The organism is Gordonia tangerina (assembly GCF_021556435.1).
GTDB lineage: Bacteria > Actinomycetota > Actinomycetes > Mycobacteriales > Mycobacteriaceae > Gordonia > Gordonia tangerina.
The window spans coordinates 1-57671 of sequence record NZ_JAKGCU010000009.1 but is presented as its reverse complement, the minus strand read 5'-3'; the positions used below and the strand labels follow the sequence as shown (position 1 = coordinate 57671).

General features: G+C 66.5%; 58 protein-coding genes, 1 tRNA gene and 1 rRNA gene (1 of these 60 running past the window's edge). 42 read left to right on the top strand and 18 right to left on the bottom strand.

The genetic code is table 11. From position 1 onward, the window contains the following. The 5 genes from L1892_RS11945 to L1892_RS11925 form a co-directional block, all read left to right on the top strand. Window positions 1-583, top strand: the 3' end of a protein-coding gene (locus tag L1892_RS11945) for an ATP-binding protein (protein WP_235723812.1). 2030 nt of this gene lie to the left of the window's left edge; the window shows 583 of its 2613 coding nt (coding positions 2031-2613); its start codon lies beyond the left edge, outside the window; it ends in the stop codon at window positions 581-583. An 81-nt stretch (window positions 584-664) separates the two neighbouring features. Further along, window positions 665-740 (top strand) — tRNA-Arg (locus L1892_RS11940). Window positions 741-1014: 274 nt separating this feature from the next. After that, the gene (locus L1892_RS11935; RefSeq protein ID WP_235723811.1) at window positions 1015-1209 is read left to right on the top strand and encodes a hypothetical protein; all 195 of its coding nucleotides are present in this window, start codon (window positions 1015-1017) and stop codon (window positions 1207-1209) included. Then, window positions 1206-1487 carry a hypothetical protein gene (locus L1892_RS11930; RefSeq protein WP_235723810.1) on the top strand — a complete coding sequence of 94 codons (282 nt, stop codon included), beginning with the start codon at window positions 1206-1208 and terminating at the stop codon, window positions 1485-1487. Before L1892_RS11935 ends, L1892_RS11930 begins: the two co-directional genes overlap by 4 nt. An 89-nt stretch (window positions 1488-1576) precedes the next feature. Further along, entirely contained in the window at window positions 1577-2179 is a 603-nt protein-coding gene (locus tag L1892_RS11925; RefSeq protein WP_235723809.1) for a hypothetical protein, read from the top strand. Window positions 2180-2416: 237 nt separating this feature from the next. On the opposite strand, the gene L1892_RS11920 is transcribed toward L1892_RS11925, so the two are convergent. The 14 genes from L1892_RS11920 to L1892_RS11860 all read right to left on the bottom strand — a co-directional run bounded on the left by L1892_RS11920 (window position 2417) and on the right by L1892_RS11860 (window position 15256). Then, on the bottom strand, window positions 2417-2821 hold the full coding sequence (locus tag L1892_RS11920) for a hypothetical protein (protein WP_235723808.1): 405 nt from the start codon (window positions 2819-2821) through the stop codon (window positions 2417-2419). 410 nt (window positions 2822-3231) lie between these two features. Then, entirely contained in the window at window positions 3232-3546 is a 315-nt protein-coding gene (locus L1892_RS24655) for an HNH endonuclease (protein ID WP_372475018.1), read from the bottom strand. Between the two features lie 155 nt (window positions 3547-3701). Then, window positions 3702-7736 carry a phage tail tape measure protein gene (locus L1892_RS11910; protein WP_235723807.1) on the bottom strand — a complete coding sequence of 1345 codons (4035 nt, stop codon included), beginning with the start codon at window positions 7734-7736 and terminating at the stop codon, window positions 3702-3704. A 12-nt stretch (window positions 7737-7748) separates the two neighbouring features. Then, window positions 7749-8039: a hypothetical protein gene (locus L1892_RS11905; protein WP_235723806.1), complete on the bottom strand. Its 291-nt coding sequence runs from the start codon at window positions 8037-8039 to the stop codon at window positions 7749-7751. A gap of 31 nt (window positions 8040-8070) precedes the next feature. Then, on the bottom strand, window positions 8071-9648 hold the full coding sequence (locus L1892_RS11900) for a phage major capsid protein (protein ID WP_235723805.1): 1578 nt from the start codon (window positions 9646-9648) through the stop codon (window positions 8071-8073). Between the two features lie 15 nt (window positions 9649-9663). Beyond that, a complete protein-coding gene (locus tag L1892_RS11895) occupies window positions 9664-10203 on the bottom strand; it encodes an HK97 family phage prohead protease (protein WP_235723804.1) in 540 nt (179 codons plus the stop codon). A gap of 136 nt (window positions 10204-10339) precedes the next feature. After that, entirely contained in the window at window positions 10340-10591 is a 252-nt protein-coding gene (locus tag L1892_RS11890; RefSeq protein WP_235723803.1) for a hypothetical protein, read from the bottom strand. A gap of 96 nt (window positions 10592-10687) precedes the next feature. Beyond that, window positions 10688-10969: a hypothetical protein gene (locus L1892_RS11885; RefSeq protein WP_235723802.1), complete on the bottom strand. Its 282-nt coding sequence runs from the start codon at window positions 10967-10969 to the stop codon at window positions 10688-10690. A gap of 205 nt (window positions 10970-11174) precedes the next feature. Then, window positions 11175-11585 carry a hypothetical protein gene (locus L1892_RS11880; protein ID WP_235723801.1) on the bottom strand — a complete coding sequence of 137 codons (411 nt, stop codon included), beginning with the start codon at window positions 11583-11585 and terminating at the stop codon, window positions 11175-11177. Window positions 11586-11588: 3 nt separating this feature from the next. Next, complete coding sequence (locus L1892_RS11875) at window positions 11589-12665, bottom strand: AAA family ATPase (RefSeq protein ID WP_235723800.1); 1077 nt, start codon at window positions 12663-12665, stop codon at window positions 11589-11591. Next, complete coding sequence (locus L1892_RS11870; RefSeq protein WP_235723799.1) at window positions 12662-12979, bottom strand: DUF2742 domain-containing protein; 318 nt, start codon at window positions 12977-12979, stop codon at window positions 12662-12664. The genes L1892_RS11875 and L1892_RS11870 overlap by 4 nt, the downstream gene beginning before the upstream one ends. Next, window positions 12976-13155 (bottom strand): DUF6011 domain-containing protein, encoded by a 180-nt coding sequence (locus L1892_RS25030; protein WP_372475016.1) that lies wholly within the window; start codon window positions 13153-13155, stop codon window positions 12976-12978. Before L1892_RS25030 ends, L1892_RS11870 begins: the two co-directional genes overlap by 4 nt. A 211-nt stretch (window positions 13156-13366) precedes the next feature. Next, on the bottom strand, window positions 13367-13567 hold the full coding sequence (locus L1892_RS11865) for a helix-turn-helix domain-containing protein (RefSeq protein WP_235723798.1): 201 nt from the start codon (window positions 13565-13567) through the stop codon (window positions 13367-13369). A gap of 552 nt (window positions 13568-14119) precedes the next feature. Beyond that, window positions 14120-15256, bottom strand: a complete 1137-nt coding sequence (locus L1892_RS11860; protein ID WP_235723797.1) for a tyrosine-type recombinase/integrase — start codon at window positions 15254-15256, stop codon at window positions 14120-14122. Between the two features lie 367 nt (window positions 15257-15623). Between L1892_RS11860 and L1892_RS11855 the strand changes: the two genes are divergently transcribed. Then, window positions 15624-16274 carry a hypothetical protein gene (locus tag L1892_RS11855; protein ID WP_235723796.1) on the top strand — a complete coding sequence of 217 codons (651 nt, stop codon included), beginning with the start codon at window positions 15624-15626 and terminating at the stop codon, window positions 16272-16274. An 18-nt stretch (window positions 16275-16292) separates the two neighbouring features. Here the strand turns inward: L1892_RS11855 and L1892_RS11850 are convergent, their stop codons facing one another. Next, complete coding sequence (locus L1892_RS11850) at window positions 16293-17159, bottom strand: DUF305 domain-containing protein (RefSeq protein WP_372475006.1); 867 nt, start codon at window positions 17157-17159, stop codon at window positions 16293-16295. 14 nt (window positions 17160-17173) lie between these two features. Next, window positions 17174-18028 (bottom strand): thioredoxin-like domain-containing protein, encoded by an 855-nt coding sequence (locus L1892_RS11845; protein WP_235723795.1) that lies wholly within the window; start codon window positions 18026-18028, stop codon window positions 17174-17176. Window positions 18029-18207: 179 nt separating this feature from the next. Between L1892_RS11845 and argS the strand changes: the two genes are divergently transcribed. The 6 genes from argS (at window position 18208) to rho (ending at window position 27042) form a co-directional block, all read left to right on the top strand. Continuing rightward, window positions 18208-19860: an arginine--tRNA ligase gene (gene argS, locus L1892_RS11840; protein WP_235723794.1), complete on the top strand. Its 1653-nt coding sequence runs from the start codon at window positions 18208-18210 to the stop codon at window positions 19858-19860. Next, entirely contained in the window at window positions 19857-21278 is a 1422-nt protein-coding gene (lysA, locus tag L1892_RS11835; protein WP_235723793.1) for a diaminopimelate decarboxylase, read from the top strand. The genes argS and lysA overlap by 4 nt, the downstream gene beginning before the upstream one ends. Next, window positions 21275-22585, top strand: a complete 1311-nt coding sequence (locus L1892_RS11830) for a homoserine dehydrogenase (RefSeq protein WP_235723792.1) — start codon at window positions 21275-21277, stop codon at window positions 22583-22585. The genes lysA and L1892_RS11830 overlap by 4 nt, the downstream gene beginning before the upstream one ends. After that, window positions 22578-23657: a threonine synthase gene (gene thrC, locus L1892_RS11825; RefSeq protein ID WP_235723791.1), complete on the top strand. Its 1080-nt coding sequence runs from the start codon at window positions 22578-22580 to the stop codon at window positions 23655-23657. The genes L1892_RS11830 and thrC overlap by 8 nt, the downstream gene beginning before the upstream one ends. After that, window positions 23638-24639: a homoserine kinase gene (gene thrB / locus L1892_RS11820; RefSeq protein ID WP_372475005.1), complete on the top strand. Its 1002-nt coding sequence runs from the start codon at window positions 23638-23640 to the stop codon at window positions 24637-24639. Before thrC ends, thrB begins: the two co-directional genes overlap by 20 nt. 423 nt (window positions 24640-25062) lie before the next feature. After that, window positions 25063-27042 carry a transcription termination factor Rho gene (gene rho / locus L1892_RS11815; RefSeq protein ID WP_235723789.1) on the top strand — a complete coding sequence of 660 codons (1980 nt, stop codon included), beginning with the start codon at window positions 25063-25065 and terminating at the stop codon, window positions 27040-27042. Window positions 27043-27125: 83 nt separating this feature from the next. Here rho and L1892_RS11810 read toward each other — a convergent pair whose 3' ends face one another. Further along, entirely contained in the window at window positions 27126-28322 is a 1197-nt protein-coding gene (locus L1892_RS11810; RefSeq protein ID WP_268900239.1) for a diflavin oxidoreductase, read from the bottom strand. Between the two features lie 295 nt (window positions 28323-28617). Between L1892_RS11810 and rpmE the strand changes: the two genes are divergently transcribed. The 29 genes from rpmE (at window position 28618) to L1892_RS11665 (ending at window position 55980) form a co-directional block, all read left to right on the top strand. After that, window positions 28618-28845, top strand: a complete 228-nt coding sequence (gene rpmE / locus L1892_RS11805) for a 50S ribosomal protein L31 (protein ID WP_007624933.1) — start codon at window positions 28618-28620, stop codon at window positions 28843-28845. Between the two features lie 120 nt (window positions 28846-28965). Beyond that, window positions 28966-30042 (top strand): peptide chain release factor 1, encoded by a 1077-nt coding sequence (gene prfA, locus L1892_RS11800; protein ID WP_235723787.1) that lies wholly within the window; start codon window positions 28966-28968, stop codon window positions 30040-30042. A 4-nt stretch (window positions 30043-30046) separates the two neighbouring features. Continuing rightward, window positions 30047-30976, top strand: coding sequence for a peptide chain release factor N(5)-glutamine methyltransferase (prmC, locus tag L1892_RS11795; protein WP_235723786.1), 930 nt, complete (start codon window positions 30047-30049; stop codon window positions 30974-30976). Then, window positions 30973-31629 carry an L-threonylcarbamoyladenylate synthase gene (locus L1892_RS11790; protein ID WP_235723785.1) on the top strand — a complete coding sequence of 219 codons (657 nt, stop codon included), beginning with the start codon at window positions 30973-30975 and terminating at the stop codon, window positions 31627-31629. The genes prmC and L1892_RS11790 overlap by 4 nt, the downstream gene beginning before the upstream one ends. Window positions 31630-31632: 3 nt before the next feature. Then, the gene (gene glyA / locus L1892_RS11785) at window positions 31633-32850 is read left to right on the top strand and encodes a serine hydroxymethyltransferase (RefSeq protein WP_235723784.1); all 1218 of its coding nucleotides are present in this window, start codon (window positions 31633-31635) and stop codon (window positions 32848-32850) included. Between the two features lie 76 nt (window positions 32851-32926). Beyond that, window positions 32927-34138, top strand: a complete 1212-nt coding sequence (locus L1892_RS11780) for an MraY family glycosyltransferase (RefSeq protein WP_235723890.1) — start codon at window positions 32927-32929, stop codon at window positions 34136-34138. A 290-nt stretch (window positions 34139-34428) separates the two neighbouring features. Next, the gene (locus L1892_RS11775; protein WP_235723783.1) at window positions 34429-34842 is read left to right on the top strand and encodes an ATP synthase subunit I; all 414 of its coding nucleotides are present in this window, start codon (window positions 34429-34431) and stop codon (window positions 34840-34842) included. Beyond that, window positions 34839-35621, top strand: coding sequence for a F0F1 ATP synthase subunit A (gene atpB, locus L1892_RS11770; protein WP_235723782.1), 783 nt, complete (start codon window positions 34839-34841; stop codon window positions 35619-35621). Before L1892_RS11775 ends, atpB begins: the two co-directional genes overlap by 4 nt. A gap of 79 nt (window positions 35622-35700) precedes the next feature. After that, the gene (locus L1892_RS11765) at window positions 35701-35958 is read left to right on the top strand and encodes a F0F1 ATP synthase subunit C (protein WP_266062098.1); all 258 of its coding nucleotides are present in this window, start codon (window positions 35701-35703) and stop codon (window positions 35956-35958) included. A gap of 50 nt (window positions 35959-36008) precedes the next feature. Continuing rightward, window positions 36009-36500: a F0F1 ATP synthase subunit B gene (locus L1892_RS11760; protein WP_235723781.1), complete on the top strand. Its 492-nt coding sequence runs from the start codon at window positions 36009-36011 to the stop codon at window positions 36498-36500. After that, window positions 36501-37850: a F0F1 ATP synthase subunit B/delta gene (locus L1892_RS11755; protein WP_235723780.1), complete on the top strand. Its 1350-nt coding sequence runs from the start codon at window positions 36501-36503 to the stop codon at window positions 37848-37850. A gap of 67 nt (window positions 37851-37917) precedes the next feature. Further along, window positions 37918-39549 (top strand): F0F1 ATP synthase subunit alpha, encoded by a 1632-nt coding sequence (atpA, locus tag L1892_RS11750; protein ID WP_235723779.1) that lies wholly within the window; start codon window positions 37918-37920, stop codon window positions 39547-39549. 42 nt (window positions 39550-39591) lie between these two features. Then, window positions 39592-40524: a F0F1 ATP synthase subunit gamma gene (locus tag L1892_RS11745; protein WP_235723778.1), complete on the top strand. Its 933-nt coding sequence runs from the start codon at window positions 39592-39594 to the stop codon at window positions 40522-40524. Between the two features lie 34 nt (window positions 40525-40558). Beyond that, the gene (gene atpD / locus L1892_RS11740) at window positions 40559-42007 is read left to right on the top strand and encodes a F0F1 ATP synthase subunit beta (protein WP_235723777.1); all 1449 of its coding nucleotides are present in this window, start codon (window positions 40559-40561) and stop codon (window positions 42005-42007) included. A gap of 9 nt (window positions 42008-42016) precedes the next feature. Continuing rightward, window positions 42017-42397: a F0F1 ATP synthase subunit epsilon gene (locus L1892_RS11735; protein ID WP_235723776.1), complete on the top strand. Its 381-nt coding sequence runs from the start codon at window positions 42017-42019 to the stop codon at window positions 42395-42397. Between the two features lie 181 nt (window positions 42398-42578). Then, window positions 42579-43022, top strand: coding sequence for a DUF2550 domain-containing protein (locus L1892_RS11730; protein WP_235723775.1), 444 nt, complete (start codon window positions 42579-42581; stop codon window positions 43020-43022). A 35-nt stretch (window positions 43023-43057) separates the two neighbouring features. Further along, complete coding sequence (locus L1892_RS11725) at window positions 43058-43705, top strand: cob(I)yrinic acid a,c-diamide adenosyltransferase (RefSeq protein ID WP_235723774.1); 648 nt, start codon at window positions 43058-43060, stop codon at window positions 43703-43705. Window positions 43706-43714: 9 nt separating this feature from the next. After that, window positions 43715-44971, top strand: a complete 1257-nt coding sequence (gene murA, locus L1892_RS11720) for a UDP-N-acetylglucosamine 1-carboxyvinyltransferase (protein ID WP_235723773.1) — start codon at window positions 43715-43717, stop codon at window positions 44969-44971. Window position 44972: 1 nt separating this feature from the next. Next, a complete protein-coding gene (locus tag L1892_RS11715; RefSeq protein ID WP_235723772.1) occupies window positions 44973-45308 on the top strand; it encodes an ArsR/SmtB family transcription factor in 336 nt (111 codons plus the stop codon). 90 nt (window positions 45309-45398) lie between these two features. After that, window positions 45399-46136 carry an energy-coupling factor ABC transporter permease gene (locus L1892_RS11710; protein WP_235723771.1) on the top strand — a complete coding sequence of 246 codons (738 nt, stop codon included), beginning with the start codon at window positions 45399-45401 and terminating at the stop codon, window positions 46134-46136. Beyond that, window positions 46133-46525 carry a PDGLE domain-containing protein gene (locus L1892_RS11705; protein ID WP_235723770.1) on the top strand — a complete coding sequence of 131 codons (393 nt, stop codon included), beginning with the start codon at window positions 46133-46135 and terminating at the stop codon, window positions 46523-46525. The genes L1892_RS11710 and L1892_RS11705 overlap by 4 nt, the downstream gene beginning before the upstream one ends. A 15-nt stretch (window positions 46526-46540) precedes the next feature. Next, window positions 46541-47317, top strand: coding sequence for a cobalt ECF transporter T component CbiQ (gene cbiQ, locus L1892_RS11700; RefSeq protein ID WP_235723769.1), 777 nt, complete (start codon window positions 46541-46543; stop codon window positions 47315-47317). Further along, window positions 47314-48138, top strand: a complete 825-nt coding sequence (locus L1892_RS11695) for an energy-coupling factor ABC transporter ATP-binding protein (RefSeq protein ID WP_235723768.1) — start codon at window positions 47314-47316, stop codon at window positions 48136-48138. Before cbiQ ends, L1892_RS11695 begins: the two co-directional genes overlap by 4 nt. 124 nt (window positions 48139-48262) lie before the next feature. Beyond that, window positions 48263-49555 (top strand): NDMA-dependent methanol dehydrogenase, encoded by a 1293-nt coding sequence (gene mdo, locus L1892_RS11690; RefSeq protein WP_235723767.1) that lies wholly within the window; start codon window positions 48263-48265, stop codon window positions 49553-49555. A gap of 304 nt (window positions 49556-49859) precedes the next feature. Then, window positions 49860-51104 carry an AAA family ATPase gene (locus L1892_RS11685; RefSeq protein WP_268900244.1) on the top strand — a complete coding sequence of 415 codons (1245 nt, stop codon included), beginning with the start codon at window positions 49860-49862 and terminating at the stop codon, window positions 51102-51104. Window positions 51105-51114: 10 nt separating this feature from the next. Further along, complete coding sequence (locus L1892_RS11680; RefSeq protein WP_235723765.1) at window positions 51115-52647, top strand: VWA domain-containing protein; 1533 nt, start codon at window positions 51115-51117, stop codon at window positions 52645-52647. Window positions 52648-52724: 77 nt separating this feature from the next. Further along, a complete protein-coding gene (locus tag L1892_RS11675) occupies window positions 52725-53885 on the top strand; it encodes an iron-containing alcohol dehydrogenase (protein ID WP_235723888.1) in 1161 nt (386 codons plus the stop codon). A gap of 44 nt (window positions 53886-53929) precedes the next feature. Then, window positions 53930-55330: a MadS family sensor histidine kinase gene (locus L1892_RS11670; RefSeq protein ID WP_235723887.1), complete on the top strand. Its 1401-nt coding sequence runs from the start codon at window positions 53930-53932 to the stop codon at window positions 55328-55330. Continuing rightward, the gene (locus L1892_RS11665) at window positions 55327-55980 is read left to right on the top strand and encodes a MadR family response regulator transcription factor (RefSeq protein ID WP_235723764.1); all 654 of its coding nucleotides are present in this window, start codon (window positions 55327-55329) and stop codon (window positions 55978-55980) included. Before L1892_RS11670 ends, L1892_RS11665 begins: the two co-directional genes overlap by 4 nt. Window positions 55981-55992: 12 nt before the next feature. Here L1892_RS11665 and mftM read toward each other — a convergent pair whose 3' ends face one another. Next, a complete protein-coding gene (gene mftM / locus L1892_RS11660) occupies window positions 55993-56820 on the bottom strand; it encodes a mycofactocin oligosaccharide methyltransferase MftM (protein ID WP_235723763.1) in 828 nt (275 codons plus the stop codon). Between the two features lie 732 nt (window positions 56821-57552). On the opposite strand from mftM, the gene L1892_RS11655 reads away from it, so the two are divergent. Next, window positions 57553-57671: ribosomal RNA gene (locus L1892_RS11655) — 16S ribosomal RNA — on the top strand; the annotation flags it as partial.

Below are 57671 nucleotides of genomic sequence, written 5' to 3'. Positions count from 1 at the left end.
ACATGCCGACCTCGAACGCTCCGCCACCGAACTCCGCGCGCGGATCGAGCTCTACCGTGACGAGTCGCGCCTCGACCTGCTCCAGGACGCGACGGCAGAACTCGAGAGTGCCATCGCAGCCCGGGACCGCGTACAGCGGCGTGCCGACGCGGCCGAGCTGCTGTACCGGACGCTCGTGGACAAACGTCAGCAGACACGCACCCGCTACGCCGACCCCTTCGCCCGGCGCCTGGCGGAGCTGGGTGCCCACGTATTCGGAGCGGGAGTGAGTTTCGATGTCGACGACAACCTGGAAGTGGTGTCGCGCACCGTCGATGGCCTCACCATCGCGCACGAGGCATTGTCCGGCGGGGCGCGCGAACAGTTGGCACTGCTCACCCGGCTGGCCTGCGCCACGCTCGTCGACGAGGCCGACGGAGTGCCGGTGCTCCTCGACGACGCACTCGGCTACAGCGATCCGCACCGGATCGCGGCCATGGGAGAGGTGCTCACCGCGGCCGGGCGCGACGCGCAGGTCATCGTGCTGACATGCAGCCCCGACCGATACCGGGGTGTCGACGAGGCCGAGATCGTCGCCGTGTGACGATCGAGGGCAGGGCGCGACGCGCCGCCCCGGTTTTGGGATCACCCCGGCGGGTGCGCTACGCTAACCCTCGCCCGATGAGCCCCCGTAGCTCAGGGGATAGAGCGTCTGCCTCCGGAGCAGAAGGCCATAGGTTCGAATCCTATCGGGGGCACCAGCAAGTTCGCAGGTCAGAGGCAATTTCCGGTCTGATCTCCGTGCGATTGCGATCCCGGTGCGATTCCACATCGCACGTCTCTGTTCTCCGTTGAATGCAAAGCGGCCCCGGTCGGTGCTCCAACACCTTCCGAGGCCTCGGCACAACGGAAGGCAACTCCGATGCACCGTCATCACACCCTATCCGCCGTCGCCTACGCGGTGGTCTTCATCCTCTGCTTGTACTTCGTCCCGCTCGCCGTCATGTCTGCGTGCATCGAGCTGGGGTGGCACGCATGAACCGCGACGAAGCGCTCCGGGTCCGCGAATCCGGCCGAGCCTCGCTGCGCGGCGACCTCGACGCCGCCGACTCCCCGTCAGTCGCCTCTTGCTTCGCAGCCGCCGACGCCCTTGGTGTGTCCGTCGCCGACCTCCTCGGCGTTGCTGACGTGGAACTGACCGCACCCGCGGACTGCGGGGCCGACGCATGACCGCCGCGATCCCCGTCACCGATGTGGTCGAGCAGCTCATCGACAGCGCGTGGACCACGTACGAAGCGGCAGCCGCGGTGATGAGCACCGCGGCTGCCCCTGGAATGGCTTCCCGGCTCCGGGAGGCTATCTGGTCGACTGAGGACGCCATCGACGATGCCCTACCTGCAGGTACGGAACTCGGCGACGACGGTTCACCGCTCGTCGGGTCGGCGGTCGGGCAGAAGTTGCTGGACATGATCGTCGCACGGCACCTCGTGGAACGGTCAATGCCATGAGCGAACCAACACGACAGGCACTGTGCTGCGAATGCGGCCAACCACGCACATGCAAACGACCCAGGCGACACCGTCTAGGCGGCATAGACGTGCGGGGAGCTGACGGCTACCGCGGACTCGGCGACCTGAAATGCTCGCAGTGTTCGAAGGTCACCACCCACGCAATCCTGGAGTACTACTCACCTGTTCGCGATCGCGAGGAGGAGTTAGACCTCATCGCTCGCGGTGCGACACCGGACTACGGAATCCTCGCCCGCAGCAGGCCGCACCTCGACAAGCTCCGCGACGAGTACCGCCAGCTCCAACCACAGAACCCGTACCTGTCACATATCTGGCTCAAGGCGGACGCCGAAGATGCGCGAGAACACGGCCACGCGACTATCCGCGCTTATTGCGGCGTGATGGTGCCGGTGCCAGTAAATGGTGGTCGCGACCTCACAGAAGCCGACTTCAATCCGACTGCTCCGACCGAGGAGTACGAGGGGCCTGACGGCGAGTTCTGGGCTGAGATGGACTGTGTCGACTGTGCCCGGGTCGCCAACCAACGGCGGCAGGTCTCGCGCCGCAAGGACGTGGAGCGCTGGCTGACGTGGGCGCTCGCACGTGCCGACAAGTTGAGCGACGAAGAGATCAACGACATCCACGCGACGTTCCGCCAAGTCCTCGAACGCCGCAACCAGCCCAAGGCTTGATCATCTGGTCGTTCATCTGAGTCGCCCCGACTAAAACCAGGCGACCCCGGTCTCGTGCTGACAGCGCATAGGCGAGTGAACCGGCACCCGCACCCCTCCCGACTCCTGATCAGTTTCGACGAGGGTCATACCTCGATACCCCCTGCCGTCGCGGCAGATTGGGGCTAGGGGTCGTGGGGTGACGACGGTCAGCGGTCAAGTGGGGGTCAGCCCTGGGGGGTCACCGAGACTGGGGCTCTACGCCCCTCTGCCCGTGGCTTCCGGCGGATGTAGGTACATCCAGGTCGCGGCTTCGAGGTCGCCGAACATCGAGGCGAGTTCTCTGCAGAGCTCTTCGTACGCGTCAAGCCCCGCGACTCCGCTCTCGTCGCTGTGCGCGGCTTTCATCGGCGCGTTCCATTGGAGGTCGCGGAATCGGTCAAGGGCTCGGACGATTGCTGGATCGTCAGCGAACAGTGTGATGCGAATCGCGAGACGACGCAGCTTCGCACAGTGCTCGATGTAGGGAGCTCGCGCCGCCATGACGGCGTCGCCACGCTCTCGGACACCATCCGGATTCGACCTTTGCATCCACTGTTCAAGCGACCTATAGAACACATCTGCGTGAAGTTCCTTGGTGGTGGCTTCCTCGCCGAGCAACACTGCGACCTCGTCGCGCAGACTCGTCGACCGGCGTTCGCGACGTTGAGCTTCATTGCTGCGGTGGTTGAACCACATCGTGGCACCGACGCCAGCGAGGGCGACAATGGCGCCCATCGCTGGGCTGGCAGCGAGATCACCCAGTGTTTCGCCAAAGGTCACAGCCGATCAGGGTACAGAACCCCAGGTAGGGGGGGTGGGTCCCGTTCGAAACGCGGACTCCGACCGGCCACCGGCTGGGAAGCTCTCTTTTTTCACACTCAACTGGAAGCGATGGCGGGTCACCAGCACCTTCGAGAACTCGAATCGGCCGAAATCCGACATATCCGCAGCTCAGGGCGTTGCCCAGCGGCGAAAAAAGTTCCCCCAATCTGAGCAGGAATGCAGGAACCTTCCCCAGCCGGTGTCCGCCCCTATGGCGTTTCTCGATGCTGACCCGCCCCCCGGTGTGCTTCTGCTTGGGTCTTGGCGCGGTGGTGAGGTGCACATAGCGACTGCAGGTTGCTGGGGTCGTCGGTGCCGCCAGCGGCGACGTTGACACGGTGGTCGACTTCGGTGGCGAGCGCGGTGCAGCCGGGGGTTTGACAGATCGGGTGGTCGGCGAGTTGGCGGGTGCGGAGGGCGCGCCATGCTCGGGTGGAGCCGGCGCGGCCTTTGCGTGATCCTTCCCATGCGGGTCTGCACGGGCAGCGGGTGCCGAGGTAGGTCTGTCGGCAGCGGTTGCACACTCGGGGTGGTCGATTGGGCACTGGAGTCTCCGTCGGTGGTTTGGGTTCCGCGGTGTCCGGGCGCAGGTCGGGCCTCTCCGAGAAAGGTCGGGTCGTGGGCTCGCCTTGGCCGCATGTTCGGTGGTCGGCTTGACGCTCGGGACACCACGGAGGTTCTATCGGCCGCTCCTGGTGAGGGAGATGCTGGCGTTGCTGGGACCGTCGTCGCGGATGACGACGGTCTTGCCGTCCTTGGTGGCTTGCAGGATCTTGCTGAGCATGTCGAGCAGTGCGTCGGTCTGTTCGCGGGTGGCGTCGGTGAGCCCGGGGATGTCGTTGGCCGAGGTCGACACAGTCGGTGCGAGGTCGCCGAGGGTCCAGTTCCCGGATCGGGCCATGCCGATGTAGGGGCCTGCGATGCTGGCGCCGGCGAACCCCAACCCGGCGCCGAGTGAGAGCAGGTCGTAGAGGTTCTGTGGTGCGCTGGCGTCGCGCGTGTCCGCGGTGTAGCCGCCGAACCCGCCGGATGCGAACCCTCGGACGCCGAGGATGCGGCCGGTCTTGGCCCAGATCTTGAGTGACTCGGGGCGTTTGGATCGGGCGTGCGGGATGTAGGACTCGCCACCGGTCTCGGGTTCGCCCCACAGTCGGTAGTCGCCGGGGCGGACCATCTGCGCGGTGTGGTCTTCGATGCCGCCGTTGGCGAACCGTCGCATGTTTGGTGCGTTCGGGGAGAGGGTGATCGGGTCGCGGCCGCGCATGAGTGGGGTGGTGACGACGACCTCGTCGGTCTTCGGCAGATTGGGACTGTCGGCGACCGCCACGTTCTGGGTGTCGGTGGCCGGGGTCGCGCCGTCGAGGCGGCCGCCGACCACGTACACCTGCTGCACACCCGCGGGGGCCGTGGCCGCTGGACCATTTCCCGGCGCCGGGAAGCTTTGCGTGGTGAGTCCTGCGCGCAGGCCGGCGTCGTCCTCGCGGCCAGGCATGCCCGAACCCCACGGGCTGCCGCCCTCGGCGTTGAAGATACGCGCGGCGACCTCGGCCTGCTGCTCAGGGGTGGCCTGACCTGCCGTCGGGGCGAACTCTGTGCCGCCGTAACCCGACCAGGTGCCCTTGGCGATCTGGAACAGACCTGAGGCTTCGTTGCCGCCGGAGTTGGCGTCCTGGATGCCCTGCACGATCGCCGGGTTGCCGCCGGACTCGCGTTCGATCAGGTGCGCCCACGCCGGATCTGGCGAGGTCCAGGAGCCGTCGGGGTTCTGGGTGAGCGGCACGGTCGATATCGCTGGTCCGGGCGCGGCAGCGGGGGCCGCGGCGGGTGTGGCCTGTCGGCCTAGCGCCCAATGGACGTGATCGGCGTGAGCGGCCATCTGGTCGGCGCCGTAGAACGCGACACCGTCCCCGACGTTGCGCCCATCCTTGATGTTGTGGTTGAACGGCGAATGGATGAGCTCGAGGCTGTCCGGGTAGGTCTGCGCGATCCACGCGGCGATGGCACCCATATTCGATCCGGTGATGTCGATCGCCTTGCCCGCGTTGTGGTAGTCGGCGTGCCCCTCGGTCTGAATGGTGCGGGTGCCCGACGACATGACCGCGTCAGGGAACTGGCCTGACAGCTGGTTCCACATCGACTGCTGCTCAGTCGTAGTCAGACCCGGTGTGGTGACACCGCCGTCGGCGAAGGATGCGAGCCGGTACCCGAACCGGTCGGCCACCTCGGACAGGATGCTGGTGGAGCGGGTGCGCTTACCGGGCGCGAGGGGGATGAATGCCTCACCCTGGGTTTCGGGCTCGGCCCACTGGATCAGACCTCGGCGGCCGCGGGGTGTTTGGATCATGGCCTGGTCGGGCATCGACCCGTCGATACCGCCGTCGGCGTTCTTGAGGACACCGAGCCCTTGGCCGAACGCCGAGTTGGTGGTGACCGAGTTGCCGTTCTCGTCGACGGCGTACACGACGACCTTCGCGGTGCGGGGACGGTTGATGAACTCGTCCATCGTCCGCTCGCCCTGCGCGGTATCGGCGGTCACCCGCACGGTGCCGTCGGGCAGGGTGGTGACCTTGAACCCCAGTTCCTCGAGGTGGGCCTTGGTCTCGGGGCTGTTGTCGTTGATGAGGATGGTCTTCTCGTCGGGGATGCCGATGACCGATGCCGTGAGGATGTCCATGCCGGCGGCGGTGGCGCGTGCTTCGTCGCCGGCCTCGCTGGCCCGGTCGCGCGCGTTCGCCATACCCGGCACCAGTTCGTCGGCGATGTAGTTCGCGGCGCCGTGGGCACTTTCACCCATGTTCGAGATCGCCTCGCCCATGCCCCGGGCTTTGTGACCGGCCGATTCGAGACCCTTGCCGATGCCGTCGAGTCCGGGGATGTGGGAGATCAGACCACCGATGATCGACATGCCTGACCCGATGGATTCGACCAGTTGACCCACCATGTCGCCGATCCCGCCGGTCGCGGTGCCCCACACGTGCAGGAACCCCGCGGCCGTGTTGCCCATCGCGATACCGAAATCTAATGCAGCAGAGACGATGTCGGCGAAGAAGGCGACGAGCTCGTCCTTGTTGTCTGCGATCCCATCCGCGATGTCTGCTGCGATGGGACCGAACGCCTCGGCCATGTCCTGCTTGATGCCGGTGGTGGCTTCCTCGAGCGTGCGGCGTGCCTGTTGCATCGCTGCACCGGGGCCGCTGGCCATCACGTCGGCGGCGCGCTGGGTGGCGCCGGCGGTCTGGCCGAGCTCGTCACGCGCACCCGACAGGTCGAAGTGGTCGAACGCCTCACCGAGGTTTTCCCATTGGGTGCCGAACAGGGCGGCCGCGATCTGGTTTTTCTCGACGCTTGGCGGCATCTCCCGCAGTTTGTCGAGGATCGTGTCGAGGCCGTTGCGGGCGCCCTCGCCGCCCTGGGCGAGCTGGCTGGTGATGTCGCCGACATTCAAGCCGAGACCCTGCAGCGCATCCGCAGTCGACTTCGATCCGTCGGTGGCGCGGACGGTGAACTCTTTGATCGCGTCGGCGGCGACGTCGGTGTCGCGGGCGCCGTTGCGGGTGGCCTGCGCGATCAAACCGAGCGCGGTCTCACCGTCGATGCCGACCTTGCGCCACTGGGTTGAGTACTCGTTGACCGTGTCGAGGAGGTCGTCGGAGATGTTCAGACCGTTCTGACTCGCGGTGACGAGTAGGTCCATCGCCTCGGTGCCATCCTTGACCAGCCCGGTCTTGATGGCCTGACCGGCGGCGCGCGCAGTCTCCGGGATGTCGGTCTTCATCGTCTTCGCCGCCGTCGCGAGTTGCTCGTTGATCGTCTGCAGTTCGGCCTGCGACGCATCGCGTGGGACGAGACCGGTCTGCATGGCCGCGGCGATGGTGTCCATGTTCTCCTGCACCGAGTCGCCGAAGTTGCCCATGTACGCCTCAGACGCGGCCCTTCCGAGGCGTGCGGCAGTCTCCTCGTCGAGCCCGAGTTGAGCCTGGATGAGGTTCTGGTCCTCCTGCCGCTTCGCGCCGTCAGCGATCGACTTCGCCAACAGTGCACCGGCCGCCAGACCCACGACAGCGACACCGGCGATTGCGGCACCGATCGGGCCGCCCTTGCTGCCGATGCTCGCAACCTTCGGCGCAAACCCCGCCATGAAGGAACCGCCGAACTGGGCTCCCGCATTCGACCCGGCATCGCCGAGTTGGCCGAGTTTGTCCATGAACCCGTCGAGTTTCGACCCGTCCGGCATCGCCGTGTCGATCTCTTCGCCGGCGCGACGCATCTCCTGCGCCGCGCGCTGAGCCGCATTCGCGGCCTGCTTCTGCTTCACCGTGTACTGGTCGGCCGCACGCTCAGCAGCCTTGTGGGCGCGCTCAATCTCCTTGTTCGCGTCACTCAACCGCTTCGACGCGCGCACCGCCTGATCAGACTCGGTGCCGTACTTCTTCACCGCGTCGGCATGCCGGTCGGCCGCCAACTTCGCGCGCTCGGTCGCGTCAGTCAGCTTCTGCGCCGCAGCCCGCGACGCCGAGCCCGCCTTGTCCACCTCGGTGCGCACACGCTCATAGGCGTTGGCCGACTTCAGCGCCGACTGCCGCACCTTCTCCGCCGAATCATCGGCAGCCTTACCCATCTGGTCGAGGCCCTGCTTCGACTGCCGCAACCGGTCATCGAAGTCATCGCCGCGAACTGAAAGATCAACATACAAATCTGCGACTTTGTCGGCCACTGTCCGACCGCCTTATCTGTCCTGGGTGGGACAGGTTGACGCACAACCCGAAACGATCCGAAGCTCCGGACCAGCACCGAGATCTGCGAGCGTGACCGCCAGTTCGAACTGGCCGCACAATGCGCAGCGCCCGAACTCGTGCTCGACACGCTCCTCGAGCTGCATCCACGCGGTCGCGTACACCAGATGCTTCGCCTCGAGCTCGGTGAATCCGTACTCAACCATCACCTGAGTCACGAAACCGCCCACGCGTTGCCGCATCTCGCGATGCAGCTCCTCGATCCGTTCCGGGTCGTACGTCACCTGTCCCATTCCTGCCGAATGAGTGAGGGCGTTACGCCGTGGTCGCGATGTTGAGCATCTTGAATGCGCCCGGGTCGACGACCCCGGCACCCGTCCGATAGTGGGCGTACCAGCCGCGCTGACCGGTCGGACGACGGTTTGCGCCGAATAGGTGCGGAACTAGCTCCACTGCCATACCCAAACGGTCAGCGACCACATAGCCGTGGCTGAACGCGCCGAACACCAGGAGGAAGTTGTCGGCGGTCACGGCCGGGTTGATCGTGCCGTCCATCGCTTCGGCTTCGCCGACGGGCTTGCCGAGGAGCATGTCGGGTCGGTCGGCGCCGAGGTATTCCCACAGGCCTGCACCGCCGGAGGTGTCGAACTGTCGGATCTGGCTGTAGATCAGATCGTTCGCGAGCCAGGCGCCGTTCTTGCGGTGTCGAGCAGGCAACGCTGACCGCAGCGCGTGGACGTCCGCGAGTTGGAACGTCTCGGCGGTCGTCGCGTTCATTTCGGCCGAGGTGCCGTCGAGTCCGGTGATGATGCCCTCGGGCTGGGTGGTGCCGTTGCCGGTGACGAACGCCTGAGCCTCGAGTTCGTCCTTACCGAACGCCAGGAGTTTCGCGACCTCCTCGGTTGCGTTCGCGGCGTCGGCGATCGCCTCGATCGAGATCGGGACGAACCCTTGGGCCTTGAAGATGTCGATCTCGGGCTGCGCGAAGGTCGGCGAGTCGTCGGAGACCTCGGTGGCCTCCCCATCCCACGACCACGACACCGCCCCCGCACTGACGCCGTGCCACTTGTCTCCGGTGGCCACGACCTGACGGGCGAACTGCCGGATGTCGTTCTGAGAACCCGCCGAGGTGATGATCACCGTCGGGTCGAGCTGGAACGGCACCAGGTAGCCGCCGTTGGCGTCGGTCAGCGACATTGCGCGCTGCAGCGAGTTCGCGGCGTCCACGGCCTGCGACTCCTCGGCGGTCAGCGTCGCCTGCCGGCCGTTGGCGAGTTTCGTCCACGCACGCAAATACGCAGGGCTCGAAGTGATCAACGCCTGGCGGGCCAGACTGGAGTCTTTGTCGTCAAATTCCTCGATGATCGACGTCGCGGCCTGCCGCACCTTGTCGGACGCACCGCGCATGTTCTCGATCGCCGACAGCGCCCGCCCGCGCAGCTCGGCAGCGAGATCGGTGCTGTCGCGACCCAGAGTGCGGATCTCCGACAGATTCCACGGGTCGCGGCCGGAGCGGGTGCGGTAGTCCTCGACGCTGCCCGGTTCGCGGATCGCATCGCGGTCGTAGCCGCCACCGTTTCCGGCACCGCTGAGGCCGCGATCGATGGTCAGCCCGCCGGCGCCTCGCGTCGCTCCGACAAGCGCGTTGGCGCGCTGCGCGCGGTCGCGGATCTCGGTGATGACCTCGCTGACACGTTCAGCGACCGTCGCGAGGTCGTCAAACGTGGCGGCGTCGTCACCCTGCAGGTCTGTGCCGTTGTCTTCGGCGCGCGTGACCAGAGCGCGGGCGCGGTCACGGGCCTCGCCCTGCAACCGTTCCAGGTCGCTGAGGCTGATGTTCATCGACCAGATCTGATCGACGGTCTTCTTCAGGAGATCTTCGAGCCTGAGCATGGTGGAGCCTCTCTTTCAGAGGTTGAGGAGTCGCAGGCGGGCGGATGCCGCTGCGGTGGAGATGCGTTGGTGGTGGGAGCGCACGCCGGCGATGGCGGCTCCCTCGTAGGCCGGAATGCCGACGAGAGAAACTTCCATCAGAGCGACCTCGGTCATGACGGTGACGTCACCGTCGGAACGGCTGGCGATGGGCCGGAACCCGATCGAGAAGGAGTCGACCGTGCCCGACTTGACGAGTTCGAGTGCATCATCGCCGTCTCGGGTGGCGGCGATCTCGAACGCCGCATGTAGGCCTGCTGCACTCTCTCGGAGCTCGGTCGCCCTGCCGATCGGCAGGCGCTGCCGATCGTGTCCGGTGAATAGCTTCACCTTGTCGCCGCGAGCCTTGATGGTCTTGGCGAATGCGCCTCGTTCGAACGATTCGCGGTAGCCGCCGAAGTCGTTGACGTCGATGACGTCACCGTAGGGAACAGCGAGGCCGAACACGGTGCGGCCTTCGACCTTTTCGACGGGTGCGGATCGAAAGAGGGTGCGCGAGAGAGAATTTCTGCTCATGTAGTCGCCTTTGTCTGCGCATGCGGAATTGAGACCATGCATGGCGACGCGGATTGTCCAGGTTGCCCGTCACTCCCGGGGTCTGGCGTGGTCGGCGATACCGAGCTGTCTTCGACTGTAGCGCATCTCGCGGACATCACGGGTCACCAGCTTCGAGCATGTGCAGAGCAATTGCCTGCAGCCCTGCCACGCCTTCACCGGTCGCGAGTGGGACGGGGGCCATCCGGGCGATGTTCAGGAGTGCCAGGATCATCTCGGTCAGCCGATCGTCACCCTCGGCTTCGAGGAGAACGGCATTGACACCTTCGACGTCATATCGGTGGCGGTGTAGGAACAGTGCGGCGGCGCGCTGGTAGTCGCTGGCGCCGGGGGATCGTGTGACGGTCATCGTGGTGCTCCTGTGGTTGTTGTGTGGTGGAAAAAACGCCGGAGAGAGAGATCGACTGCCCCTGGCCGAGTCAAGGTCCCCACTGATCTGCGATGCCTACCCACCCCCCGGCTCGCTGTCCTGCGTGGTGTCGTCGTCGCCGAGTCGCTGTAGCTCGGCGATGGTGGCCTCGAGGTTGATGCCGTCGCCGTCGATCGCGATCGACAGGGCGTTTGCGAGGTGGTCGACGATGCGGACGAGTTCGCGGCGGTTGAGGCCGGCGGTGTGGATGTCGACGGCTTCGCTGAGGGTGTATCCGTCGAGGTAGTGGGTGGCTGCGTGGATGATGCTGGCGGTTGCGCCGGCGGATTGGCGTGCAGCGGTGGAGCGGCTGGTCATCGGGCGACACCTGTCTTTCGTCGTTGCTTCGTGAGTGCTCTGGCGGCGCGTTTCTCGCGGCGGGCCATCTCGCGGTCGATGCAGCGCGTGCAGGTCCATCGCCATGTGCTGCCCTTGTATGTGCGGCAGGGCGCCTCGCACTGCCGGCACACGAACGGCGTCTCGTCGGAGCGCTCACGAGGATGCGTCGGTGGTGTCGGGTTGGTCATGCCAACTCCAGCGGCCCGTAGGCCTCGACCCGCAGTGTTGCGGCCCTGTCGTCGGCGTACACGCGGTAGTGCCCTCGGTCGGGTTCGTCAGGGTCGGCTGGGCGTCGCGAGGTGAACAGCAGCCGTTCGCCGGGCTGCTCGATGATCGCCTCGAAGGTGTAGTGCACGTGGGTGTGACCGTCGATGATCTCGACCGCTGCGACTGGTCGTCGGTCGCTGTAGTGGGTGAACTCGTGGACGGCTCTCCGGAGGTCGGCGGTGCGGCCGGCGAGTGCTTCGGTCTCGTCGGGGAGGTCGTCGCAGACGCCGTGATCGCCGAGGCGGTCGTCAACCCACTCGTGGCAGGCGACGGTCTGGCGTGCGGCGTGGATGAGGATGTCGGTGGCGAGGTTGGGTGAGATGGTCATCGTTCAGTTCTCCTGGTGTGTAGGGGTGTCCGAAGCGTCCGGTGTGTCCGAAGGCGTTCGGAAAGGGAGGACAGTTGACCTTGGCGTTACTGGTGGGATCGGACATTCGGACGCTTCGGACAGTGATAGGGCGAAGACTCCGCGACCTCGTTTGGTGATCCGACCGCCCTCGACGAGGCGTCGGAGATAGCGGCCGGCGTCGTCGTTCGAGATTCCGAGCGACTCTGCGACGTCCGCGGCGCGTGCCTCGCCTTTCGCGGCAACGATGTCGAGCACCTGCGAGCTCCGATCGCCGAGGTTGGCGCGTTCGCGGCGGATCTCGACGGTGCGGCTGGCGGCTGGGACGTCGATACCGTCGAGAGTCCATCGACCTGAGTCCGTGCGTAGCGCGACCTCGCGTTCCGCGACGTCGCGGCCGGTCACCGACAGGACAGCCTCGTCGGACTGCCGTTTGCGGTTGAGCACCAGGACGTAGTCGGCGCTGCCCGCGATGCCCTGTGTCCCGGACACGGCATCGACGAAGTCTGACGATTCCGCTTTGCGGCTGTGGTGCACCGCGAGGAGCCCTGAGCCCGGGATCTCGTCGACGAGCGCCTTGAGACCGGCGCCGAGTTGGTAGTCGGCGATGTAGGCGTCCTCACCGGCCTTGCGTTGTGGGCGTGCCCGTCCGAGGGTGTCGAGGATGATGAACGGCTGTGAGTCCTGGTGTCGTAGTAGCCATTCGGCGAAGGTGTGGCGCACCATGCCGGGTTCGATGTCGATGAGGACGTCGAGCGCGGCGGGGAGTGCCTGCCCCTCGGCGATGGTGCGGAACCTGCTCTGCAGTCGACGGTGTCCGTCCTCGAGAGCGGCATACAGGACCGGCCGTTGAGCGACGGGTACCTTGCCGAGTGCGCGGCCGCCGGCGGAGACGGACATCGCGATGTTGCCGACGAGCCACGACTTGCCGGCCTTCGGTGGTCCGACGACGAGGCCGAAGCCTTCGCTGATGATGTCGGGCACGACCTCGACGAGCGGGGGGAAGGTCTGGCGGTCGAGCCATTCGGCGCTGACGAGGCTGTGCAGAAGGGTGTCGGTCACGCGCTCACCTCCCGCTTCGCCCATGGGTGCGTGCGCAGCCATTCGTCGCGGCGCCGGATCTCGGATCCGACCCGTGCCCAGTCGGCGGCCTGGGAGACTTCGACCGCGGCAGCCTTCTCGGCGAGGCGACGTTCGTCGATGGACGCCATAGCCTCCTCGAGGACCCAGCGAGTGCCGCAATGCAGGACAGCCAGGAGTTTCGCCGGGTTGTCGTCAGACAGCGCGCACCAGGTGGGCGATCCAGCTATTGGCGCCGGGCCGCCGTGCTCGCCGACGAGACGCTGGACGTAGTTGCGGACTTCGGGGTAGCTCACGCGGGACCACCGGCCTTCGCCGCGCAACCGTTCGTGTCATGACGACGGTCGACCGTGCGGCGCCGGCAGTCAGGGCCGACGCCGAGTGCGCGAGAGCGTTTCGACGTCAGGGGAGCGCCACAGACCCGGCAACGGACAGCGAGGACGAATGTGCCCTCGCGCAACGCGGCCAACATGAGCCTGTCGGCTGGATCGAGATAGGCGTCGAGGTTGATAGACTCGGGGTCGAGCTTCCGTCCGCCATCTGAAGTCTCGCGTCCGCCCCTGGTTGCCCGGCCGGGGGCGGCGGCGTTTCCGGGACTCATTCGACATCACCGCCGACGAGGTCGCCGTCCTCGGTGAGCCCGAGATCGGCGTGATGCTCGAGCTGGTCGTAGTTGGTGTGCCTCATGCTGCGTCACCCCCGACTGGGCGAAGCATGGCGTCGAGGTCGTTAAGGTCGACCTTGATGAGGCGCGGCCCGACGCGATAGGCGGTCAGTCGACCGGCTGCGATGTAGCGGCGGATTGTGCGCGTAGAGACGTCAGCGTATTCGGCGGCGTTGGTGAGTGATTCGAGACGGCGAGAGACCGTCGGCGATTTGGGCATGTGTCAGCTCCATGATTGGACCTGACACTCGCACGCCCATTGAGTGTCGAAACTTCCTCAGCACTGCCGAGGCATTCGCGGGCTCCCGCCTGACGATGCTGCCTACACTACCGCAACCGTGTCGGCTTGAGGCTTCGCTTGTCACGGTGTGTCTCGATATCCAGAACCAATTGAGGGATGCTCACGTGGACAGGTTGGGCGCATCGGCAAGGCAGCCTCAGCGGTGGCGGGGTGTCAGTTCGTAGCGCCGCGTCGAGGATGTCGGAACAAAGGTAGGGGCGGCTCCACCGTTTCGCCCGTTTGTTAATCGCGGTGTCCCGTTGCGCCCGTGACCATTCGGCGGCGAATGAGTCATCGCCGGGTGGATCAATCTCACCGCTGCGCGCTGGGTAATAGTTGTTTCCCGCGGTCTCTGAGACGCGCATGACGAGGGGGTCAGTGTTCCAGACAATGAGAACGTCGCTGCCGCATACAGCGCACACAACGCGATGGCGGCGGTGGGCCTTCTCGCTGTCGGCGATCGCGCGCAGCTGCTCAATCGCGGATTCGATGTCACTCATCATCGTTGCCCTTCGGGCTGCTGGCGAGAGCCGACAACGCGGCAGCCACTTCGGCGTCGCGTCCGCTGACGATCTGCTGGTAGATGAGACTCGCCTTGACGGTCGAGTGCCCGAGCCGCCCCATCGTCTCCACGAGGTTCCCGACGCGGGCAGCCTGGGTGCCGGCGAAGTGGCGGAGGTCGTGCGGACGTAGCCCTTTGCGGCCAATGGCTTCGGCGGCCGGGTCGAAGTAGTCCTTCTGGAAGACTCGCGAGTTCATGTGCCCGCCCCCAGCAGCCGGGAACAGTAACGCATCCCCAGTGCGGCCGACGTTGTCGTCGAGGTGTCTCTGTACGTCGGCGCGTATGTGCGGTGGCACGACTACTGCGCGGCCTCTGCCGGATTTCGGTGTGTCGACGAGGTATTCGCCGTCGCGGCGTGCGACTGCGCGAGAGATGGTGACGACTTCGCAGCCGTCGGAGAAGTCGCGGCGGCGGAGCTCGGACACCTCGCCCCATCGTGCGCCGCACCAAGCGGACAGCAGGATCAGCGCGCGCAGGCGGTCGGGGCGGATCGCAGCAGCCAGAGCCTCGACCTCGGGGATCTCGAGGATGAGAGGGTCGCGGCGCCGGGATGGGTTCATCGCCTTCGGAATCGAGCACGGGTTCGCCGGCATCAGGCCGTCTGCGACCGCGGTGGCGCACGCGGCGTGCAGTAGGCCGTACGCATGGGAGTTGCGTCGGGGGTGGTCGGTTCCGAGGTTGGAGTACCAGGCACGTACAGCGGCAGGGGAGAGGTTGCGGAGCGCGACAGTGCCGATCGTGGGCGCGATGTGGTTGGTGAGCATCGACGTGTAGACGGTGCGAGTGCCGGGCTTGATGCGGCGTTCGGCGATCCACCGCTCGCAGTAGTCGGCGACGGTGACGACCTGGGCTCGTGCGCGGTCTTTCGCCAGTCGCGGTGGCTCCCATGCGTCGAGTTCGATCTTGCGTCGTTCGGTCGCAAGCCAGCCTTCTGCGTCGACTCTGCTCGCGTACGTCGTCGGCCCGGTGTGGCGCTGCAAGTCGGGTCCGATGTAGGACGCCTGGTGGCGGCCGGACGGGAGTCTCCGGATGTATCCCCACCCTCGGTGACCCTTCTTTCCTGCCATCTACCCCATCCTGTCGTGCGATCCGCGTGACTATCCGCGTGTCAATTTGCGTCATCTGGTGACAACGCGTGGCATTAGTGTATCGTGACGTAGCAGCAGGTGAGAGGCGCGAAACGCCAGATCATCGGCTACCAACGGCAGGACCGAAACGGCAAGTTCGAATCCTATCGGGGGCACTGTCACATCGCTGCCGACCTCCGGTCGGTGTGCGCCCACTGTGGTTTGAAAGATTTTTGCGCGGGCGCACTGTCACATCCCTGCCGACCTCCGGTCGGTGTGCGATGCACCTGCACGATGCGAATCAATCTTCGATGAACGTTGCCCGGTTTGCCGCGCCGAATCGGGGTCCGCACCGCAAGATTCACCTATGACTACACAAGTCGCCGCTACCGGACCGGATCGGTACTTCGCGGCCACCGTCGACAAGCAGTGCTGGGGATTCATGATCGGATCCGCATTGTTCGCGCTCGGGTCGGCACCGGGGTTCGTTGCATGGGCGGGTTCGTCAGCCGCAAATGTGAGTTTCTTCGTGGGTGCCTGGTTCTTCACCGGTGCTGCGCTGATCCAACTGGTGCTCAGTGGCGACGCCACCACCGAGGTATCCGGGCGAAAACACATTCGCACCGAATGGCTTTCGTCGGCAACGCAGTTCGGTGGAACCCTGTTGTTCAACGTGAGCACCGCAGCGGCTCTGCACGCGGACACCGTCGTGCAGGAGAGGCGGCAGGTCTGGACGCCGGACGCTGCGGGATCGGTCGCCTTCTTGGTGAGCGGGGTGCTCGCGGTGCTGGTGTTCGCCCACGCGGTGCGGATCTGGGCGCCGGGACGACGAGAGTGGTGGGCGGTGCAGATCAACCTGCTCGGCTGCATCGCCTTCGGGGTCTCCGCGGTCGGCGCATACGTGGATTCCACCGGGGTGGTGATCAGCCAGTCGGTCGCCAACACCGGGACGTTCGTCGGGGCGGTGTGCTTCTGGCTGTCCGCCGCCCTGACGCTTCCGCGCTGGGACCAGGATTGACCGTCGGTCACGTCCGATTCAGTTCATCGGCAGGGGCTGTGCGCCACGTTCGCCGATCATCGCGGTGAGGATCGCGATCTCCTTGGTCTGAGTGCGCTGCATGCCGGCGGCGAGGGCACGAACGTAGTCCTCGGAGACCTGGTCGGGGTCGGTCGCGTACTCCATCATCTCGATCCCGCCCTCGTGATGGCGCAGCATGAGCTGCAGGAAGTAGACGTCGGTGTCGGCGCCCTGTGTCGACCGCAAGCGGTCCATCTCGGCCGGGGTGGCCATCCCGGGCATCGGGGGTTCGGCGTATGGAACTGCGGGCATCGCATCCTCGGGCGCCATGCCTGCGCCGTCGTGCGCCGCGGAATGCTCGTCGGAGGTGCCGTGCTCGTGCCCGTCGGAGGTGCCGTGGTCGTGCGGGGTGCCCGACGACGCCGCCGAGTCGCTCATCTCGTGACCCATCCACGCCATCGGGCTGCTCGGGTTGATCAGAGGTTGACCCCACCTCGTCAGCCACGACTGCATCTGCCCGATCTCGTTGCTCTGCGTGGTCAGGATGTCGAAGGCCATGCTGCGGACCTGCGGGTCGGTACCGTTCTCGAGTTCGATCGCCGCCATCTCGACTCCCTGCTCATGGTGGCGGATCATGTCCTGGGCGAACCCGACCGCAGCGGAATCGGTCGCGGGCGCCGCGTCGGACTCCGCGTCGTCGCTGTGCAGCATGGACGCGATAAGCAGGCCCAGCCCCATCCCCACGAGGAGCACAGCCACCGTGGCCAGGGTGCTCAGCAACATCCTGCGTGATGCGGCAGCTGATTCCGGATCGGGTGCCCGGTCCTCGCGGTCGGTTCCGTGGGCATCGTGCGCCCCGTCGTTCATACCGTCACCGTCGGTCATACCGTCACCGTCGGTCATGGCGTACCCGTTGCGTCGGTCGGCGCCTGTGCGCCGGTGCCCATGTCCTGACCGGCGCCCGACGTCGCGCCGGTCCCGTCCATCTGCACGGCGTCAGGGCCGGGTTGGCCCTCGTCGGCAGCCGGCGGGTCGCTGGGGTCGAAGGCCCCCGGGATGGCGGCACAGGCGGCCTGCGTCTCGGGGAACGCCGCGGCGGCCGGATTCTCTGAGTAGACGCCGGGCGTGGTGTTGCGTCGCAAGGCGGTGATGAACTGGTCGACGCGCGGATCGTCGGCGGTATCGAGCTTCAGCTGATGTCCCCAGCTCTGCAGTGAGATCGCCTGGTCCAGGCCCGGATACGGCGACATGAACAGGAACTGTTCACCAATGACCTTCTTCGTCAGCACGTCGAGGTCCGCGTCGCTGATCGTGTCCGGGTTGTAGGCGATCCACACCGCGCCGTGCTCGAGCGCATGTACGGCGTTCTCCGAGCGCAATGCGTCCGGGTACACGATGCCGGTGCAGGTGGCCCAGACCTCGTCGTGCGGGCCGCCGAATGGCGGCGACTGGTCGTAGGCCACGCGCTGGTCGGCCCGCACGTGCTGAGCGGCCTGGTAATAGATCTTGGTGACGCCATCGATCGCGTCGGACGGGTCCGGGTTCTGCGCCGATGGCACGAACTCCGCAACCGTCTGCGGTTTGAGTTCTTGGGCTTCCTGCTGGTCGCGGAACTTCGGCAGCAGGTACCAGATCAGACCACCGATCAGCGCGAGCACCAGCACGATGGCCCCGACGATCATCCAGTCGATGCCGCGCCGGGCACCCGATCCTCGGCCGGCCTTGGGGACGTTGGCTCCCGGGGTGCGCGCCATAGCTCTCTTTCACCGATCTCATTCGCCGCCGAACGTCGATCTCCCCGCGGCGGCGGGGAGATCGGCACAGCGACGGCCAGTCTACGCAACGTCGGAAATGCCGGTTTTCGCCCACGCGCACGCCGGGCAGGCGGAGGCGATTATCCCTGCGGGGACATGGGCCAATAGGATGATGTTCCGTGACTCCCGCCGACCTCGCTGCGCTGCTGCGCACGGTGACCGTGACCGTCGTCCGCGACCGCGGGCTCGATGATGCGGCCGTGCCCGAATCCGTCGTGGTCGAGCGGCCGCGCCACGCTGACCACGGCGATTATGCGACCAACATCGCGCTGCGGCTCGGCAAAAAGCTCGGTGTGGCACCGCGCGACCTCGCCGGCTGGCTGGCCGACGCGTTCGCCGCTACCGACGGCATCGCGAAAGCCGAGGTCGCCGGGCCGGGCTTTGTGAACATCTGGCTGGCGGCAGCCGCGCAGAATTCCGTGGTCGCCTCGGTGTTGGACAGTGCCGCGGGCTACGGCCGGGGCGACGATCTCGCCGGACGACGCATCAACCTCGAGTTCGTGTCGGCCAATCCGACCGGGCCCATCCATCTGGGCGGCACCCGGTGGGCGGCTGTCGGCGACGCCCTCGGCAGAGTACTCGCGGCACGCGGCGCCGCGGTCACCCGCGAGTACTACTTCAACGATCACGGCACGCAGATCGATCGCTTCGCCCGTTCACTGGAGGCGTCGGCACGTGGGGAGGCCACCCCGGAGGACGGCTATGCCGGCGACTACATCGCCGAGATCGCGGCCTATGTTCTCGCGCAGGTGCCTGATGTGCTCGACCAGCCCGATGCGCAGCGGCTCGAGACGTTCCGGTCCGTCGGGGTCGAGTCGATGTTCGACCACATCAAGACCAGCCTGCACGACTTCGGCACCGACTTCGACGTCTACACCCACGAGAACAAGATGTTCACGTCCGGGCTGGTCGACGAGTGTATCGGCGAGTTGAAGGCCAACGGCAACCTCTACGAGGCCGACGGCGCCTGGTGGCTGCGGTCCAGCGACTTCGGCGACGACAAAGACCGCGTGGTCATCAAGAGCGACGGCGACGCCGCCTATATCGCCGGTGACATCGCGTACTACAAGGACAAGCGCAACCGCGGCTTCGACCTCTGCATCTACATGCTCGGCGCCGATCATCACGGCTACATCAGCCGATTGAAGGCCGCGGCGGCGGCGCTCGGTGACGACCCGGCGAGCGTCGAGGTGCTCATCGGCCAGATGGTCAATCTGGTCCGCGACGGCACACCGGTGCGCATGAGCAAGCGGGCGGGCACCGTCATCACCCTCGACGACCTCGTCGACGCGGTGGGAACCGACGCCGCACGATATGCGCTGATCCGCTCGTCGGTCGACGTCAACATCGACATCGACCTCGACTTGCTGCGCAAGCAGTCCAACGACAATCCGGTGTACTACGTGCAATACGCACACGCCCGGTTGTCGGCGTTGTCGCGCAACGCCGCCGATCTGGGGTTGACGATGTCGACCTCGCATCTGGATCTGCTCGACGACCCCGCCGAAGGCGACCTGATCCGCACCATCGGCGACTTCGACGAGGTGGTGGCGACCGCCGCGGAACTGCGTGAACCACATCGGATCTGTCGGTACCTGGAGAGTCTCGCCGGCGCCTATCACCGGTTCTACGCCCGGTGCCGTGTGCTCCCGCAGGGCGACGAACCCGCCGCCGACATCCACGCCGCGCGGCTGGCGTTGTGCGATGCGACCCGTCAGGTGATCGCCAACGGGCTCGACCTGGTCGGCGTCAGCGCACCGGAGCGGATGTGAACGCGCACCCCGCCGGACCCCGGCATGCCGAGATGTTGGCCGCACCGCATCTCGCCGAGCGGCCCAGCGACCCCGCCGAACTCGCGAAGATCCCGGCGCACGTGTGGCCGCGCAATGCTGCGCGTCGCGACACCGGTGAGGTCGAGATCGCCGGAGTCGGCGTGGCGCAACTCGCCGACACCTACGGCACTCCGCTGTTCATCGTCGACGAGGCGGACTTTCGATCCCGCTGCGCCGACATGCTCGCGGCGTTCGGCCCCTACGGCCGCGTGCACTACGCGTCGAAAGCCTTCCTGAGTACCCAGATCGCCCGGTGGGTGGACGAGGAGGGGCTGTCGCTGGACGTGTGCACCGGCGGTGAGTTGGCCATCGCCCGGCACGCCGGTTTCCCGCCGGAGCGAATCGCCCTGCACGGCAACAACAAGAGCGTCGAGGAACTGGCGCTGGCACTCGACATGGGAGTCGGGCACATCGTTCTCGATTCGATGGTCGAGATCGAGCGGCTCGACGAGCTCGCCGGTGCGCGCGGGGTGGTCGCCGATGTACTCGTCCGGGTCACCGTGGGTGTGGAGGCCCACACCCACGAGTTCATCTCGACCGCGCACGACGACCAGAAATTCGGGTTTGCGCTTGCCGGGGGAGTGGCGATGGCGGCCGTGCGCCGGGTCTTCGCCACCGACAACCTGCGCCTGGTGGGTCTGCACAGCCACATCGGCTCGCAGATCTTCGACATGGACGGCTTCGAGGTCGCTGCCCACCGCGTCTTGGGCCTGCTCAAAGACGTCGTCGCCGAATTCGGTGTCGACAAGACGTCCCAGCTGTCGATCGTCGATCTCGGTGGCGGACTGGGTATCTCGTATCTCCCGGAGGACGACCCGCTGCCGATCGGTGACGTCGCGGAGACTCTCGCCGACATCGTGCGGCGCGAGTCGGCCGCCGTCGGCCTCCCGATGCCCACCCTCGCCGTGGAGCCGGGTCGCGCGATCGCCGGACCCGGGACGGTCACCCTGTACCGCGTGGGCACGGTCAAGGATGTGACGGTCGGCAAGAACCTCACCCGCCGATACGTCTCCGTCGACGGTGGCATGAGTGACAACATCAGGACCGGGCTGTATCAGGCCGAATACGACATTCGCCTGGTGTCGCGGGTCTCCGAGGCGCCCGCAGTGGTCAGTCGGGTGGTCGGTAAACACTGCGAGAGCGGCGATATCGTGATCAAGGACTGTTGGCTGCCGGGCGATGTCGGTCCGGGCGACCTCGTCGCCGTCGCCGCAACCGGGGCGTACTGCTATTCGATGTCGAGCCGCTACAACATGGTGTTGCGTCCCGCAGTGACCTCGGTGCGCGCCGGATCGGCCCGAATGATGTTGCGCCGTGAGACCATCGACGACTTCCTCGCCTTGGAGGTGACCGAATGAACCCGACCCCAGATCGCACCATCGGCGTGGCCGTGCTCGGCATGGGAAATGTAGGTGCCGAAGTGGTGCGCATCATCGCCGACAATGCCGATGATCTGCGATCCCGCGTGGGTGCGCCGGTGGAGTTGCGCGGCGTGGCGGTGCGCGACCTGAGCAAACCCCGCAAGGTCGCCCAGGAGCTGCTGACCGACGATCCGGACGCGCTGGTGGCCCGCGACGACGTGGACATCGTGGTGGAACTCATGGGCGGGATCGACCCGGCCCGCGGTCTCATCCGTACGGCACTGGAGCACGGCAAGTCGGTGGTCACCGCGAACAAGGCGCTGTTGGCCGAGTACACCGGCGAACTCGCCACCGCGGCAGCCGATGCGAAGGTGGATCTGTACTTCGAGGCAGCCGTCGCCGGCGCGATCCCGGTGGTGCGCCCGCTGATGCAGTCGCTGGCCGGTGACACCGTCGAACGGGTGGCCGGAATCGTGAACGGCACCACCAACTTCATCCTCAGTGCGATGGACGAGACGGGCGCCGACTACGCCGACACCCTGGCCGAGGCCGGCCGACTCGGATACGCGGAGGCCGACCCGACGGCCGACGTGGAGGGCTACGATGCCGCCGCCAAGGCGGCCATCCTCGCGTCCATCGCCTTCCATACCCGGGTCACCGCGGCCGACGTGCACCGCGAGGGCATCACCTCGGTCTCCGCGGCCGACCTGGTCGCGGCGAAGAAGTTCGATTGCACGGTCAAGCTGCTGTCGATCTGTGAGCGCGTCCACGACGCGGACGGGCGGCAGCGGATCTCGGCGCGCGTGTACCCGGCCCTGATTCCGCTGACCCACCCGTTGGCCACCGTCAGCGGAGCGTTCAACGCGGTTGTGGTGGAAGCCGAGAACGCCGGGCGACTGATGTTCTACGGTCAGGGTGCCGGTGGCGCACCCACCGCGTCGGCGGTGTTGGGCGACATGGTGATGGCGGCGCGCAACAAGGTGCACGGTGGTCGCGGCCCGCTGGAGTCGACGTACGCGTCGCTCCCGATCGCGCCGGTCGACGATGTGCCGACGCGCTACTACATCTCGATGAAGGTGGCCGACCGGGCCGGGGTGCTGGCGCAAGTCGCCGGCGAGTTCACCAAGCGGTCGGTCTCGATCGCCGCGGTCCGGCAGGAGGGTGCCGGCGACGACGCGCGGCTGATCCTGATGACGCATCGCGCACCCGACCGGGCGCAATCGGAATGCGTTGCCGCACTCGAAGACATGGATGCAGTGCTCAAAGTGTCGAGCGTTCTGCGATTGGAAGGAACCGATGACTGACGTGACCCCGGTGCACCGGCAGTGGCCCGGATTGATCGAGGCCTACCGTGATCGACTCCCGGTCGGTGACGACTGGCGCGTCGTCACCCTGCTGGAGGGTGGGACGCCGCTCATCGCCGCGCCGCACCTGTCGGAGATCACCGACTGCGAGGTGTACCTCAAGGTCGAGGGGCTCAACCCGACCGGGTCGTTCAAAGACCGCGGGATGACCATGGCCGTCAGTACCGCGGTCAACAACGGCAAGACCGCCGTGTTGTGCGCATCGACCGGCAACACCTCGGCGTCGGCTGCCGCATACGCCACGCGGGCCGGGATCACCTGCGCGGTGCTGATCCCCGAGGGCAAGATCGCGATGGGCAAGCTTGCGCAGGCCGTCATGCACGGTGCCAAGATCATCCAGGTCCAGGGCAACTTCGACGACTGCCTGGAGCTCGCACGTAAGGCGACCGCCGAGTTCGGCGAGATCGAACTGGTCAATTCGGTCAACCCGTCCCGGATCGAGGGGCAGAAGACCGCCGCGTTCGAGATCGTCGACGTGCTCGGTCGCGCTCCCGACGTCCACGCGCTTCCGGTGGGCAATGCGGGCAACATCACCGCGTACTGGAAGGGCTACACCGAGTACCACCGCGACGGTGTGAGTGGGTCGGTACCGCGCATGCTGGGTGTGCAGGCCGCCGGGGCCGCGCCGTTGGTCGATGGTGCACCGGTCAAGGAGCCGGAGACCATCGCCACCGCCATCCGGATCGGTTCGCCGGCGAGCTGGAACCAGGCGGTCGCCGCCAAGGAGGAATCCTCCGGACAGTTCCGGGCCGCCACCGACGAGAAGCTGCTCGAGGCCTATCGTCTCATCGCCGGGCGCGAGGGTGTGTTCGTGGAGCCGGCATCGGCGGCCGGTGTCGCAGGTCTGCTCGCCGCACGCGCCGACGGCTGGGTCGCGGCCGGCTCGACGGTGGTCTGCACGGTGACCGGTAACGGTCTCAAGGATCCGGACACCGCGCTGTCCGGGATGCCGGAAGTGGAGGCGATCCCCGTGGACCCGGTGGCCGTGGCCGATGCGCTCGGTGTCCGCTGAGTCCCCGGGTGTGGACACCGCGATGACCGATGAGACGGCCGTCAGTGACGCCAGAGTGCTGATCCCCGAAGGAATTTCGGTGCGCGTGCGGGTTCCCGCGTCGAGCGCGAACCTGGGGCCGGGATTCGACTGCCTGGGCGTGGCGCTGGGGATCTACGACGAACTGATCGTGGAGACGACCGCATCCGGGGTCGAAGTCGAGGTGATCGGCGAAGCCGCCCTGGAGGTCCCGCGTGACGCCTCACATCTGGTGGCGCGCGCCATCTTCCGCGGCCTCGATGCGGCAGGTGCGGTGGCCGGTGGGTTGAAGCTGCGGTGTGTCAACGCGATTCCGCATTCACGCGGATTGGGGTCCTCGGCGGCCGCGGCCGTCTCCGGTCTCGCCGCGGCCTCGGGCCTGTTGGAAGGTGCGGGGGTGCGCGACGCCTTCGACGCCGACGAGATGGTGCAGCTGTCCTCGGAATTCGAAGGACACCCGGACAATGCGGCCGCAAGTGTGCTCGGTTCGGCCGTGGTGACCTGGATCGAACATGGGGCCCACCAGAACCGCTACCGCGCACGACGACTGGTGGTGCACCCGGACATCACTGCGACGGTGTTCGTGCCCGATACCGAGTCGTCGACCTCGGTGACGCGTGGCCTGCTGCCGGAATCGGTGCCGCGACGCGATGCGGTGTTCAACGTCAGCCGTGCGGCGTTGGCCGTGGTGGCGCTCACCTCCGATCCCACGGCATTGTTCGCCGCCACCGAGGATCGACTGCATCAGGACTACCGGGCCGACGCGATGGCCCCCACCGCCGGCCTCGTTGCGCAACTGCGCGCACGTGGCCTGGCTGCGACCGTCTCCGGCGCTGGGCCCACCGTGCTCGTGTTGTCGGCCGGACCGGTTCCCGCAGACGCGCGCGACATCGCGCTTGCTTCCGGATACGTACCGTCGACGGTGGCCATCGCCGGGGGAGTCGAGATCACGCGGCCATCCTGAGGCCCTACATCCGATGCGTGTCCGATCCGACGCGCGTCCGATGCGGTTGTGCCGACAGAGACGACTCGGGTCGTCGCGCATGAGCGAGCTGTGGGGCATCGGGAAGAATTGGAACCGTCGGTATGTTGCCCGTATCATCCGGACGAGTTACGATGAACGGGTCTAGCCGCGCAGGCTTGTCTTGCCGTGCTCCTCTCCGATCTACGATCCAGGCTGCTGGCCCGGTGCCGGTCGCATGATCTTCTGTCAGGAGTCGCCGAGCACGTCCATCGGACACACCGGAGCGGACCACATTTCTTCTGACCGTCTTCTGAGGAGAATCCCAGGGACATCTCCGACGGGGACGAAGCCCGCCGAATGCGGCGGGGTGACAAAGGAACCCCGGCGAGCCCACGCTCTGCTCGGGGGAACGAAAGGACATCCGTGACGGAAACGGACCTGATCACCGCACCAGCATCCTCGAACAGCGAGGATTCCTCGCCTGCGGTGAGTTCGACCACACGTGGCTCCTCGACCCGCGCCCGTAGTGGGCTGTCCGGGATGGTGCTCACAGAGCTACGTGCACTCGCCGGTGAACTCGGCATCAAGGGCACCTCCGGTATGCGCAAGGGCGACCTGATCGCCGCCATCAAGGAACGTCAGGCCTCCTCCGGCGCAGCCCAGAAGGGTGAGTCGGCTCAGTTGAGCCTCGCCGAGGAAGAGTCGGCGCCGGCCAAGGGGCGGGGACGTCGTCCCAAGGCCGAGGCGCCGACCAGCACCGAGTCCGACTCCGACCAGCTTGCGGTGAAGGACGGCGAGACCCCGGCGCGGGGTCGTCGACGCGCTCGCGCTGCAGCCGAGGAATCGGGTAGCGAGGCCACCGCCGACACGGCGGCGGGCAATGGGGAGGTCGCCGCGAAGTCGACCGACGCCGAGTCGAAGCGACCCAAGGACGCCGAGGCCGCACCCACCGCCGGCGCTGACGAATCCGGTGATGACCAGCGCAATCGCGGGCGCAACCGCAATCAGAACAGCCCCAACCGGAACCAGAACCGGGACTCGCAGGGCGGCCGCGACAACAACAACCAGCGCGACAACCGGGACGGCCAGGGCAACCAGGGTGGTCAGAACAACCGGGATCAGCGCAACAACCGCGACGACGACGGTGACGGAGACGGCAGCGGCCGCGGCCGGCGGGGACGCCGGTTCCGGGAACGTCGCCGCGGGCGTGACCGTGACTCGTCGGGCGGTGCGGAACCCCAGGTCTCCGAGGACGATGTGCTGCAGCCCGTCGCCGGCATCCTCGACGTGCTCGACAACTACGCATTCGTGCGTACTTCGGGCTATCTCGCGGGTGCGAACGACGTGTACGTATCGATGAACATGGTCCGGAAGAACGGCCTGCGCCGGGGTGACGCCATTACCGGTGCGGTCAAGGTGCCCCGCGAGGGCGAGCAGCCCAACCAGCGCCAGAAGTTCAACCCGCTCGTCCGGTTGGACTCGGTGAACGGCACCGACATCGACACCGCGAAGAAGCGCCCCGAGTTCGGCAAACTGACGCCGCTGTACCCTAATCAGCGGCTGCGTCTGGAGACCACCCCCGAGCGGCTCGACACCCGGGTCATCGACCTGATAATGCCCATCGGCAAGGGACAACGTGCGCTGATCGTGTCGCCGCCGAAGGCAGGCAAGACGACGATTCTGCAGGACGTCGCGAACGCGATCACCATCAACAACCCGGAATGCCATCTGATGGTGGTGCTCGTCGACGAGCGTCCCGAAGAGGTCACCGACATGCAGCGCTCGGTGAAGGGCGAGGTCATCGCGTCGACGTTCGACCGTCCGCCGTCAGATCACACGTCGGTCGCCGAACTCGCGATCGAGCGTGCCAAGCGGCTGGTGGAGAACGGCAAAGACGTGGTGGTGCTGCTCGACTCGATCACCCGACTCGGGCGCGCCTACAACAACGCATCCCCGGCATCGGGTCGCATCCTCTCCGGCGGTGTCGACTCGACCGCGCTCTATCCGCCGAAGCGGTTCCTCGGCGCGGCACGCAACATCGAGCACGGCGGATCGCTGACGATCATCGCGACGGCGATGGTCGAGACCGGCTCCACGGGCGACACGGTCATCTTCGAGGAGTTCAAGGGAACCGGCAATGCCGAGCTGAAGCTCGATCGTAAGATCGCCGAACGCCGAGTCTTCCCCGCGGTCGACGTGAACCCGTCCGGTACTCGCAAGGACGAACTCCTGCTGTCGCCGGAGGAGTTCCAGATCGTGCACAAGCTGCGCCGTGTGCTGTCGGGTCTGGACTCCCAGCAGGCCATCGACCTGTTGATCAGCCAGCTGAAGAAGACCAAGTCGAACGTGGAGTTCCTGATGCAGGTCCAGAAGACCGCGCCGGGAGCGATGAACGACGACTAGTCCCACCCGTCGGCGCGAGGGATCACCACAGCTGCCGGTTGACGCGATCGAAGCGTCAACCGGCAGCTGTGTCGTCTAGCCCGTCAGTAGACGTCGCGCACGTAGCGCTTGGTGCGCCGCAGTTCGTCCACGACGCCGTGGGCTGCGGTCGTCGACAGCCCGCCGTGCTCGGCGATGATGTCGAGCAACGCGGTATCGACATCGGGGGCCATCCGGGTCGCGTCTCCACAGACGTATATGTGCGCTCCTTCCGACAGCCACGCGTAGAGCGCCGCGCCCTGTTCCCGCATCCGGTCCTGAACGTAGATCTTGTGCTCCTGATCACGGGAGAAAGCCAGGTCGACGCGGCTCAGCAGGCCGTCGGCGACGAAGCCCTCGATCTCGTCGGCGTAGATGTGATCGTGTTCGCGGTGTCTGTCGCCGAAGAACAGCCAGTTGCCACCGCTGGCCCGGCGGGCCGCACGTTCGTGCAGGAATGCGCGGAACGGCGCGATACCGGTGCCCGGGCCGATCATGATGGCCTTGATGTCATCGGGTGGCAGACGGAAGGCGCGGTTGGCCGAAACGAACACGTCGACCTCGGTGCCCGCCGGTCGGCGGTCGGCGACGAAGGTCGAGCATGTGCCGCCGCGGCGTCGGTCGGCTCCGTCATGACGCACAGTGGCCATCGTCAGGTGGACGGTCGAGCCATGCACCAGCGGACTCGACGAGATCGAGTACTGCCGGTGCACGAGTGGACGCAATTGGGCGATCAGTTCCTCGGGGGCGATGACCACCGAGCGGTCGACCTCGAGCAGATCGAGGACGTCTTTGCCGGCCAGCCAGGCATCGCGGGCATCCCGGGCGACGTCGTCGGCGACAAGGCTGTTCAGCTCGGGGTTGCCGGTCCGGCACGCGATCAGTCGCAGCAGATCTTCCGGCGCGGTGCAGACCTCGTATCCATGGGTCAGTGCTTCGCAGAGCGCTCGGGTGGTGCGGCGATCGGCGACGGGGGTGTCGGGTGCGACGCCCAACCGATCGATGATCCGGGCGACCACGTCCGGGTCGTTCACCGGCCAGACGTTGATGCCATCACCGGGCTGATACTCGATCCCGCTGTCACCGAGCGAGAGCACGATGTGGCGGACCTCCTTGTCCGAACCCGGACCGGACAGCACGGTGTTCGCCACCACCGTCGCCCGATAGGGGTTCTTCCTCGACCACTTCGACCTCACACGCGTCGGTACGTGGCGGGAGCTCGATTCGCGCAGCACCGGGGGAGAAGAACTGTCGAGCGGCATGGGATCCTCGCGGGTTGGCCCGTTCGTCGCGGGCGGTGTGCGATGCCCGGAAGGCATCGTGAGTTAGGTATGCCTAAGCACGGTAGTTCATATGGCGTGCGGGAATGAACGCGGTGGGGGTCGCGTTGGTGCCGAAGGATCGCGCGATGACCGCGTGGATCGTGCAGTGGTGTTGGGTCCGGAACGGATTTCTTCGCTGCGGGATCCGCGTGGCATACTGAGCGGTCGAGTCCGGTTCCGGTTCACACCGTCGATCCCCGACGGTGACCCGGCGACCACAGAAAGGGACAACCAGATGAAGCAGGGAATCCATCCCGAGTACGCGACGACCACAGTCGTCTGCGGTTGCGGCAACACCTTCGAGACCCGCAGCACCGCGGACAACGGACGTATCAACGTCGAGGTCTGCTCGCAGTGCCACCCGTTCTACACCGGTAAGCAGAAGATCCTCGACACCGGCGGCCGTGTTGCCCGCTTCGAGAAGCGCTACGGCAAGCGGACCAAGAACGCCGACGCCAAGTAGCTGTACCGACGACGCCCACCGCGCGCGTGCGATGCACGCCGGGTGGGCGTCGTTGTCATTTCGGCGATCGATGTCGCCGTTTCTCGATTCAGATTCGATCTCAGGGAGAAGTGAGGTCCCGTGACCACGCAGAGTCCGTCGGCGATCGACGACATCCTCGCCGAACATGCGGGCCTGGAGGCGCAACTCGCCGACCCGTCATTGCATGACGATCCCACCGCTGCCCGCCGGGTCGGGAAACGGTTCGCCGAGCTCGCGCCGATCATGGCGACCTATCGTCGGCTCGAGGCGGCCCGCGACGACCTCACCGCCGCGCGGGAACTCGCCGCCGACGACGCCTCCTTCGCCGAGGAGCTGCCGGCGCTGGAGGCGAGCGTCGCCGAGCTGGACGCCACGCTCACCGACCTGCTCGCCCCCCGCGACCCGCATGACGGTGACGACGTGGTGCTCGAGATCAAGTCGGGCGCAGGTGGTGAGGAGTCGGCGCTGTTCGCCTCCGACCTGGCACGGATGTATCTCAAGTACTGCGAGCGACGGGGCTACAAGGTACAGGTCCTCGGGGTCACCGAGAGTGATCTGGGTGGTTACAAAGAGGCGACCATCTCCATCAAGGCCAAAGAGCAGCTGCGCGACGGAGTCTGGTCTCGTCTGAAGTTCGAGGGTGGCGTGCACCGCGTCCAGCGGGTCCCGGTCACCGAGTCCCAGGGACGAATCCACACCTCGGCCGCAGGTGTGCTCATCTACCCTGAGCCCGAAGAGGTCGAACAGGTCCAGATCGACGAGAACGATCTGCGCGTCGACGTCTACCGGTCTTCGGGTAAAGGCGGCCAGGGCGTCAACACCACCGACTCCGCGGTCCGGCTCACCCATCTGCCGACCGGCATCGTGGTGACCTGTCAGAACGAGCGATCCCAGCTGCAGAACAAGGCGCGTGCGATGCAGGTGCTCGCTGCTCGGCTGCAGCTCGCCGCCGAAGAGGAGGCCGAGGCCGCCGCAGCCGAGGGACGCGCCGCGCAGATCCGGACGGTGGACCGTTCCGAGCGCATCCGCACCTACAACTTTCCGGAGAACCGCATCTCCGATCACCGGATCGGTTACAAGGCCAACAATCTCGATGCGGTGCTCGGAGGCGACATGGATGCGTTGCTCGATGCGCTGATCGCCGCCGACCGTCAGGCGCGACTCGAGGCCGAGTGAGTCGATGAGTCAACCGGATGGCGGGTCGGTCGGCGCTCGCCCGGTGGCGGCCGAACTCCGATGGGCGGCACAGCGTCTGGCCGAAGCCGGGGTGGACAGCCCCCGCGCCGACGCCGAGTGGTTGCTGTGCGATGCACTGGGGTGTGACCGCGGGCGCCTGCTGCTCGTCGATGCCGTGTCCGACAACGCCCGGGCCCGATTCCACCACGCCGTTGCGCAGCGCGCGGAGCGAATCCCGTTGCAGCACATCACTGGTACTGCAGCCTTCGGGCCTGTCGATCTCTCCGTGGGGCCGGGCGTCTTCACTCCGCGGCCAGAAACCGAGTTCCTGGCCGATTGGGCGGCCCGCGCGCTGGCGGACACCGCCGGGACGCAACTGGTGGACCTGTGCAGCGGTAGCGGTGCGCTGGCGATCGCGGTGGCGACGCTGGTGCCGAGTGTGCGGGTGACCGCCGTCGAGTATTCGCCACGCGCGCTGCACTGGTTGCGGCGCAACGTCGATGCGGCCGCCGCCGACATCGCCGCGCGGATCTCGGTGTGCTGCGCCGATGTCACAGATGCCGAACAGATGCTCGAGCTCATCGCCCCGGCCGGCGTCGACGTCGTGGTGGCCAATCCGCCCTATGTGCCGGACGGTCACACGATCGCGCCGGAGGTGGCCCACGATCCACCCGAGGCGGTCTTCGCCGGACCCGACGGCATGACGGTGATCGAACCGATGGTGCCGATCGTTGCCGATCTGCTGCGACCCGGCGGATATGTCGGGATCGAGCATGACGACACCACATCGGTGTCGGTGCTGACCGCGCTGGAGTCGACCGGGCAGTTCGTCGATGTGCGCGCACATGCCGACCTCGCCGGTCGTCTGCGCTTCGCGACGGGACGGCGGGCCGACGGTCGCACCCCGCAGGCCCGTGGGAAGATGGCCGGGTGAGCACGGTATTCGATTGCGGTGAACCGGACACCAGGGCGGCGGGCATCCGCGCGGCCGTCGGCGCGGCGAAAGCCGGTCGGCTGGTGGTGCTGCCGACCGACACCCTTTACGGGATCGGTTGCGATGCATTCGACTCCGACGCGGTCGCGTCGCTGCTGGCTGCCAAGGGGCGTGGGCGCGACATGCCGGTCCCGGTTCTGGTCGGATCGTGGCACACGATCGACGGCCTGGTGCTGTCGGTGTCGACCGCCGCGCGTGACCTCGTGGAGGCATTCTGGCCGGGTGGCCTGAGTCTGGTGGTGGCGCAGGCGCCGTCGCTGGCCTGGGACCTCGGTGACACCGACGGCACGGTGATGCTCCGGATGCCGCTGCATCCGGTGGCGATCGACCTGCTCCGCGAGGTCGGCCCGATGGCCGTTTCGAGTGCCAACGTCTCCGGGCGTTCACCGGCCACCACGGCCGACGAGGCGCGCGAGCAACTCGGCGAGGCCGTCTCGATCTACCTCGACGGCGGGCCGGCGGCCGCGGCGCAGGCATCGACCATCGTCGACCTTTCCGGCGCCACCCCGCGGATTCTGCGGGAGGGTGCAGTGCCCACGCAGGCCATCGCCGAGGTGCTCGACCTCGACGCCGATGTGCTGACCGCGCACTGATCCATGGCGGGTTCGCTCTCCGATCCGCAGGTCGCGGATCTGCTGGAACGTGAGACCCGGCGTCGCGATTCGACGCTGCAGCTGCTCGCCGGGGAGACGCCGGCGAGTCCCGCGGTGCGCGCGGCGCTCACCTCCGACCTCGGCGCCAAGTATGCCGAGGGGTACCCGGGCGCGCGGTATCACGGCGGGTGTTCGGTCGCCGATGAGGTGGAGAACCTCGCCATCGAACGCGCAGCAGCACTGTTCGGAGCCGACTACGTCAACGTCCAGCCGCTGTCGGGGAGTATTGCCGGACTGTCGGTGTACGCCGCCTTCGCGCAGCCGGGCGATCCGATTCTGGCACTCGGGTTGCGCCACGGTGGTCATCAGACGCACGGGTCCCGGGCCAACTTCTCTGGTCGCTGGTTCGCGCCGATCCACTACGGTGTGCGGCGCTCCGACGAACGGATCGACTACACCGAATTGCGTGACCTCGCGCTGCTGCACCGACCGCGGATCATCGTCGCCGGCGCTTCCTCGCACTCGCGGTCGTTCGATTTTGCCCTGCTGCGCACCATCGCCGACGAGGCCGAGGCGATCCTGTGGGTGGACGCCGCGCATCTGGCGGGTCTGGTCGCCGGCGGGGTCGTGGATTCTCCGCTACCACACGCCGACGTCGTGACCCTGTCGACGCACAAGGTGCTGCAGGGCCCCCGGGGCGGCATGATCCTCGCCCGGGACGAGCACCGTGCGGTCCTGCAGAAGGCGGTGCATCCGTTCGTGCAGGGAGGTCCCTCGATGAACTCGATCGCCGCGAAGGCGGTGTGTCTGCGCGAGTCGGGCGGCGAGGGCTTCGCGCAGTACGCCGCGGCGACGGTGACCTCCGCGCAGCGACTCGGCGAGGCACTGACCGCCGCGGGACTGCGCGTCGTCAGCGGCGGCACTGACCTGCATCTCGCCGTTGTCGACGTGTCGGAACGGGGACTCACTGGCATCGAGGCCCAACGCAGACTGGCCTCGGCCGGGATCGTGGTGGACCGGGCGGTCCTGCCATTCGACAGCCGGCCCGTGACCGAGGGGTCCGCGATCAGGTTCGGGACGCCGTGCGCCGTACTCGCGGGCCTCGGACCCGATGCGATGGGCGACGTGGCCGACTGGATGACACGCGCACTCGCGGTGGACGTCGGGGCCACCCAACACGCCGACATCCGCCACGAAATCCAGCTCCGGCTCGGCGGGTAGCGTGAAGACGGTGTTCGATACCGTCGCCGGCCTCCCCGGACTGTCGCCGGGCGCCCCGGGGGTCGGCGTCCAGGTGATGGCTTCGTCGGTGGTCGACACCGGTGGTGCCGGTGTGCCGTTGCGTGAGCTGGCGCTCGTCGCGTTGACGGCCGCCGCGGTCACCTACCTGTTGACCTCGTTGGTGCGGGTGTTCGCGATCCGCGTCGGCGCCGTCGCGGTGCCGCGGGTCCGCGATGTCCACGTCATTCCCACGCCGCGGCTAGGTGGACTCGGGATGTTCGCCGGAGTCGTGGCGGCCATCGCGTTGGCCGCCAATCTTCCCGCACTCACGCGTGGCTTCGCCTACACCAGTGATATGAGCGCGGTGATCGTCTCCGGCACGGTGATCGTGGTGGTCGGTGTCATCGACGACCGGTGGGGCCTCGACGCCCTCACGAAATTCGCGGGCCAACTCACCGCGGCCGGCGTACTCGTGATCATGGGCGTCAGTTGGTATCTGCTCTACGTCCCGTTCGCCGACATCGGCACAGTGGTCCTCGACCCGCTGCAGGCCGGCCTGCTCACCGTCGCCATCACGGTCGCGACCATCAACGCGGTCAACTTCATCGACGGTCTGGACGGCTTGGCAGCCGGCCTCGGACTCATCGCCGCGTCGGCCATCGCCATGTTCTCCCTCGGACTGCTCAACGATCAGGGCGGCGATGTCAGCTATTATCCGCCCGCACTGATCTCGACGGTCCTGGCCGGTGCGTGCCTGGGCTTCCTGCCGCACAACTTCTCGCCGGCACGAATCTTCATGGGCGATTCAGGGGCGATGCTCATCGGGTTGATGCTCGCGGCGGCATCGACCAGCGCGTCGGGCCGCATCGCGATGAACGCCTACGGACCGGCCGACGTGTTCACTCTGCTCTCGCCGTTGATCCTGGTCGCAGCCGTCGTGTTCGTACCGATGCTCGACATGCTGATGGCGGTGGTACGCCGCACGCGTGCCGGGGTGGGCTTCTACACACCCGACAAGATGCATCTGCACCATCGACTGCTCGAACTAGGACATTCGCAGCGCCGGGTTGCGCTGATCATCTACCTCTGGGTCGGTGTGCTGGCGTTTTCCGCCGCGGCCAGTACGCTGTTCCCGATATCGGTTGTCGCGCCGATGTTCGGCGCAGGACTGATCGTCGCGTTGCTGGCGACCATGGCGCCACGGCTGCATCGCCGGTACGCCGAGATCCGGACGCGTGGTCATGCCGAGCGTGCCGGGGCCGACGGTCCGGTCACGCCGCGAACCTGACCGCGGGTGCGATAGGAAGTACCCCAAGGTAAGGCTTTGGTAAAAAGCATGTACTATCGCCTGTAGTAGGTGGTTGCCGACGCGGCGCGCCATTTCCGGACGACGTGCCGGCGTGTTCGCCGCCCGCATCGGCCGACCCCTGCTCCGGACCGTGCATACCCCCCGGTGGGCACGGGCGCCGGTGTTGGTAGTGTCACAGAAAACCGTGAGCTTACGTCCGGTGACGAGGGTCGCCGATCGCACGCGCGTTGACCCGTGCCCACGGGCGGGGAGGAGTTGAGGAGAGGCGAATGAGCACAGCAGCCCCTGACTCGACGTCGTATTACCCCGCCGCGCCGACCGGTTTGCGTCGCCCGGCGATCATCGCCGCGGTCGTCGTCGCCGTCGTCATCGGCATCAGCATCGCCGTCGGGCACACATGGTTCGCGGTCTTCTTCGTCGCCGGAACGGTCGCGATCTTCGTGAACGCGATCCTGGTCCGGCGAGCGGTCGAGGTCGTGGCCGCGCAAGAACACCCTCGCAAGCAAGCTCTTGCCGTCAACTCAGCCGTTCGCCTCGGGGCCATCACCGTCCTCGCTCTGGTGGCGGCTTTCCTGGTCCGGCCCGATGGGCTGGGCGCGATGTTCGGACTCGCCATCGGCCAGGTCGTTCTGGTGCTCAACACGGTGATTCCGGTGATGAAAGGACTGCGTAAGCAGCTATGACCTCATTGTTCTTCCTGGCCGAGACTGCGGAACAAGAAGCAGAGAACGAAGCCGCGATCGAGGTTGGTCACCACATCCAGGTCGATTGGCTGGGGATGACCGTCAACCTCGACACGGTGATAGGCAGCAGCGTCGCCGCGGTCATCGTGGTCGCGATGGCGTTCTTCGTGCGAAACCGGATGACCTCCAAGAAGCCGAACTCGGTTCAGCTGTACTTCGAGGTCATCACCGTCCAGATGCGCAACCAGATCGAAGGTGCGATCGGGATGAAGATCGCGGGCTTCGTGCTGCCGCTGGCGGTCACCCTGTTCACCTACATTCTGGTGGCCAACTGGCTGGCGATCGTTCCCTCGCAATACGGCACCAGCACCGGGTCCACCAGCGAATGGCTCAAGCCGCCGGCCAGCGATGCCAACTTCGCGTACGCGCTCGCCATCTTCGTCTTCGTCTGGTACCACGCCGCAGGTGTCAAGCGCCGCGGCATCATCGGCCACCCGGTCAAGCTGATCAAGGGTCACGCCGTCGGTATCGCGCCGGTGAACATCATCGAGGAGATCGCCAAGCCGGTCTCGCTGTCCCTCCGACTTTTCGGCAACCTGTTCGCGGGCACCATCATGCTCGGCCTGATCGCGCTGATGCCGGTCTACGTCATGTGGGCGCCGAACGCACTGTGGAAGTCCTTCGACCTGTTCGTCGGACTGATCCAGGCCTTCATCTTCGCGCTGCTGACCGTTCTGTACTTCAGCCAGGCGATGGAACTGGACGAAGACCACCACTAGTACGACCCGGACGGCGAACGCCGACCGGAGCAAAGACCTGGCACTGAAGTGTCAGTTTCACCCGAAAGGAAAGTTCTCAATGGATCCCAATCTGATCGGTATGGGCGCGTTGATCGGCGGCGGCATCATCATGGGTGGCGGCGCGATCGGTGCCGGTATCGGTGACGGCATCGCCGGCTCGCAGCTGATCGCCGGTATCGCCCGTCAGCCGGAGGCCCAGGGACGTCTGTTCACCCCGTTCTTCATCACCGTGGGTCTGGTCGAGGCCGCATACTTCATCAACCTGGCCTTCATGGCTCTGTTCGTCTTCGCAACGCCGATCTCCGGCCAGTCCTGATCTCGGTCTGACGACCAGATCCTCCAAGGATCAAAGGGAATATCCGCACCATGAATCTCGCCGCAGAGAACTTCCTCATCCCCAATGGCACATTCTTCGTGTGTCTGCTGATCTTCGTCATCGTCTTCCTCATCATCCGGACGATGGTCGTGCCGCCAATCCTCAAGGTGCTCGACGAACGTGATGCCAGGGTCGCCAAGACCGTTGAGGACAACCGGGCGGCTGCGGCGAGCTACTCAGACGCCGAGACCGAATACCGGGCAGCGCTCAAGGACGCCCGGGGCGATGCCACCGGTATTCGGGACAAGGCCCGTGCCGACGGCAATGAGCAGTTGTCGGAGGCCAAGAAACGTGCCACCGCGGAAGCGGATTCGGTGCTGGCCGACAGCGTCGCGCAATTGAAGGCGGACGGCGACGACGCGGCCGCGACGGCACGCGCCGAGGTCGACCGTCTCTCGGCGGTACTCGCCAGCCGCGTGCTGGGCACCGAGGTGGCGCCGTCCGCTGCCGCGGCACCCGAGTCGACAGGAACGGTGAAGTAAGTGGACATCGTCATTGGAAACCTGATCGGTTTCGCGCTCATCGGCTTCCTGTTCTGGAAGTACGTGCGGCCGCCGCTGTCGCGAATGGTGGAGGCGCAGAAGGAGGCGATCAACCAGCAGGTCGTCGACAGCGCAGCTGCCGAGGAGCGCGTGGCCGACGCCCAGGCCGCACACGAACGTGCCCTCGCCGAGGCGAAGGCCGAGGCCAAGGAGATGCACGAGAACGCGCTCACCGATGCCAAGGGCATCGCCGAGGACTTCTCCGCGCAGGTCGACTCCGAGGTCAAGCGGATCAGTGAACACGGTAAGGCCCAGGTGGCTCTCAACCGGTCGAATCTGATCCGCGAGCTGCGCAGCGACCTCGGCCTGACCGCCGTGGACGGGGCCGGCAAGTTGGTCCGAGATCATCTCGCCGACCCGGGTGCCCAGTCCGACAGCATCGATCGGGTCATCGACGAGCTCGAGGCGATGGCGGCCGGCGGACCGTCCACGCAGGTCCCGCACACCGCGGATCTGATCGGGTTGCATTCGATGCGGGCGTCGAGCCGTGACGCTGCGCTCGCCGTGGCCGCCGAGTTCGACTCGGCTTCGCAGTCACTCGACTCCGCGGCGCTCACGACGGCGGCCACCGAGCTGACCGAGGTGATCCGGGTCATCGACGGCAACCCGGTGCTGCGCAAGCGGCTCACCGAGGACGAGGACAACGTCGACGGGCAGGTCGCCCTTGTGCAGAACCTGTTCGGCGGCAAGGTGTCGCAGATCGTCGTGGACATCCTGGTTGCCGCCGTCAAACAGCGGTGGTCGACCGCGGCAGACCTCACCGCGGCCTTACGCCGACAGAACGCACTGGTCGTCCTGACCGCGGCGGAGCGTGACGGATCGATCGAGCAGGTCGAGACCGAACTGTTCGCCGTCGGACGGCTGCTCGACCAGAACCCACAGTTGGCGTCGTTGTTGTCCGATCACACCCACGACGGTGCGCGTCGCGTCGAACTGCTGCGTTCGCTGGTGGGCGAGAAGGTCGGGTCGCACACCTGGTATCTGCTGTCGCATCTGATCGTGCTGCTGCACGGTCAGCCCTCCGAGGTTGCCGTCGATCACCTGGCCGAACTGGCCGCGGCCCGTCGCGGCGAATCGGTGGCGCACGTGGTGTCCGCGACCCGGCTGTCGGACGCACAGACCGCGCGTCTGTCGACCGTGCTCGGCAAGATCTACCGGCGGACCATCTCGGTGCAGACCGAGATAGATCCGGAGATCATCGGCGGCCTGCGGATCGGTGTCGGCGATGAGGTGATCGACGCCGATGTCGCGACCCGGTTGGCGAAGGCGGCCGAGAGCCTGCCGCGCTGACCTGCACCGAACCCAACCCAGCAACTGACAAACCACCAGCCGGACTGAGCAAGAAAGACGAAAACCCATGGCGGAGTTGACGATCTCACCAGACGAAATCAAGGGAGCGATCGAGCAGTATGTCTCGTCGTTCGAAGCCGATGCCTCCCGTGACGAGGTGGGCATCGTCACCGACACCTCGGACGGCATCGCTCACGTGAGCGGCCTGCCCGGCGCGATGGCCAACGAGCTGTTGCAGTTCGAGGGTGGCGTGCTCGGCGTGGCCCTGAACCTCGACGAGGACGAGATCGGTGCGGTCATCCTCGGTGACTACGAGTCACTCGAAGAAGGCCAGCAGGTCAGCCGTACCGGCGAGGTGCTCTCGGTGCCCGTCGGCGACAAGTTCCTCGGGCGCGTCGTCGACCCGCTCGGCGCCCCGATCGACGGCCTCGGTGACATCGAGGCCGACGAGCAGCGCGTGCTCGAACTCCAGGCGGCCTCTGTGCTCGAGCGCCAGCCCGTCGAGGAGTCCCTGGCCACTGGCATCAAGGCCATCGACGCCATGACCGCCATCGGCCGCGGGCAGCGTCAGCTGGTCATCGGCGACCGCAAGACCGGTAAGACCGCGGTCTGCATCGACGCGATCCTCAACCAGAAGGCCAACTGGGACTCCGGCGACCCCGACAAGCAGGTGCGCTGCATCTACGTCGCGATCGGCCAGAAGGGTTCGACCATCGCCGGCGTCAAGACCGCGCTGGAAGAGGCCGGCGCCATGGAGTACACCACCATCGTTGCCGCCCCGGCGTCGGACTCCGCGGGCTTCAAGTGGCTCGCTCCGTACACGGGTTCGGCCATCGGGCAGCACTGGATGTTCCAGGGCAAGCATGTCCTGATCGTGTTCGACGACCTGACCAAGCAGGCCGAGGCCTACCGTGCCATCTCGCTGCTGCTGCGCCGCCCGCCGGGCCGCGAGGCCTACCCGGGTGACGTCTTCTACCTGCACTCCCGTCTGCTGGAGCGTTGCGCGAAGCTCTCCGACGAGATGGGTGGCGGATCGATGACCGGTCTGCCGATCATCGAGACCAAGGCCAACGACGTCTCGGCGTTCATCCCGACCAACGTCATCTCGATCACCGACGGCCAGGTCTTCTTGGAGTCGGACCTGTTCAACAAGGGTGTTCGCCCGGCAATCAACGTCGGTACGTCGGTGTCGCGCGTGGGTGGTGCCGCACAGACCAAGGGACTGAAGAAGGTCTCCGGTTCGCTGCGTCTGGAACTGGCACAGTTCCGCGAGCTCGAAGCCTTCTCGGCCTTCGCCTCCGACCTCGACGACGCATCGAAGGCGCAGCTCGAGCGCGGTGCGCGCTGGGTCGAGATGCTCAAGCAGGACCAGTACAGCCCCTTCTCGGTGGAGGACGAGATCGTCTCGATCTACCTCTGCGGTGAAGGCCACTACGACTCGGTGCCCGTCGACGACGTGCGTAACTTTGAGACGCAGCTGCTCAGCCACCTGCACCATGAGGCCAAGGGCGTCTACGACTCGATCGCAGGCGGCAAGGCTCTCTCCGACGATCAGGCCGAGGCGCTGGTCGACGAGACCAACAAGTTCAAGAACAGCTACCTCACCCACGACGGCAAGCGGGTCGTGAACGAGGCCGAGGCCAAGGCGATGGACTCGGAGAACGTCGAACACGAGCAGATCACGGTCCGCAAGTCGTGATCGCGTCGTCCGACATTCGTCCGCAGGAAGGGGTGAGAGCTCATGGCCAGCATTCGTGAGCTGCGCTCGCGCATCCGGTCGGTGAACTCGACGAAGAAGATCACCAAGGCCCAGGAGCTGATCGCGACCTCGCGCATCACCAAGGCGCAGGCGCGCGTGGCGGCGGCCAAGCCGTATGCACACGAGATGACCGAGGTGCTCTCGGAACTCGCGAGCAATGCGGGGTCGCTCGACCACCCATTGCTCGTCGAGCGCGAGCAGCCCAAACGCGCCGGCATCCTGGTCGTCACGAGCGACCGGGGCATGTGCGGCGGATACAACGCGAACGTGCTGCGTGCGGCCCGTGAACTGATGGCGCTGGTCCGCGACGAGGGCAAGGAGCCGGTGCTGTTCGTGATGGGGCAGAAGGGCGTCGGCTTCTTCAGCTTCCGCGGCACCGACATCGCCGACTCGTGGACCGGATTCTCCCAGTCGCCCGACTACAACGACGCGGCCACCGCCACCGGCTTCCTGGTGGACCTGTTCCTGGCCGGCTCCGGCGAGCAGGTGGAGCGGCCCGACGGCGAGGGCTCCCTCGAGGGGGTCGACGAGCTGCACCTGGTGTACACCCGGTTCGTCTCGATGTTGACGCAGGCACCCGAGGTGCGCCGGGTGGCGCCGCTGGTGGTGTCGGAGGCGGAGGTGGATCAGGACGCCGAGATCCACAAGCCGTCGCGTAACTACTCGTTCGAGCCGGCTCCGGAGGCGCTGCTCGACGCGTTGTTGCCCAAGTATGTGGCGACGCGAGTGTATGCGGCGCTGCTGGATTCAGCGGCGTCCGAGTCGGCGGCGCGACGCACCGCCATGAAGGCGGCCACCGACAACGCCGAGGAACTGGCCACGTCGCTGTCCCGTGAGGCCAACCAGCTCCGCCAGGCGCAGATCACCCAGGAGATCAGCGAGATCGTCGGCGGCTCCAGCGCTCTGGCCAACTGACCTATCGACCCAAAGAGGAAGTGACCCAACGACAATGACTGCAGCAGTAACCTCCCCCACGGGGGCCGAGACGGGATCGGCCGACGGCCGGGTCGTCCGCATCATCGGCCCCGTCGTCGACGTCGAGTTCCCGCGCGGCTCGATCCCAGATCTGTTCAACGCCCTGCACGCCGAGATCAAGCTCGAAGCGGTGGCCAAGACGCTGACCCTCGAGGTTGCCCAGCACCTCGGTGACAACCTGGTCCGCACCATCTCCATGCAGCCGACCGACGGTCTGGTTCGTGGGGCCGCGGTCAGCGACACCGGCAAGTCGATCGTCGTGCCGGTCGGCGATGTCGTGAAGGGTCACGTCTTCAACGCGCTCGGCGATTGCCTCGACACCCCCGGCCTCGGCCGCGACGGCGAGCAGTGGAGCATCCACCGCAAGCCCCCGGCATTCGACGAGCTCGAGGGCAAGACCGAGATCCTCGAGACCGGCATCAAGGTCATCGACCTGCTGACCCCGTACGTCAAGGGTGGCAAGATCGGCCTGTTCGGCGGCGCGGGCGTGGGTAAGACGGTGCTCATCCAGGAGATGATCACCCGTATCGCACGTGAGTTCTCCGGCACCTCGGTGTTCGCCGGTGTCGGCGAGCGCACCCGTGAAGGCACCGACCTCCACCTCGAGATGGAGGAGATGGGCGTTCTGCAGGACACCGCACTGGTGTTCGGGCAGATGGATGAGCCGCCGGGCACTCGTATGCGCGTGGCGCTGTCGGCGCTGACCATGGCGGAATACTTCCGCGATGTGAAGCACCAGGACGTGCTGCTGTTCATCGACAACATCTTCCGGTTCACCCAGGCCGGTTCGGAGGTCTCCACCCTGCTCGGCCGTATGCCGTCTGCGGTGGGCTACCAGCCGACTCTGGCCGACGAGATGGGTGAATTGCAGGAGCGGATCACCTCGACCAAGGGTCGTTCGATCACCTCGCTGCAGGCCATCTACGTTCCTGCCGACGACTACACCGACCCGGCGCCGGCGACCACCTTCGCCCACCTCGATGCAACCACCGAGCTCTCGCGTCCGATCTCGCAGCTGGGTATCTACCCGGCCGTGGACCCGCTGACCTCGACCTCCCGCATCCTGGAGGCCTCGATCGTCGGTGACGAGCACTTCCGCGTCGCCAACGAGGTCAAGCGAATCCTGCAGAAGTACAAGGAACTGCAGGACATCATCGCCATCCTCGGTATGGACGAGCTCTCCGAAGAGGACAAGGTCACGGTGCAGCGTGCTCGCCGTATCCAGAAGTTCCTCGGCCAGAACTTCCTCGTCGCCGAGAAGTTCACCGGCCAGAAGGGCTCGGTCGTTCCGCTCGCCGACACCATCGAGGCATTCGATCGGGTCTGCAAGGGTGAGTTCGACCACCTGCCCGAGCAGGCGTTCAACAGCTGCGGTGGCCTCGACGACGTGGAGGCAGCCGCCGCCAAGATCAGCGGAAAGTAGCGAACCACCATGGCAGAGAAGTCCTTTCACGTCGAGGTCGTCGCCGCTGACGACAGGCTCTACTCGGGTGAGGCGACCTTCGTGATCGCGCAGACCACTTCTGGTGAGCTCGGTGTGATGGCGAACCACGAGCCGCTGTTGGGCCAGTTGGTGGCCGGCGGTTTCGTGGTGGTCGTCGAGGAGGGCGGCAACCGTCGCACGCTCGCCGTCCAGGGTGGATTCCTGTCGGTCACGGGCGAGGCGGTGACCATCCTCGCCGAGTCGGCGCAGTGGGCCGACGGCATCGATGCCGCTGCCGAGCGCGCGGCCATGGAAGCTGCCGACCCCGGCTCCGACGAGTACAACCGCGCGCATTCCCGGTTGGTCGCGGCCGAACACACCGCCAAGTAGACAGCTCGGCTCAACGGCCGGTCACCGCCAGTTGGCGGTGACCGGCCGTTGTCGTCTTTCCGGATCCGTCTGGCATGCTGGAGGAGGAAAAGACCGCTCGAGTCGCTCGACTCGTTGCCGGTGCGTGACCGCCCGCGCTCTGGCCTCAGCCCCACGTCGGTCGTTTTCGGAGGTTCGCCTGGTGTCGTTGGTAGCGATCTTGCTCGGTGTCCTACTGGTCGCCGCCTTGATCGTGTGTGGCCTGTTGGCGTACCGATTGAGTCAGCTGCGTCGAATGGGCACGCCCGTACTGTTGCGCCCGATCCCGGCCGCCGACGACGAGGGGTGGCGTCACGGCACCGTTCATTACAGTGACGACGCCTTGCGGTATTTCCGGCTCACCGCGCTGCGGCCCGGCCCCACCCGCACGCTGGTGCGGCAATCGATCGAGATCACCGGACGGCGCCGGCCATTCGGTAGTGAGTCCGACATCTTGGAGGGCATGGTGATCGTGGAGTTGGCCGCCGGCGCGGACGCCCACGGTGGAGCCTACGAACTGGCGATGGCGCCCGGGGCGGTTACTGCATTCCAGTCCTGGCTGGAGTCGCGGCAGAACGAGCGGTCCCAGCGACGCCGTACCGCGTGAGCGACCTACGCGACGCGGGGCACTAGATTCAGACCATGGCTGTTCATCTCACCCGCATCTACACACGCACCGGCGACGACGGCACGACTGGTCTCAGCGATTTCTCCCGGGTGGCCAAGACCGACCTGCGAGTCGGCGCGTATGCCGACTGCGATGAGGCCAATGCGGTCATCGGGATGGCGCTGGCTCTGGCCGACCAGGTCCCCGACGAGATCGCCACCGTGCTGGCGACAGTTCAGAACGATCTCTTCGACGCGGGAGCCGACCTGTCGACACCGGTGATCGAGAATCCGCAGTATCCGCCGCTGCGGATCGAACAGAGCTACATCGACGCGCTGGAGAGCTGGTGCGATGAATTCGGTGAGGGGCTGCCCTCGCTGGATTCCTTCATTCTTCCCGGGGGCACGCGACTGAGCGCCCTGCTGCACCATGCGCGAACCGTCGCCCGCCGGGCCGAACGCTCCGCGTGGGCGGCCGTCGACGCCGAACCGGACACCACCAGCGTGCTGCCGGCCCGCTACCTGAATCGACTGTCGGACCTGCTGTTCATCCTGGCGCGCGTCGCGAATCGGCCGCCCGTCGGTGGCGGGGACGTGAAGTGGGTGCCGGGTGGGGATCGTGCGCGGCCCGGGGCGGGTCAGCGGGGCGGCGGTCCGAGCGGAACGAGCGCCGACGAAGGCTAAGGTGGCACCGTGAGTGATCGTTTTCTGGTGTCCGGTGGCGCCCGCCTGTCCGGCGAGGTCTCCGTCGGCGGGGCCAAGAACAGTGTGCTGAAACTGATGGCCGCCTCGTTGCTGGCCGAGGGCACCACCACACTGACGAATTCACCCGAGATTGCCGACGTGCCGCTGATGGCCGACGTGTTGCGGGGGCTCGGTGCGGTGGTGTCGATCGACGGCGACACCGTGGTGATCGATGCGCCTGCCGAACCGAAGTTCCACGCCGATTTCGATGCGGTCAAGCAGTTCCGCGCCTCGGTCTGTGTGCTCGGTCCGCTGATGGCACGATGCCACCGTGCGGTGGTCGCCCTGCCCGGCGGCGACGCCATCGGCTCTCGGCCGTTGGACATGCATCAGGCGGGTCTGCGCGCACTCGGGGCGCACAGCTCCATCGAACACGGCTGTGTGGTGGCCGAAGCGGACACCCTGGTCGGTGCGCCGGTGGCACTGGAGTTCCCATCGGTGGGTGCCACGGAGAACATCCTGATGGCAGCGGTGCTCGCCGAGGGGGTGACCGTCATCGACAACGCTGCGCGCGAGCCGGAGATCGTCGACCTGTGCGTGATGCTGCAGCAGATGGGCGCGCGGATCGACGGAGCCGGCACGTCGACGCTGACCGTGACCGGCGTGGACCGACTCCATCCGACCACCCACCGGGTCGTCGGAGATCGCATCGTCGGTGCGACATGGGGAATCGCCGCGGCGATGACACGCGGCGACGTCACCGTGCGCGGTGTTTCGCCCGACCACCTGCAGCTGGTCCTCACCAAGCTGCGCGACGCCGGGGCCATGGTGGACACGTTCGACGACGGATTCCGGGTGCGCCAGGATCGTCGCCCGACCGCGGTGAACGTGTCGACACTGCCGTTTCCCGGATTCCCGACCGACCTGCAGCCGATGGCGATAGGTATGGCCGCGATTGCCGACGGGATGTCGGTGATCACCGAGAATGTGTTCGAGGCGCGCTTCCGCTTCGTCGAGGAGATGGTGCGACTCGGTGCCGATGCACGCACCGATGGACATCATGCGGTGCTCCGCGGCATCGAGCGATTGTCCAGCGCCCCGGTGTGGTGTTCGGACATCCGGGCCGGTGCGGGTCTGGTACTGGCCGGGCTGGTCGCCGACGGGGTGACCGAGGTGCACGACGTCGAGCACATCGACCGCGGATATCCGCACTTTGTGGAGAACCTGCGCAACCTCGGCGGAGAGATCGAGCGAGTGGGCGAGTGAGGTGACCGCCGACCACGGTCACCGACCGGGCGCCGCGAACGCCCCGTCCCCGCATGCCGCCGATGTGGACATCGCCGCGTGGTCCACCAGGTTCGACCTGCTGTCCGATCCACACCGGCTGGAGATCCTGATCGTGCTGCATCGGCGGCCGGGCATCATCGTGGGCGATCTGGCCGCGGCGGTGGGCCGGACCGAAACGGCTGTCTCGCAGGCTTTGCGGGTGCTTCGACACCAGGGGTGGGTCAGCTCCACCCGGCAGGGCCGTTCGGTGAGCTACCGGCTCGACGACGAAACCGTCCATCAATTGCTGCATTGGATGGGTGCCGGTCACTCGTAGTGCAGGACCCCACCTGACCGATCGGCCAGTCTGTCCACTTAAACATCTGAATAAGTGGACAGATGACGGTGGTGTGCTTACGGTTCGACCATGTTCCCGACGACCTCTTCGTCCACCACGGTGGCGATGCACATGAGTGATGGCATCATCGACGCGCCGACGTCAGCCGTATTTGCGGTGATCGCGGTGGTCGGCCTCGCGCTGTGTGCTTGGCGCGCTCGCGCCGACCTCGATGAGAAGACGGTACCGATGGCAGGTCTGGTCGCCGCGTTCATCTTCGCGGTCCAGATGATCAACTTCCCGATCCTGCCCGGGGTGAGCGGTCATCTGCTTGGTGGGGCGTTGGCCGCGATCCTGGTGGGGCCGTTCACCGGAGCCTTGTGTATCGCCATCGTGCTGATCGTGCAGGCGTTGCTGTTCGCCGATGGCGGGGTCACGGCGCTGGGCGCCAACATCACGAACATGGCGCTGATCTCCACCGTCGTCGGCTACGCGGTGGCAGTCGGGATGATGCGATTGATCGCGCGCCGAACCTGGACGGTCGGTCGTCTGGGAGTGGTGGCCTTTGTCGCCGCCCTGTGTGGAACGCTCGCGGCCGCAACCGGATTCATCGTCGAATACGAGATCGGGGGCGCTGCGACGCAGTCGCTGACCGCTGTGGCCGGCTACATGTGGGGTACGCACGCCCTCATCGGTGTGGGGGAGGGGCTGATCACCGCCGTCACCGTGATGGCAGTCGCCCGCACCCGCCCCGACCTCGTGTACCTCCTGCGGTCCCGACCGCAGACGGTGGCCGCGGACACCACCAGGACGGGAGCGCACGCATGACCACGTCCAACCGCGCACACCGCTTGGGTCGCCGGGCATTCCTGGTGGTCTTTGGCTTGGCGGCGCTCGTCATCGCCGGTGTCGTGTCGTATGCGGCCAGTGCCTCGCCGGACGGGCTCGACTCCACGACATTGCGCGGATGCGAGACGATCGTGGTGAACGGAACCGAGAATCTGACCGGCGACTGTATCGCGCAGCACGCCACCGAACACGCGCTGGCATCATCGCCCCTCGCCGACTACTCGGTCGGTGGAATCGGGTACTCCAACGGCGTCGCAGGCGTCATCGGCGTGCTGGTGACCCTCACCGTTGCGGTTGCCGTGTTCTGGCTGATCGCTCGACGCCGGGCCGACGGTCGCACCGCGACCCGTGGCGTCAGCCGACGCTGAACCGAAGTCAGCACCATGGGCGCCGGCCACGCACACCCGCTGTACCGATCCGCAACATCGGTGGTACATCGGGCACCTGCCGAGGCCAAGTTGGCGGCGTTGGTGGTGTTCGTCTTTGCCGTGGTGGCCACGCCCCGCGAAGTGTTCTGGCCCTACGTGCTCTACGCAGCGATACTGCTGACGATCTGGCGGTTCGCAACGATCCCGCTGAGATGGATTCTGCCGCGCATGCTCATCGAGGCGCCGTTCGTCGTGCTCGCAGTGCTGCTGCCGTTCTCCGAGGGCGGTGAGCGCGTGCACGTCGCGGGTATGTCGCTGTCGGTGGCCGGGCTCTACGCGGCGTGGGGGATTGTCATCAAGGGCACGCTCGGGGTGGCGGCTTCGCTGACGTTCGCGGCGACCACCCCGGCCAGTGCGCTGCCGGTGGCGCTGACGCGCCTCGGCATGCCTGCCACCGTGACGCCGGTGATCGTCATGATGTTGCGGTACGCGGATCTGTTGTCGGCGGAGATCCGCAGGATGCACATCGCTCGGTTGGCGCGCGGTGACTCACCGCGCACTCTGCATCGGGCCGGCGCGATCGCACAGGGTATCGGTGCGCTGTTCCTGCGGTCCTACGAACGTGGCGAACGTGTGCATCTCGCGATGATGTCGCGCGGTTTCAGCGGCGCCATTCCGGAGATGCCCGGCGTCGCCGGGTCGGCGCGTGCCAGCGCGCGTCAGTGGCTCGCGGTGACCACGCCCGCGACCATCGCTGTGATTATCGCCGTGATCTCATGGGGAGCAACATGATACGTCGGAAGTCCACTGCTGGTTCGGAGCCGCTCCCGTCGACCGGTGTGGCGGTCGAGGTCAGCGGCGTCCGATACACCTATCCCGATGGGCATCGGGCTCTGGACGGAGTCGACCTGCGAATCCGCGCAGGCGAGCGGGTCGCTCTGCTCGGGCCGAACGGCGCAGGGAAGACGACCCTGATGCTGCACCTCAACGGGGTGTTGACGCCGACCGAAGGTGTCGTGTCCATCCACGGGCGGATCGTCGACAAGAAATCGGTGCGCGAGGTCCGGCGGCAGGTGGGCGTGGTGTTCCAGGATCCGGACGATCAGCTCTTCATGCCGACCCTCGCCGAGGACGTGGCCTTCGGACCCGCCAATTTCGGCGTCGAGGGGCAGGCGCTGGCCGAACGTGTCGACGAGGCGCTGGCCGCGGTCGGGATGCGCGAGCAGGCGCAGCGCAGTCCCCATCACCTTTCCGGGGGTCAGCGTCGTCGCGGGGCGCTGGCATCGGTGCTGGCATGCCGGCCCGACGTGCTGGTCCTCGACGAGCCGTCGGCCAATCTCGATCCCGTCGCGCGCCGCGAACTCGCCGAGACGCTGATCGGACTGGACACGACGATGATCGTGGTGACTCACGACCTGCCCTACGCCGCGCAGCTGTGCGACCGGGCGGTGATCGTCGACGAGGGGCGGGTCGTCGCCGATGGCGCCATCCTCGATGTACTGGCCGACGCGGAGACGTTGGCGCGGCACCGTCTCGAGTTGCCGTGGGGATTCGACGTGGACACCATGCGCGCCCTGTCCGAACGGACAGGGCGCCGGGTGCCAACCGGATAGCACTCCGGCGCCAAGGGCGGGTTTGCACTCCGAGATCTGTTGTCCGCCAGTGTGACGCGCGTAACGTCGCCGGTGTTCACCACCGATGCCGATATCGCGCAGCGCGCGCAGGAGGACAGTCACCATGCAGGTCGACGAGCTACTCAAACCATTCCCCATCAAAGAGTTCCATCCCTTCCCGCGGGCGATGATGGGCCCCGGCGCCCACGAGATGATCGGACCCGAGGCGCTGAAGCTGGGTTTCAAGCGCACCCTGGTGATGACCACCGGACTGCGGGGCAGCGACACCGTCCACAAGATCGTCGAGTCATGCAAGTACCACGGACTGGAAGTGGTGCTGTTCGATCAGGTGGAGTCCAATCCGAAGGACTACAACGTGATGGACGCGGTGTCGCTCTACAACTCCGAGCAGTGTGACTCCTTCATCTCGATCGGTGGTGGATCGGCCCATGACGCGTGTAAGGGAGCGCGCATCTCGGTGGCGCACGACGGACGAAACATCAACGAGTTCGAAGGCTTCAACAAGAGCGAGAACCCGAAGAACCCGCCGCATATCGCGGTGTCCACCACGGCGGGCACGGGATCGGAGACCTCCTGGGCCTACGTCATCACCGACACCACCACCGACCCGGACAAGCCGCACAAGTATGTGGCGTTCGACGACGCGTCGGTGACCACCCTCGCGATCGACGATCCGGTGCTTTACTACGACTGCCCGGTCGCGTTCACCGCACAGTGCGGGTTCGACGTGCTCGCGCACGCCTCCGAACCGTATGTCTCGCGGTTGAACTTCCCGCCGTCGATGGGCAATGCACTGCATGCGGTGCGATTGACCGCACGACACCTGCGTGAGGCCACGTGGAACCCCACCGAACTCGCCGGCCGCGAGGGCATGATGTACGCGCAGTACATCGCGGCGCAGGCCTTCAATTCGGGCGGCCTGGGCATCATCCACTCGATCAGCCACGCGGTGTCGGCTTTCTACGACACCCACCACGGACTCAACAATGCGATCGCGCTGCCGCGTGTGTGGGCATTCAACATGCCGGTGCTCTACGAGCGCTTTGCCGATCTCGCCGAGGCGATGGGCGTCGACACGCACGGTATGACCAAGGTTCAGGCTGCTGATCAGGCGCTCAATGCGGCGATCCGGTTGCTGCGCGATGTGGGTATCCCGGAGAAGTTCACCGACGTGACGCAGGACTCGCACATCAAGAACCGGCTCGGTCAGGGCCCGACCAAGTTCTACGAGAACCGCAAGGAGATCTCGGGTGCGCCGGAGTCCATCGACGCGATCACCAACCACGTGCTCGGCGACGCCTGCACTCCGGGTAACCCGAAGGAGTGCACGTTCGAAACCGTGCGACCTGTCGTCGATCACGCCTTCAACGGCGACCTCGATGACCTGATCTCGTAGGGGCGCCACCCCTACGGCGCAGACGGGTGGCGAATCCACTGCCCCCGACCAGGTTTCGCCACCCGTCTGCATTCACCACCCCAATTTCGATCACCGTGACCCGCCCACAGAACCGGAGACACCGATGTCCGTGCAGTTCGCCGACGAGCCCGACGAGTTCGGACCGACGAGCCCCGATCCCGCCCGGTCCATGAGTGGCTCGCGTGGCACCGGTGGGGAACGGCCACCCCGATCTGGGGGTGGCACGGGTGACGGGGAATCACCCCGCGGGGGTGGCACGGATGACGGGGGATCCGCCCGTCCCCTGAGGAGCCCGCGAGGAACGAGCGGGCGTCACGAAGGGTCGCCCCCCTTCACCGACGTCGCCGACGTGATCGAGAAATTCGCCGCAGCAGGCTATCTCGCCGATCAGCGCCTCGCGACGACGGTCTTCCTGCAGAGCCGGCTGGACAAGCCGATCCTGCTCGAGGGGCCTGCGGGAGTCGGCAAGACCGAACTCGCCAAGACACTGGCAGAGGTCACCGGACGCCACCTGTTGCGCCTGCAGTGCTACGAGGGCCAGGACGAGACGACCGCGCTTTACGAATGGGATTACGGCAAGCAGCTGCTCTACACACAGGTGCTGCGCGAGAAGATCAGCCAGGTCGTCGAGGATGCCGCGACACTCACCGAAGCGGTCGACCGGATTGGTGCCGAGGAGAGCGTGTTCTTCTCCGAACGCTTCCTCGCACCGCGGCCGCTGCTGGAAGCCGTGCGCTCCGAAAGGCCGGTGGTACTGCTCGTCGACGAGGTCGATCGTGCCGACGAAGCGCTCGAGGCGGTCTTGCTGGAACTGCTCGCCGAGTATCAGGTCTCTGTGCCGGAGATCGGTACCTTCGTCGCTACCCACCAGCCGATGATCGTGTTGACCTCCAACAACACCCGGGATCTGTCGGCCGCGCTCAAACGACGCTGCCTGCACCTGTCGCTGGACTACCCCGATGCCGACCGTGAACTGGAGATCATCAAGTCCAAGGACACCGGGTTGTCGGAGGCATTGGCCGCACAGCTCGTGCAGATCGTGCGCGGGTTGCGCGAGCTGGATCTGCGCAAGGCGCCGAGCATCTCCGAGGCCATCGACTGGGCGCGGACCCTCGCTGTTCTCGGTGCCGACGACCTCACCGCCGAGATCCTCTCCGACACCGCCAATGTCGTGGTCAAATACGACCGGGACCTGACTCGTGCGATCGATGCCATGCCCAGGTTGGTCGATCCGAATGCCGAAGTGCCCGAACATTTGCACGGGCACTCGCACGACCACGGCCACTCGCACGACCACGGGCACTCCCATGACCACGGGCATTCCCACGATCATGACCATTCGCCCGGGCACGAGACGAACTCGGGGCCGGCGCGGCGGGCCGCCAAAGATCTTCCGGGGCGTCACGGACAGGACTACTACGGATCGCCGGGCGCCCGCAGCGAGGCCGGTACCAAGGGCGGTGTGAGTCCGGGTCAGGGGAGCCGGTCGTTCCAGCGACGAGGCGGCACCGGCAAGCGGCCGTTCTGAGGCGAGCAGGATGGAAGGGGCGCTGCACCGGTTCGTCCGGTTGCTACGACTACACGGGATACGGATCGGTGTATCCGAGGCGATGGATGCCATGCGAGCCACCGCGACGGCGGAAGTCCTCGCCGATCGTGAGCTGCTGCGATCGGCACTGGAGGTATGCCTGATCAAGGACCGCCGCGACGAGGACACCTTCAACGAGGTCTTCGACCGGTTTTTCGGTCTGCGGCCGGTGGTCGACCGCGACGACGGGCATGGGCACTCGCACAGCCACGACGATCTCAGCGACACCGGCGAACTCGAGGAGTACACGCTGTCCGAGGACGTCAGCGAGACTCCGCAGCAGGGACACAGTCACGGACCGCCGTCCAACATCCGGCAGTACTTCGACCCGGAGGATCTCGCCGAGCAGTACAACTTGCATCAGGAGGCCAACAAACTCGATATGGCATCGCTCACGGACGAGATCGTGCTCTCGGCCGACGAGGTCCCGAACTCGGAGGCCGCCGCGCGGGTGCAGCTCACGGTGTCCCGACTGCACAACCCGGGCCGTCCGGGTGATCTCGTCGCCGGTACGCCGACCGAGCTCGACACCGAGCTCTCCGTCGCGCAGGAGATGGCGCTGCTCGAATGGCTCGACACCGACGAGTCCGCGGGTGGACAGCCAGACGCCGAGGAGTTGGCGGCGCTACGGCGCGCGCTGGCCGGCCTACTCGACGGGCTGCCGGAGAAGTTGCGAGATCACCTCGAGCAATTGATGGCCACCGACCACGAACTGGAGAGCCGCGAGATCAAGGCCTCGGTGCGTGAGGTGATCCACGAGCAGGACCGGGCGAGCCTCGAGGAATCGATCCGCCGCCTGATCCGCAGTCTGCACGGAGCTCCGCGCGCCCGCCGCAAACTCGCTGCGCGGGGCACCGTCGACGGCGCTCGCACCATGCGCGCGAACCTGCGCTACGACGGGGTGCCGTTTCGTCCCGTCACGGTCGCCAAGGTCACCGATCGTCCCAGCCTGCTGGTCCTGGCCGACGTGTCATTGTCGGTGCGTGCGGCGGCCCGGTTCACCTTGCAGCTCGTGCACGGGCTGCAGAGCATGGTCGCCCACGTGCGGTCCTTTGCCTTCGTCGCCGACCTCGTCGAGATCACCGACCTGTTCGCCGAGCACCCAGCCGAGGAGGCGTTGTCGCTCGTTGTCTCGGGGCTACCCGCCGGCGGAGTGCTCGACACCGACGCCGACTCCGACTACGGACACGCGCTGGAGACCTTTCTCGAGGAGTTCGGTGGCGCGGTCAACCGTCGCACCACCGTCATCGTCCTCGGGGACGGCCGAACCAACGGCCGGGACCCCAACCTGCCCGCATTCGAGGAGATCACGCGGCGGGCCCGGGAGACGATCTGGATCACGCCCGAGCCGAGCTATTCCTGGGGCCTGGGATCGTGCGACCTTCCCGCCTACGCGACGATGTGCGACCGGGTCCATGTTGTCCACGACCTGTCCGAGTTGGAGCAGGTGTCGGTCGACGCGATCGGGCCAGTACACCGGTGATCGCCCGCGTAGGATCGCGAACAGGCAACCGGCGCTGGGACGGGTGAGGTGACGTGGCAACCGAGGCGGGCGCGACGATGATCCGCACCGGTGTGCGGATCGCCAAATTCCACACCCCGGAGATCATCATCGGGCACGGGTCGTTGGCCGAGGTGCCGCGTGCGGCCGATGGCCTGGGCGTGCGGCGACTGATGGTCGTCTCCGACCGGCCGTTGATGGCGACCCCGTGGTACTCGGAGCTGTGCGATCGCCTGCGCTCGTCGGGGCTGCAGGTGTATTCGTTCACCGGGGTGTCGCCGAATCCGCGCGCTCCCGAGGTGTCCGCCGCGCTCGAACACTACGAATCGGCCCGCTGTGAGGGCATCGTCGCACTCGGCGGTGGATCGGTCATCGATGCCGCCAAAGGAGTTGCCGTGCTCGCCGCGAACGGCGGACACATTCTGGAATACGAGGGCATCGATCGGGCCCGCCGACCGCTGCCGCCGTTGGTCGCCGCACCCACCACAGCCGGCAGCGGTTCGGATGTCTCGCAGTTCTGCATCATCAACGACGTCGACCGCCGCACCAAGGTCACCATCATCGGTCGCGGGCTGGTCCCCGACGTCTCGGTCATCGACCCGAGGGTGCTGGCAACACTGCCCCCGGAGGTCGTCGCGCAATCGGGGATGGACGCCATCACCCACTGCATCGAGGCCTATGCGTCGATCGCCCACAACCGACTCACCGACATCGCGGCCCGCTCGGCCATCGGTACGGCCTGGCGCAGTCTGGAGCGGCTGGTGGAAGACCCGGGCGACGCACAGGCCGGACTGGACATGGCCTACGCCGCCCTCGAAGCCGGCATGGCGTTCACCAATGCGATCCTCGGTGCGACCCACGCGATGAGCCACCCGGTGGGCGGTCTGTGCGATGCGCCGCATGGGGCGATCAACGCGGTGCTGTTGCCGCATGTCATCAGGTTCAATGCCGAGACCGACCCGCAGCCCTACGCCGAATTGGCAGAAGCGGTGGGTGTCGCCGCCGCGTCGTCGGCCCATACGACCGCCGAACGGTTCGCCGCGCGTGTCGCCGACCTCTCCGCCCGCGTCGGCCTGCCCGGATCGTTGACACCGCTCGGGGTTCGCCGCGAGGATCTCGCCGTGCTCTCTGCCCACGCACTGGCCGACGCATGCATGACCACCAATCCCCGTCAACCGACTGCAGATGACGTACACCGGCTGTATCGGGAGGCATTGTGATGGCCGGGCACCGCGCCCCGGCGCCAGGGCCCGTCGATCCGGTGATGGACGCGCCTCCCGACCACGACGTCGTCGGTGGAATCGACGATCGGTTGGAGTCCCTGGTCGGATTGCATTCGGTCAAGGGATCCCACTATGCGCAATTCCGTGGAGTGGAACAGCGGTTGTCGCGGGTCGTCGACGCGCTAGACCGGATATCGCGGGCACTTGTGCAGACCGCCGAGGGGCCCGAGAACCTGGTGCTGTCGGTCGTGCGCGCCGCCCAAGAGCATCTGGGCGCGGAGTGGGTGGTGTTCGCGCTGTGCGATGGCGAGCTCGATCGCACGGGACCACGGCATCTGATGATGACCCAGGACGGCACCATCCTCGCCTTCGAGGGCGTTCAGATGGCGCGGGCGCCGAGGCACCTGCCCGCCGACGTGCTCAACCGACTCAACGACATCCTGCGCAATCAGATGGATCGTCTGACACGTCCGGTGGTCGACGATCATCACCTGCATGTGCCGGTACATCTCGACGGCCGGGTGGTCGGCGGGTTGTCGGCATGGACGCCGCCCCACACACCGGTGGACTCCTCGGATCTCGTCGTGATGCGGATTCTGGCGCGTCAGGCAGCTGTCGCGCTGCTCAACGCCGCGCTCCTCGAGGAAAGCCGCCATCAGCTGACCCGGGCCGAACACGCGTACGCGCAGGCTTCCGAACAGGCTCGGGATCTTGCGGCGCGCAACCTGGAACTCGAGCGCACACAGCGTGAATTGTCCGCCGCCATGCGACAACGCCTCGTGGTGGAGGAACGCGAGCGCATCGCTCGAGAGCTGCACGACTCGGTCACGCAGTCGGTGCTGTCGGCGGGTATGCAGATCGAGGTGTGCCGGATCGATGCCGAACCGCGTACGGCGGAGCGGCTCGAGGTCGCCGGACGACTCACGCGCGATGCGGTCGAGCAGCTTCGCTCGGTGATCTATGCGCTCAACCAGTCGCCGACGGTCAGCGAGTTGAGCCTGGGGGAGGTTCTCGACGGGCTGTGTTCGATGCACATGCCGGCCGACCTGGAGACCGAGGTGCGTGTGGTGGGGAGACCACGAGACCTGCCCGACGACGTTCAACACGCCATCCTTCGGATCGCCGGGGAGGCACTGTTCAACACCGCCGTGCACGCCGAGGCGTCCACGGCCCGACTGACCCTCTCCTACGGCGATCACCTGATCTCGCTGAGCATTGACGACGACGGGGACGGGGACCCGGCGCACATGCGCAAGGTGTTGCGCGCCGCAACGCTCGGCGACCTGGCCGGGCGGCATCGCGGTCTGGCCAATATGGCCACCAGGGCAACCGAACTCGGCGGTGGCCTGCGCATCCGACGATCACGCCTCGGCGGTGTGCGCATCGGCGTCGAGATCCCGGTGACCGGGGCCACGGGTTCGGGGACGAGGGAGGCAACATGACAGCACCCGAGACCACGGCGGTTCGCACGATGCTGGTGGACGACCACGCCCTGTTGCGTGAGGGCATCCGATCGCTGCTCGACCGAGAGTCGTCGATCGCGGTGGTCGGCGAGGCGGACTCGTATGAGAACGCACTTGCCGAGGTGACCCGATGTCGACCCGACGTGGTCGTGGTCGACCTCAAGCTGACCGCCGGCACGGAGTATGAGGGCCTACGGCTGATCGGCGAGATCGCGCAGCGTCACCCCGGTGTGGCCGCGCTGGTGTTGACCACATTCCTCGACGACGACCTCGTGGTCCGCGCGGTCAAGGCCGGAGCCCGCGGCTACGTCGTGAAGGACGTCGACACCACCGAACTTGTCCGTGCGATCCAGGCGGTGTCGGGGGGTGGCAGCGCCTTCGACCCGCGCAGCGCCGCGATCGTGCTGCGTACGGTGTCCGGGGAGGGAGGGGTGTCGGAGGGTTTGACCGAGCGTGAGCGCGAGGTCCTGCGCCTGCTCGCCGACGGATTGTCGAACAAACGCATCGGGCAGACGCTTTACATCTCCGAGTCGACGGTCAAGTTCCACATTCGCAACATCATCCGCAAACTCGGAGTCTCCAAGCGCACCGATGCCGTGTACATCGCCAGCAAACGAGGATTGATCTGATCATGCGACGGTCTATCGCGGGGTGAGGACCATCCAGCCGCCGTGATCGTCGAAGAACTCGACGGTCGCAGGCTTTACGAGCTCGGCCCAATGACGCAGGTGGCTTGCAGTCAAGCGCAACAGATGTCCGAAGTGCTCACTGGGGTGGTCTTCGTAGGGCACAGCGACAACGACGCGTCGGCGCGCCACCCGCAACGCCTCGGACAACGCACGACGAGCCGAGCCATCGTCGAGGTGTTCGAGCAGGTGGATCAACGTCACCGTGTCGACCGAGTCGGCACCGAACGGGAGTGCGGTCGCGTCGCCGACAACCGCCGACACGTCGTCGCCACGTCGGCGCGCGGCAGACTTCAGCAGCGCGGTGGCACCGGGGGAGATATCACAGGCGTGTACCCGCCGGCCATCGCCGGCGCACTGCAATGCGAGGAAACCGAAACACGAACCGACCTCCAGAACGCTCTCGCCGATCACCAGAGACCTGGCCCGTAGATGAATCGGGGCAAAAGGCGAGCGTCCGTCGGCCAGTTCGGCGAGGGAATTGTCGTAGAACGCCGCCCACGCGCGGTCATCATCGGGCGCAGAAGTTCGGATCACACCCAGCGCGGCCTGCTCGAAAGCATGCCGACCGGCGAGGATCCCGAGGTTCACGAGATGAAGTAGTCCGTCCACCATCGACGCGTCGCTGATCGTCGATGCGTCCAGCCGGTGGATGATCTCGACTCCGTCGATGCCCGGACGCCAGGCGAACGGACCGCAGTTGACGAAGCCGGCGGGGACACTCAGGGTGCGACGCACCGCTACGCGAGTCGGCGGCGGGTCGACACAAGCGAGCGCTGTCATGCCTTCACGCTATGGACGGTCTTGACCTGCAGTAACTGCCCATCGAGGTCCGGTGACTGTCCAAAAGGACGGGATCAATGGCGCAGATCACACAGAGATTCGCACGTCTCAGGCCGGGTAGTGCGCAGTCATCGCGGCCGGACGCACGTCTATGACCTGCGATGATGCTGCGGAGCCACGCTGCTGACCAGGCGATTTGGATATGGCCGCGAGAGTGCGTAACTTTCTTCGAGTCAGCGCGCCACGGCGCCGCCCCGGACGCCCCGAGAGGGGAAACGGGGAAGGGAAACCGGGTTCTGCACTGACCGCCCCCGAGAAATCGACCGGGTCGCTTGATGCGCCAGGTTTGACATCTCGGACTGCCAGACACTCCCGATCGGACCACGACCGAGAGTTGCGGGCCGCGAAGAGCGTCTGGTAGGTTGGAAGAGTTGCGCCGGAGACGGGCAGCGAATCCAAATTGAACGAAAGCTCGCAGGTGAGCGCCCTTTCACGGGGTGGTGCTGGTGGGTGTGTGTTCTTTGAGAACTCGATAGTGTGTTGATGGATTGTCTGATGCCATTTGTTTGGCATCGTGTGTCCAAGTGTTTTTGGATATGGATGATTTTTGTTTTTGTGGCATCTGCCCTGTGGGGTGGGTGTTGCTAGTTTTTGTTTGGTCAGGTTTTTGTCTCTCTGGCTGAGATTGTGTTGAAAGTCTGCCGGCCTGTGGTTGGTGGTTTTCGATAGGTTTTCATGGAGAGTTTGATCCTGGCTCAGGACGAACGCTGGCGGCGTGCTTAACACATGCAAGTCGAACGGAAAGGCCCAGCTTGCTGGGTGCTCGAGTGGCGAACGGGTGAGTAACACGT

Excerpts from the sequence above, each read along its gene's own strand:
- L1892_RS11935 (WP_235723811.1), top strand. The coding sequence starts at position 1,015 with ATGAACCGCGACGAAGCGCTCCGGGTCCGCGAATCCGGCCGAGCCTCG.
- L1892_RS11930 (WP_235723810.1), top strand. The coding sequence starts at position 1,206 with ATGACCGCCGCGATCCCCGTCACCGATGTGGTCGAGCAGCTCATCGAC.
- L1892_RS11900 (WP_235723805.1), bottom strand. The coding sequence starts at position 9,648 with ATGCTCAGGCTCGAAGATCTCCTGAAGAAGACCGTCGATCAGATCTGG.
- L1892_RS11895 (WP_235723804.1), bottom strand. The coding sequence starts at position 10,203 with ATGAGCAGAAATTCTCTCTCGCGCACCCTCTTTCGATCCGCACCCGTC.
- L1892_RS11890 (WP_235723803.1), bottom strand. The coding sequence starts at position 10,591 with ATGACCGTCACACGATCCCCCGGCGCCAGCGACTACCAGCGCGCCGCC.
- L1892_RS11885 (WP_235723802.1), bottom strand. The coding sequence starts at position 10,969 with ATGACCAGCCGCTCCACCGCTGCACGCCAATCCGCCGGCGCAACCGCC.
- L1892_RS11880 (WP_235723801.1), bottom strand. The coding sequence starts at position 11,585 with ATGACCATCTCACCCAACCTCGCCACCGACATCCTCATCCACGCCGCA.
- L1892_RS25030 (WP_372475016.1), bottom strand. The coding sequence starts at position 13,155 with ATGTTGGCCGCGTTGCGCGAGGGCACATTCGTCCTCGCTGTCCGTTGC.
- L1892_RS11865 (WP_235723798.1), bottom strand. The coding sequence starts at position 13,567 with ATGCCCAAATCGCCGACGGTCTCTCGCCGTCTCGAATCACTCACCAAC.
- L1892_RS11860 (WP_235723797.1), bottom strand. The coding sequence starts at position 15,256 with ATGGCAGGAAAGAAGGGTCACCGAGGGTGGGGATACATCCGGAGACTC.
- L1892_RS11855 (WP_235723796.1), top strand. The coding sequence starts at position 15,624 with ATGACTACACAAGTCGCCGCTACCGGACCGGATCGGTACTTCGCGGCC.
- L1892_RS11850 (WP_372475006.1), bottom strand. The coding sequence starts at position 17,159 with ATGACCGACGGTGACGGTATGAACGACGGGGCGCACGATGCCCACGGA.
- L1892_RS11845 (WP_235723795.1), bottom strand. The coding sequence starts at position 18,028 with ATGGCGCGCACCCCGGGAGCCAACGTCCCCAAGGCCGGCCGAGGATCG.
- L1892_RS11830 (WP_235723792.1), top strand. The coding sequence starts at position 21,275 with ATGAACCCGACCCCAGATCGCACCATCGGCGTGGCCGTGCTCGGCATG.
- thrC (WP_235723791.1), top strand. The coding sequence starts at position 22,578 with ATGACTGACGTGACCCCGGTGCACCGGCAGTGGCCCGGATTGATCGAG.
- thrB (WP_372475005.1), top strand. The coding sequence starts at position 23,638 with ATGCGCTCGGTGTCCGCTGAGTCCCCGGGTGTGGACACCGCGATGACC.
- L1892_RS11810 (WP_268900239.1), bottom strand. The coding sequence starts at position 28,322 with ATGCCGCTCGACAGTTCTTCTCCCCCGGTGCTGCGCGAATCGAGCTCC.
- rpmE (WP_007624933.1), top strand. The coding sequence starts at position 28,618 with ATGAAGCAGGGAATCCATCCCGAGTACGCGACGACCACAGTCGTCTGC.
- prmC (WP_235723786.1), top strand. The coding sequence starts at position 30,047 with ATGAGTCAACCGGATGGCGGGTCGGTCGGCGCTCGCCCGGTGGCGGCC.
- glyA (WP_235723784.1), top strand. The coding sequence starts at position 31,633 with ATGGCGGGTTCGCTCTCCGATCCGCAGGTCGCGGATCTGCTGGAACGT.
- L1892_RS11780 (WP_235723890.1), top strand. The coding sequence starts at position 32,927 with ATGGCTTCGTCGGTGGTCGACACCGGTGGTGCCGGTGTGCCGTTGCGT.
- L1892_RS11775 (WP_235723783.1), top strand. The coding sequence starts at position 34,429 with ATGAGCACAGCAGCCCCTGACTCGACGTCGTATTACCCCGCCGCGCCG.
- atpB (WP_235723782.1), top strand. The coding sequence starts at position 34,839 with ATGACCTCATTGTTCTTCCTGGCCGAGACTGCGGAACAAGAAGCAGAG.
- L1892_RS11765 (WP_266062098.1), top strand. The coding sequence starts at position 35,701 with ATGGATCCCAATCTGATCGGTATGGGCGCGTTGATCGGCGGCGGCATC.
- L1892_RS11760 (WP_235723781.1), top strand. The coding sequence starts at position 36,009 with ATGAATCTCGCCGCAGAGAACTTCCTCATCCCCAATGGCACATTCTTC.
- atpA (WP_235723779.1), top strand. The coding sequence starts at position 37,918 with ATGGCGGAGTTGACGATCTCACCAGACGAAATCAAGGGAGCGATCGAG.
- L1892_RS11745 (WP_235723778.1), top strand. The coding sequence starts at position 39,592 with ATGGCCAGCATTCGTGAGCTGCGCTCGCGCATCCGGTCGGTGAACTCG.
- atpD (WP_235723777.1), top strand. The coding sequence starts at position 40,559 with ATGACTGCAGCAGTAACCTCCCCCACGGGGGCCGAGACGGGATCGGCC.
- L1892_RS11735 (WP_235723776.1), top strand. The coding sequence starts at position 42,017 with ATGGCAGAGAAGTCCTTTCACGTCGAGGTCGTCGCCGCTGACGACAGG.
- L1892_RS11725 (WP_235723774.1), top strand. The coding sequence starts at position 43,058 with ATGGCTGTTCATCTCACCCGCATCTACACACGCACCGGCGACGACGGC.
- L1892_RS11710 (WP_235723771.1), top strand. The coding sequence starts at position 45,399 with ATGTTCCCGACGACCTCTTCGTCCACCACGGTGGCGATGCACATGAGT.
- L1892_RS11705 (WP_235723770.1), top strand. The coding sequence starts at position 46,133 with ATGACCACGTCCAACCGCGCACACCGCTTGGGTCGCCGGGCATTCCTG.
- cbiQ (WP_235723769.1), top strand. The coding sequence starts at position 46,541 with ATGGGCGCCGGCCACGCACACCCGCTGTACCGATCCGCAACATCGGTG.
- L1892_RS11695 (WP_235723768.1), top strand. The coding sequence starts at position 47,314 with ATGATACGTCGGAAGTCCACTGCTGGTTCGGAGCCGCTCCCGTCGACC.
- mdo (WP_235723767.1), top strand. The coding sequence starts at position 48,263 with ATGCAGGTCGACGAGCTACTCAAACCATTCCCCATCAAAGAGTTCCAT.
- L1892_RS11680 (WP_235723765.1), top strand. The coding sequence starts at position 51,115 with ATGGAAGGGGCGCTGCACCGGTTCGTCCGGTTGCTACGACTACACGGG.
- L1892_RS11675 (WP_235723888.1), top strand. The coding sequence starts at position 52,725 with ATGATCCGCACCGGTGTGCGGATCGCCAAATTCCACACCCCGGAGATC.
- L1892_RS11670 (WP_235723887.1), top strand. The coding sequence starts at position 53,930 with ATGGACGCGCCTCCCGACCACGACGTCGTCGGTGGAATCGACGATCGG.
- L1892_RS11665 (WP_235723764.1), top strand. The coding sequence starts at position 55,327 with ATGACAGCACCCGAGACCACGGCGGTTCGCACGATGCTGGTGGACGAC.
- mftM (WP_235723763.1), bottom strand. The coding sequence starts at position 56,820 with ATGACAGCGCTCGCTTGTGTCGACCCGCCGCCGACTCGCGTAGCGGTG.